Annotated in this window: 54 protein-coding genes and 1 riboswitch (2 of these 55 only partly in view); of the genes, 29 read left to right on the plus strand and 25 right to left on the minus strand. The window is 67.3% G+C overall.

Annotated features, from left to right (window positions below; translation table 11 throughout):
- The 4 genes from ihfB to rpsA all read right to left on the minus strand — a co-directional run.
- On the minus strand, window positions 1-18 hold the 5' portion of the coding sequence (gene ihfB, locus ACSQ3P_RS10705) for an integration host factor subunit beta (protein WP_092170498.1). The gene continues 267 nt to the left of window position 1, outside the view; only the first 18 of its 285 coding nucleotides appear in the window; it begins with the start codon at window positions 16-18; its stop codon lies beyond the left edge, outside the window.
- 28 nt (window positions 19-46) lie between these two features.
- Window positions 47-1,015 (minus strand): signal peptide peptidase SppA, encoded by a 969-nt coding sequence (gene sppA, locus ACSQ3P_RS10710; protein WP_436165562.1) that lies wholly within the window; start codon window positions 1,013-1,015, stop codon window positions 47-49.
- A 103-nt stretch (window positions 1,016-1,118) separates the two neighbouring features.
- Window positions 1,119-2,408, minus strand: a complete 1,290-nt coding sequence (locus ACSQ3P_RS10715) for an Hsp70 family protein (RefSeq protein WP_436165563.1) — start codon at window positions 2,406-2,408, stop codon at window positions 1,119-1,121.
- 197 nt (window positions 2,409-2,605) lie between these two features.
- Entirely contained in the window at window positions 2,606-4,309 is a 1,704-nt protein-coding gene (rpsA, locus tag ACSQ3P_RS10720) for a 30S ribosomal protein S1 (protein WP_092170505.1), read from the minus strand.
- 379 nt (window positions 4,310-4,688) lie between these two features.
- Here rpsA and ACSQ3P_RS10725 point away from each other — a divergent pair, with 379 nt between their 5' ends.
- Window positions 4,689-5,354 (plus strand): sulfite oxidase-like oxidoreductase, encoded by a 666-nt coding sequence (locus ACSQ3P_RS10725; protein ID WP_436165564.1) that lies wholly within the window; start codon window positions 4,689-4,691, stop codon window positions 5,352-5,354.
- A 17-nt stretch (window positions 5,355-5,371) separates the two neighbouring features.
- Window positions 5,372-6,112, plus strand: coding sequence for a haloacid dehalogenase type II (locus ACSQ3P_RS10730; RefSeq protein ID WP_436165565.1), 741 nt, complete (start codon window positions 5,372-5,374; stop codon window positions 6,110-6,112).
- A 67-nt stretch (window positions 6,113-6,179) separates the two neighbouring features.
- Here ACSQ3P_RS10730 and eutC read toward each other — a convergent pair whose 3' ends face one another.
- Window positions 6,180-6,974, minus strand: coding sequence for an ethanolamine ammonia-lyase subunit EutC (gene eutC, locus ACSQ3P_RS10735; RefSeq protein WP_436165566.1), 795 nt, complete (start codon window positions 6,972-6,974; stop codon window positions 6,180-6,182).
- A complete protein-coding gene (locus tag ACSQ3P_RS10740) occupies window positions 6,971-8,359 on the minus strand; it encodes an ethanolamine ammonia-lyase subunit EutB (RefSeq protein ID WP_436165567.1) in 1,389 nt (462 codons plus the stop codon). The genes eutC and ACSQ3P_RS10740 overlap by 4 nt, the downstream gene beginning before the upstream one ends.
- Window positions 8,360-8,751: 392 nt before the next feature.
- Between ACSQ3P_RS10740 and ACSQ3P_RS10745 the strand changes: the two genes are divergently transcribed.
- Together ACSQ3P_RS10745 and ACSQ3P_RS10750 are read left to right on the plus strand one after the other, a co-directional pair.
- A complete protein-coding gene (locus ACSQ3P_RS10745; protein ID WP_436165568.1) occupies window positions 8,752-10,383 on the plus strand; it encodes a GMC family oxidoreductase in 1,632 nt (543 codons plus the stop codon).
- A 41-nt stretch (window positions 10,384-10,424) separates the two neighbouring features.
- Entirely contained in the window at window positions 10,425-10,949 is a 525-nt protein-coding gene (locus ACSQ3P_RS10750; RefSeq protein WP_436165569.1) for a hypothetical protein, read from the plus strand.
- Window positions 10,950-10,966: 17 nt separating this feature from the next.
- Here ACSQ3P_RS10750 and ACSQ3P_RS10755 read toward each other — a convergent pair whose 3' ends face one another.
- From ACSQ3P_RS10755 to cobD, 3 genes are all read right to left on the minus strand, one after another.
- Window positions 10,967-14,959 (minus strand): autotransporter domain-containing protein, encoded by a 3,993-nt coding sequence (locus tag ACSQ3P_RS10755; RefSeq protein WP_436165570.1) that lies wholly within the window; start codon window positions 14,957-14,959, stop codon window positions 10,967-10,969.
- A 180-nt stretch (window positions 14,960-15,139) separates the two neighbouring features.
- A complete protein-coding gene (locus ACSQ3P_RS10760) occupies window positions 15,140-16,111 on the minus strand; it encodes a D-2-hydroxyacid dehydrogenase (RefSeq protein ID WP_436165571.1) in 972 nt (323 codons plus the stop codon).
- Between the two features lie 102 nt (window positions 16,112-16,213).
- A complete protein-coding gene (gene cobD / locus ACSQ3P_RS10765) occupies window positions 16,214-17,230 on the minus strand; it encodes a threonine-phosphate decarboxylase CobD (protein WP_436165572.1) in 1,017 nt (338 codons plus the stop codon).
- Window positions 17,231-17,247: 17 nt separating this feature from the next.
- Here cobD and cbiB point away from each other — a divergent pair, with 17 nt between their 5' ends.
- A complete protein-coding gene (gene cbiB, locus ACSQ3P_RS10770) occupies window positions 17,248-18,228 on the plus strand; it encodes an adenosylcobinamide-phosphate synthase CbiB (RefSeq protein ID WP_436165573.1) in 981 nt (326 codons plus the stop codon).
- 6 nt (window positions 18,229-18,234) lie between these two features.
- Here the strand turns inward: cbiB and cobO are convergent, their stop codons facing one another.
- Together cobO and cobU are read right to left on the minus strand one after the other, a co-directional pair.
- Window positions 18,235-18,846 (minus strand): cob(I)yrinic acid a,c-diamide adenosyltransferase, encoded by a 612-nt coding sequence (cobO, locus tag ACSQ3P_RS10775; protein WP_310158655.1) that lies wholly within the window; start codon window positions 18,844-18,846, stop codon window positions 18,235-18,237.
- Window position 18,847: 1 nt separating this feature from the next.
- Window positions 18,848-19,366, minus strand: a complete 519-nt coding sequence (cobU, locus tag ACSQ3P_RS10780; RefSeq protein ID WP_436165574.1) for a bifunctional adenosylcobinamide kinase/adenosylcobinamide-phosphate guanylyltransferase — start codon at window positions 19,364-19,366, stop codon at window positions 18,848-18,850.
- A gap of 134 nt (window positions 19,367-19,500) precedes the next feature.
- Window positions 19,501-19,686: riboswitch (cobalamin riboswitch) on the plus strand.
- A gap of 36 nt (window positions 19,687-19,722) precedes the next feature.
- Here cobU and ACSQ3P_RS10785 point away from each other — a divergent pair.
- The 9 genes from ACSQ3P_RS10785 to cobJ are packed head-to-tail and all read left to right on the plus strand — an operon-like array spanning window position 19,723 to window position 29,107.
- A complete protein-coding gene (locus tag ACSQ3P_RS10785) occupies window positions 19,723-19,899 on the plus strand; it encodes a CbtB domain-containing protein (RefSeq protein WP_069689852.1) in 177 nt (58 codons plus the stop codon).
- A gap of 11 nt (window positions 19,900-19,910) precedes the next feature.
- Window positions 19,911-20,651 (plus strand): CbtA family protein, encoded by a 741-nt coding sequence (locus ACSQ3P_RS10790; protein WP_436165575.1) that lies wholly within the window; start codon window positions 19,911-19,913, stop codon window positions 20,649-20,651.
- Window positions 20,652-20,705: 54 nt separating this feature from the next.
- Window positions 20,706-21,146 (plus strand): DUF1636 family protein, encoded by a 441-nt coding sequence (locus ACSQ3P_RS10795; RefSeq protein ID WP_436165576.1) that lies wholly within the window; start codon window positions 20,706-20,708, stop codon window positions 21,144-21,146.
- Window positions 21,143-22,180: a cobalamin biosynthesis protein CobW gene (cobW, locus tag ACSQ3P_RS10800; RefSeq protein WP_436165577.1), complete on the plus strand. Its 1,038-nt coding sequence runs from the start codon at window positions 21,143-21,145 to the stop codon at window positions 22,178-22,180. Before ACSQ3P_RS10795 ends, cobW begins: the two co-directional genes overlap by 4 nt.
- A gap of 7 nt (window positions 22,181-22,187) precedes the next feature.
- Window positions 22,188-25,631: a cobaltochelatase subunit CobN gene (gene cobN / locus ACSQ3P_RS10805; protein ID WP_436165578.1), complete on the plus strand. Its 3,444-nt coding sequence runs from the start codon at window positions 22,188-22,190 to the stop codon at window positions 25,629-25,631.
- Entirely contained in the window at window positions 25,628-26,917 is a 1,290-nt protein-coding gene (cobG, locus tag ACSQ3P_RS10810; RefSeq protein ID WP_436165579.1) for a precorrin-3B synthase, read from the plus strand. The genes cobN and cobG overlap by 4 nt, the downstream gene beginning before the upstream one ends.
- A gap of 3 nt (window positions 26,918-26,920) precedes the next feature.
- A complete protein-coding gene (locus tag ACSQ3P_RS10815; protein WP_436165580.1) occupies window positions 26,921-27,553 on the plus strand; it encodes a precorrin-8X methylmutase in 633 nt (210 codons plus the stop codon).
- 4 nt (window positions 27,554-27,557) lie between these two features.
- On the plus strand, window positions 27,558-28,301 hold the full coding sequence (locus ACSQ3P_RS10820) for a precorrin-2 C(20)-methyltransferase (protein WP_436165581.1): 744 nt from the start codon (window positions 27,558-27,560) through the stop codon (window positions 28,299-28,301).
- 14 nt (window positions 28,302-28,315) lie between these two features.
- The gene (gene cobJ / locus ACSQ3P_RS10825) at window positions 28,316-29,107 is read left to right on the plus strand and encodes a precorrin-3B C(17)-methyltransferase (RefSeq protein WP_436166234.1); all 792 of its coding nucleotides are present in this window, start codon (window positions 28,316-28,318) and stop codon (window positions 29,105-29,107) included.
- Here cobJ and ACSQ3P_RS10830 read toward each other — a convergent pair.
- Window positions 29,050-29,814 (minus strand): cobalt-precorrin-6A reductase, encoded by a 765-nt coding sequence (locus tag ACSQ3P_RS10830; protein WP_436165582.1) that lies wholly within the window; start codon window positions 29,812-29,814, stop codon window positions 29,050-29,052. The genes cobJ and ACSQ3P_RS10830 overlap by 58 nt on opposite strands.
- On the opposite strand from ACSQ3P_RS10830, the gene cbiE reads away from it, so the two are divergent.
- From cbiE to cobM, 3 genes are read left to right on the plus strand one after another with little or no spacing between them, the layout of a single operon-like run.
- Window positions 29,813-31,069 (plus strand): precorrin-6y C5,15-methyltransferase (decarboxylating) subunit CbiE, encoded by a 1,257-nt coding sequence (gene cbiE / locus ACSQ3P_RS10835; protein ID WP_436165583.1) that lies wholly within the window; start codon window positions 29,813-29,815, stop codon window positions 31,067-31,069. The two genes, ACSQ3P_RS10830 and cbiE, sit on opposite strands and share 2 nt — an antisense overlap.
- On the plus strand, window positions 31,066-31,455 hold the full coding sequence (locus tag ACSQ3P_RS10840) for a cobalamin biosynthesis protein (RefSeq protein WP_436165584.1): 390 nt from the start codon (window positions 31,066-31,068) through the stop codon (window positions 31,453-31,455). The genes cbiE and ACSQ3P_RS10840 overlap by 4 nt, the downstream gene beginning before the upstream one ends.
- Entirely contained in the window at window positions 31,452-32,216 is a 765-nt protein-coding gene (cobM, locus tag ACSQ3P_RS10845) for a precorrin-4 C(11)-methyltransferase (protein ID WP_436165585.1), read from the plus strand. The genes ACSQ3P_RS10840 and cobM overlap by 4 nt, the downstream gene beginning before the upstream one ends.
- A gap of 11 nt (window positions 32,217-32,227) precedes the next feature.
- On the opposite strand, the gene ACSQ3P_RS10850 is transcribed toward cobM, so the two are convergent.
- Window positions 32,228-33,328, minus strand: a complete 1,101-nt coding sequence (locus ACSQ3P_RS10850; RefSeq protein ID WP_436165586.1) for a cobalt-precorrin-5B (C(1))-methyltransferase — start codon at window positions 33,326-33,328, stop codon at window positions 32,228-32,230.
- Between the two features lie 68 nt (window positions 33,329-33,396).
- On the opposite strand from ACSQ3P_RS10850, the gene ACSQ3P_RS10855 reads away from it, so the two are divergent.
- Together ACSQ3P_RS10855 and bluB are read left to right on the plus strand one after the other, a co-directional pair.
- A complete protein-coding gene (locus ACSQ3P_RS10855) occupies window positions 33,397-34,716 on the plus strand; it encodes a cobyrinate a,c-diamide synthase (RefSeq protein WP_436165587.1) in 1,320 nt (439 codons plus the stop codon).
- Complete coding sequence (gene bluB, locus ACSQ3P_RS10860; RefSeq protein ID WP_436165588.1) at window positions 34,713-35,327, plus strand: 5,6-dimethylbenzimidazole synthase; 615 nt, start codon at window positions 34,713-34,715, stop codon at window positions 35,325-35,327. The genes ACSQ3P_RS10855 and bluB overlap by 4 nt, the downstream gene beginning before the upstream one ends.
- A gap of 149 nt (window positions 35,328-35,476) precedes the next feature.
- Here bluB and ACSQ3P_RS10865 read toward each other — a convergent pair whose 3' ends face one another.
- The 5 genes from ACSQ3P_RS10865 to ACSQ3P_RS10885 all read right to left on the minus strand — a co-directional run bounded on the left by ACSQ3P_RS10865 (window position 35,477) and on the right by ACSQ3P_RS10885 (window position 40,370).
- Window positions 35,477-36,130, minus strand: a complete 654-nt coding sequence (locus ACSQ3P_RS10865) for a 3-oxoacid CoA-transferase subunit B (RefSeq protein ID WP_436165589.1) — start codon at window positions 36,128-36,130, stop codon at window positions 35,477-35,479.
- 13 nt (window positions 36,131-36,143) lie between these two features.
- Complete coding sequence (locus tag ACSQ3P_RS10870) at window positions 36,144-36,851, minus strand: CoA transferase subunit A (protein WP_436165590.1); 708 nt, start codon at window positions 36,849-36,851, stop codon at window positions 36,144-36,146.
- Between the two features lie 269 nt (window positions 36,852-37,120).
- Window positions 37,121-37,741 carry an Isoquinoline 1-oxidoreductase subunit gene (locus ACSQ3P_RS10875; RefSeq protein WP_436165591.1) on the minus strand — a complete coding sequence of 207 codons (621 nt, stop codon included), beginning with the start codon at window positions 37,739-37,741 and terminating at the stop codon, window positions 37,121-37,123.
- Complete coding sequence (locus ACSQ3P_RS10880) at window positions 37,741-39,906, minus strand: molybdopterin cofactor-binding domain-containing protein (protein ID WP_436165592.1); 2,166 nt, start codon at window positions 39,904-39,906, stop codon at window positions 37,741-37,743. Before ACSQ3P_RS10880 ends, ACSQ3P_RS10875 begins: the two co-directional genes overlap by 1 nt.
- Window positions 39,907-39,908: 2 nt before the next feature.
- Window positions 39,909-40,370 (minus strand): (2Fe-2S)-binding protein, encoded by a 462-nt coding sequence (locus ACSQ3P_RS10885; RefSeq protein WP_436165593.1) that lies wholly within the window; start codon window positions 40,368-40,370, stop codon window positions 39,909-39,911.
- A gap of 191 nt (window positions 40,371-40,561) precedes the next feature.
- Between ACSQ3P_RS10885 and ACSQ3P_RS10890 the strand changes: the two genes are divergently transcribed.
- The 6 genes from ACSQ3P_RS10890 to ACSQ3P_RS10915 all read left to right on the plus strand — a co-directional run bounded on the left by ACSQ3P_RS10890 (window position 40,562) and on the right by ACSQ3P_RS10915 (window position 46,310).
- Complete coding sequence (locus tag ACSQ3P_RS10890; protein WP_436165594.1) at window positions 40,562-41,203, plus strand: TetR/AcrR family transcriptional regulator; 642 nt, start codon at window positions 40,562-40,564, stop codon at window positions 41,201-41,203.
- A 164-nt stretch (window positions 41,204-41,367) separates the two neighbouring features.
- Window positions 41,368-42,132, plus strand: coding sequence for an ABC transporter ATP-binding protein (locus ACSQ3P_RS10895; protein WP_436165595.1), 765 nt, complete (start codon window positions 41,368-41,370; stop codon window positions 42,130-42,132).
- Window positions 42,122-42,865 carry an ABC transporter ATP-binding protein gene (locus tag ACSQ3P_RS10900; RefSeq protein WP_436165596.1) on the plus strand — a complete coding sequence of 248 codons (744 nt, stop codon included), beginning with the start codon at window positions 42,122-42,124 and terminating at the stop codon, window positions 42,863-42,865. The genes ACSQ3P_RS10895 and ACSQ3P_RS10900 overlap by 11 nt, the downstream gene beginning before the upstream one ends.
- 108 nt (window positions 42,866-42,973) lie before the next feature.
- Window positions 42,974-44,179, plus strand: coding sequence for an ABC transporter substrate-binding protein (locus ACSQ3P_RS10905; protein ID WP_436166235.1), 1,206 nt, complete (start codon window positions 42,974-42,976; stop codon window positions 44,177-44,179).
- Window positions 44,180-44,363: 184 nt separating this feature from the next.
- On the plus strand, window positions 44,364-45,251 hold the full coding sequence (locus ACSQ3P_RS10910) for a branched-chain amino acid ABC transporter permease (RefSeq protein ID WP_069689832.1): 888 nt from the start codon (window positions 44,364-44,366) through the stop codon (window positions 45,249-45,251).
- Window positions 45,252-45,317: 66 nt separating this feature from the next.
- Entirely contained in the window at window positions 45,318-46,310 is a 993-nt protein-coding gene (locus ACSQ3P_RS10915; protein WP_436165597.1) for a branched-chain amino acid ABC transporter permease, read from the plus strand.
- Window positions 46,311-46,424: 114 nt separating this feature from the next.
- Here ACSQ3P_RS10915 and ACSQ3P_RS10920 read toward each other — a convergent pair whose 3' ends face one another.
- The 3 genes from ACSQ3P_RS10920 to ACSQ3P_RS10930 all read right to left on the minus strand — a co-directional run bounded on the left by ACSQ3P_RS10920 (window position 46,425) and on the right by ACSQ3P_RS10930 (window position 48,801).
- A complete protein-coding gene (locus tag ACSQ3P_RS10920; protein WP_436165598.1) occupies window positions 46,425-46,805 on the minus strand; it encodes a c-type cytochrome in 381 nt (126 codons plus the stop codon).
- A complete protein-coding gene (locus tag ACSQ3P_RS10925; protein ID WP_436165599.1) occupies window positions 46,802-47,806 on the minus strand; it encodes a Vgb family protein in 1,005 nt (334 codons plus the stop codon). The genes ACSQ3P_RS10920 and ACSQ3P_RS10925 overlap by 4 nt, the downstream gene beginning before the upstream one ends.
- A 464-nt stretch (window positions 47,807-48,270) precedes the next feature.
- Window positions 48,271-48,801 carry an isochorismatase family protein gene (locus ACSQ3P_RS10930; RefSeq protein WP_436165600.1) on the minus strand — a complete coding sequence of 177 codons (531 nt, stop codon included), beginning with the start codon at window positions 48,799-48,801 and terminating at the stop codon, window positions 48,271-48,273.
- A 109-nt stretch (window positions 48,802-48,910) separates the two neighbouring features.
- Between ACSQ3P_RS10930 and ACSQ3P_RS10935 the strand changes: the two genes are divergently transcribed.
- Window positions 48,911-49,315, plus strand: coding sequence for a VOC family protein (locus tag ACSQ3P_RS10935; RefSeq protein WP_436165601.1), 405 nt, complete (start codon window positions 48,911-48,913; stop codon window positions 49,313-49,315).
- A 241-nt stretch (window positions 49,316-49,556) separates the two neighbouring features.
- Here the strand turns inward: ACSQ3P_RS10935 and ACSQ3P_RS10940 are convergent, their stop codons facing one another.
- The 3 genes from ACSQ3P_RS10940 to ACSQ3P_RS10950 form a co-directional block, all read right to left on the minus strand.
- A complete protein-coding gene (locus tag ACSQ3P_RS10940) occupies window positions 49,557-50,639 on the minus strand; it encodes an alpha/beta fold hydrolase (RefSeq protein WP_436165602.1) in 1,083 nt (360 codons plus the stop codon).
- A 133-nt stretch (window positions 50,640-50,772) separates the two neighbouring features.
- Window positions 50,773-50,979: a hypothetical protein gene (locus ACSQ3P_RS10945; protein ID WP_436165603.1), complete on the minus strand. Its 207-nt coding sequence runs from the start codon at window positions 50,977-50,979 to the stop codon at window positions 50,773-50,775.
- Window positions 50,980-51,134: 155 nt separating this feature from the next.
- On the minus strand, window positions 51,135-51,398 hold the full coding sequence (locus ACSQ3P_RS10950; protein WP_436165604.1) for a DUF1488 family protein: 264 nt from the start codon (window positions 51,396-51,398) through the stop codon (window positions 51,135-51,137).
- A 645-nt stretch (window positions 51,399-52,043) separates the two neighbouring features.
- Here ACSQ3P_RS10950 and ACSQ3P_RS10955 point away from each other — a divergent pair.
- From ACSQ3P_RS10955 to ACSQ3P_RS10965, 3 genes are all read left to right on the plus strand, one after another.
- Complete coding sequence (locus ACSQ3P_RS10955; protein ID WP_436166236.1) at window positions 52,044-52,322, plus strand: Atu4866 domain-containing protein; 279 nt, start codon at window positions 52,044-52,046, stop codon at window positions 52,320-52,322.
- A 144-nt stretch (window positions 52,323-52,466) separates the two neighbouring features.
- Window positions 52,467-53,960, plus strand: a complete 1,494-nt coding sequence (locus tag ACSQ3P_RS10960) for an MDR family MFS transporter (RefSeq protein ID WP_436165605.1) — start codon at window positions 52,467-52,469, stop codon at window positions 53,958-53,960.
- Between the two features lie 89 nt (window positions 53,961-54,049).
- Complete coding sequence (locus ACSQ3P_RS10965) at window positions 54,050-54,601, plus strand: DUF1269 domain-containing protein (protein ID WP_436165606.1); 552 nt, start codon at window positions 54,050-54,052, stop codon at window positions 54,599-54,601.
- A gap of 66 nt (window positions 54,602-54,667) precedes the next feature.
- On the opposite strand, the gene dapD is transcribed toward ACSQ3P_RS10965, so the two are convergent.
- Window positions 54,668-54,890 carry the 3' portion of a 2,3,4,5-tetrahydropyridine-2,6-dicarboxylate N-succinyltransferase gene (gene dapD, locus ACSQ3P_RS10970; protein WP_436165607.1) on the minus strand. 620 nt of this gene lie beyond the right edge of the window, so 223 of the gene's 843 nt are visible here — the last part of the coding sequence; its start codon lies off the right edge, out of view; its stop codon occupies window positions 54,668-54,670.

The raw sequence follows: 54,890 nt of genomic DNA on the forward strand, positions 1-54,890 counted from the left end.
GAGTTCGGATTTAATCATGTGTCCAATATAACCGCTTGTATCAACATCATTTTTCGACTGCAGGCTGCCAGAGCGCCAAGGGCGCGTCAAGACGCAAACCGATCGGTTGTTCGGCCGCACGTGCGATAAGGCTCGCCACGGTTTCGAACCCGGCGGCACGCGCCAACGCCTCGCTGGCGCTCCATAGCCCATAGGCGGATGATTCGCTGCGGCGGCGCCAATCGCGAACCGCGAGATTCTTCGCCACACCCTTCTCGCGCTCGAGCCAGGCGATGGCTTCCGGCTCGCCGCCGATCTCGTCGATCAGTTTCAGAGCCGCGCCCTGCCGGCCGGAATGCACCCGGCCGTCGGACACGGCCGCGACCTCGGGATCGCTGAGATGACGGCGCTCGCGCACCAGGCGCTTGAACCAGTCGTAATTGTCGTCGACGACGCTCTGGAGCGCGGCGCGCGCCTCCGGCGAGGTCGGTTCGAAACCGTTGGGCGCGGCCTTCAGCGGGCTCGACTTGATCTCCTCGAGCTTGACGCCGACCGTATCGAGCAGGCGGCCAACATTGGGGAACTGGAAGAGTACGCCGATCGAGCCGACGAGCGAGGTCTGTCGCGCCACGATGCGATCGGAGCCGAGAGCGGCGATATAGCCGCCCGAAGCCGCCAAGCCATCGACCACCGAGACCATCGGCTTCTTCGCCGCCAGCCGGCGCAGCGCGTCGAACAAGGCCTCCGAGCCCGAGGTCGTTCCGCCCGGGCTGTCGATCTTGATCAGCACCGCCGAGGCCCTGCTGTTCTCCAGCGACTTGATCAGTTCGAGCGTGCGCCTGTCGCCCGAGATGAAGCCGGAGATGGTGACGCGCGCGATATGGGCCTGGCTGAGCGGGCCGGGCGTGCGTCCGGTCCAGGCGAGGCCTGCAACCACAGCGGCGGCAAGCACGCCGAGGACGGCGAACAGCCGCCAGAGCGTCAGCTTTCGCCTGAGGCTGCGGCGGTCGGCGAGCAGATCGGCATCGGACGACATGAGGTCAGCGCTCCGGGTTTGCGGCCCCGTGATGTAGCCTCGCCATGCCGGGCGGGCAAGACGAAGAGGTGGACTTAGAGGCTGTTAGGGACTCTGGGGCCGCTTAAGCCGCGACCGTGGCGCGCGCCCGGTCCAGCGCCAGCAAGGCGAGCCCGCTCGCCACCGAGCGGAACGCATCGCCGATATGGACGCGGCTCGCCCCGAAGCGGCGGTCGAACAGCGCCCGCACCGCCGGGACGTGAGAGGTGCCTCCGGTCATGAACACGGCCTCGATCGCCCCAGTGGAGACATTCGCCTCGCTCAAGGCCTTGTCGAGCGCCGTCTCGATCGCGCCGACATCGTCCGCGATCCAGCTGTCGAAATCGCTGCGGCGGATCGAGGTCTCGATCGTCACATCCATCTGGCGGAAGCTCAGCGTGGTCTGCTCAGCGCTCGAGAGCGCGATCTTGGCGGCCGAGACCGCGCGATAGAGCTCGTAGCCGAGATCATATTCGATCACGGTCAGCAGATCCTCGAGCTTGCCGGGTTCGACCGCGTCGCGGATCAAGGCCTTGAGCTCGGCCATGGTCTCGCGGCTTTTCATCAGCGAGAGCCGGTGCCATTGCGCGAAGGCGGCGTGGTAATGCGCCGGGATCGGCAGGAGCTTCTCGAAGGAGCGATATTGCGTGCCTTTGCCGAGACGCGGCGAGATCGCGTGCTCGATGATGCGGTAGTCGAAGGTGTCGCCGGCGACACCGACGCCGGCATGGGAGAGCGGGATCGCGTCGAGCCGGCCCGCTCCGCCGGGCTCGAAGCGCATCACCGAGAAGTCGCTGGTGCCGCCGCCGAAATCCGCGACCAGCATGGTCTGCGGTGTCTTCAGGTCGCGGGCATACCAATAGGCCGCGCCGAGCGGCTCATAGGCGAAATCGACGGCGGGCATCCCGGCCTTGCCGTAGGAGGCGCGCAGCCGCCCGAGCGCGAGCTCCTCATCGGGCCGCTCGCCGGCGAAGACGACGGGCCTGCCTGAGACCAGCGGCGTTTCCGCGACGTCGTCGAGGCCGGCCACGAGATCGGTCAGGAACACGCCGATCAGGTCTTCGAGCCTGAACAGCTTGCCGAACAGCCGCGTCTCCTGGAAGGCCCGGCTGGAGAGATGCGTCTTCAGCGATTGCAGGAAGCGGTGCTCCGTCGTCATGCCGAGCGCCATGTCGAGCGCATCGGGCCCGCTGACATGGGCGACATGGGTATTGGGCGGCCGGCCCTCGCGCCAGAACATCAGGGCCGAACGATAGGCGTCGACCGCGCCCTGCCTGGTCGCGAAGGACCGCGTCGTCACCGAGCCGTCGGCGCGCGCCAGGGCAACCACGCTGTTGGTGGTGCCGAAATCGATGCCGATCGCCGCGGTGGTCATGTCCCGGTTTCCTGATGTTGGTCGTCATGGTCGGGCTTGACCCGGCCATCTCGGAAACCAGGGCGTCCTGGCCAGAGAGATTCCCGGGTGTTCGCTGCGCTTCGCCCTGGAATGACGGGTCGAACCGAAACAAAAGCCCGCGCGGATTGCTCCGCGCGGGCTGGTCTGATGGGCCGGCCGCTTTCGCGGCCGAAACCTCACTTCTTCTCGGTCGTCGCCTTCTTCAAGGCGGCGCCCAGGATGTCGCCGAGCGAGGCGCCGGAGTCGGCGGAGCCGTACTGCGCCATCGCCTCCTTCTCCTCGGCCATTTCCAGGGCCTTGATCGAGACCTGGATCTTGCGGGCCTTCTTGTCGAACAGGATGACGCGAGCGTCGACCTTTTCGCCGGCCGCGAAGCGCTCGGGGCGCTGCTCGGCACGATCGCGCGCGATTTCGGCGCGCTTGATGAAGGTGGTCATGTCGGTGCCGACGATCTTGACGTCGAGACCGGCTTCCTTGACCTCGATCACCTCAGTGGTGACGACCTGGCCCTTCTTGAACTCGCCGGCATCCACGAAGGGATCGCCGCCGAGCTGCTTCAGGCCGAGCGAGATACGCTCCTTCTCGACGTCCACATCGAGAACGACAGCCTGCAGCATGTCGCCCTTCTTGTATTCCTCGATGACCTGCTCGCCCGGACGGTTCCAGTCGAGATCCGAGAGATGGATCATGCCGTCGATATCGCCTTCGAGACCCAGGAACAGGCCGAACTCGGTCTTGTTCTTGACCTCGCCCTCGACCACCGCACCGCTCGGATGGGTCTCCGCGAAGACCTCCCAGGGGTTGCGCAGGGTCTGCTTGAGACCCAGCGAGATGCGGCGCTTGACCTGATCGACCTCGAGGATCGCGACGTCGACTTCCTGCGAGGTCGAGACGATCTTGCCGGGGTGGACGTTCTTCTTGGTCCAGGACATTTCGGAGACGTGGATGAGGCCTTCGATGCCCGGCTCCACTTCGACGAACGCGCCGTAGTCCGTGATGTTGGTGACGCGACCCTTGAGGCGCGCACCGACGGGGTAACGAGCCGCAATGCCATCCCACGGATCAGCAAGCAGCTGCTTGATGCCGAGCGAGATGCGGTGCGTGTCCTGGTTGATCTTGATGATCTTGACCTTGACCGTCTGGCCGATGGTCACGACCTCGGACGGATGGTTGACGCGACGCCAGGCCATGTCGGTGACATGGAGCAGGCCGTCGATGCCGCCCAGGTCAACGAACGCACCGTATTCGGTGATGTTCTTGACGACGCCATCGATGACCTGGCCCTCTTCGAGCGAAGCCACGAGCTCGGAACGAGCCTCGGCGCGGGTCTCTTCGAGGACGGTGCGGCGCGACACGACGATGTTGCCGCGGCGGCGATCCATCTTGAGGATCTCGAAGGGCTGCGGCTGGCCCATCAGCGGGCCGACGTCGCGGATCGGACGGATGTCGACCTGCGAACGCGGCAGGAAGGCGACAGCGCCGTCGAGATCGACGGTGTAGCCGCCCTTGACGGTGTTGAAGATGACGCCCGAGACCTTCTCGCGAGCCTCGAAAGCCTTCTCAAGCTTGACCCAGCTCTCCTCGCGGCGAGCCTTGTCGCGCGAGATGACGGCTTCGCCGAGCGCGTTTTCGATCCGGTCCAGATAGACCTCGACCTCGTCGCCGACCTTGATGTCCTGGTCACGGCCGGGGCCGTTGAATTCCTTGAGCGCGACGCGCCCTTCCGTCTTCAGGCCGACATCGATGATCGCCATGTCTTTTTCGATGGCGACGACGATGCCCTTGATGACGGAACCTTCGAGGGCTTCGTTCTGACCGAAGGATTCCTCGAGCAGGGCGGCGAAATCCTCGCGGCCCGAATAGCTTTCTACGGCTGACATGTATTCTCCTGACGCCAGCTTGCGGTTTCCGCAAAGCCGGCAAGCGCCGATTGGGTTTGTGCCACAGGCCGGACCTGTCCGTCGGCGCCTCCTGAGAGGCCTGCCCGCTCTTCCCGCGCTCTGAGGCGCCGGGACGAGAACGGGCGGCGCTTGGCCGCCGGCATCGATCCGCATCCGAACGATCCGCCCCAAACACGAAACGGGAGCAGGCCTAAAAGGCCGCCCCCGGCTGTGATCGATCACGGCCCTTCGGACAGGCGCGATGTAGTGCAAAGCGGACGGCAGGGCAAGGGTCCTTGTCCGTTTCGCGCGGCGACGGCCAGGATGGAAAACCTTATAGTGAGGGCTGCGCCTGACAGGAGACCGCCAGGAAACTGCCATGACCAGCGATCCCGACACACCCGACGACAGCAAGCTGACGCGCACCAAGCAGGCCTGGGCGCGGGCCGGAAAATTCCTGACCGGACGCATCAGCCGGCCCGACAGCGAGCGGCTGCCGCCCGGCCAGCATCTGGTCAAGGATTGGCCGGTGCTCGATCTAGGCCTCCAGCCCGAGATTTCGACCGCGAACTGGACGCTCGACATCGACGGCGCGGTCGAGAACCGATTGCACTGGCGCTGGGCGGATTTCATGGCGCAGGAGCAGGCGAGCGAGACTTCCGACATCCACTGCGTCACGACCTGGTCGCGCTACGATAATCGCTGGCAGGGCGTGGCGACGCGGAGCTTGCTCGACCTCGCCCAACCGACATCCGAAGCCGGCTTCGTCGTGCTGCACTCCCATGACGGCTACACCACCAATCTGACGCTCGCGGATTTCGCCAGCGAGGATGCGCTGCTGGCCCATAGCTGGGAGGGCAAGCCCCTGACAGGCGAGCATGGCGGCCCGGTCAGGCTCGTGCTGCCGAAGCTCTATTTCTGGAAGAGCGCGAAATGGCTGAAGCGGGTCGAATTCGTCGATCGTAACCAGCCTGGTTTTTGGGAGGTGCGCGGCTATCACGATCGCGGCGATCCCTGGCTGGAGCAGCGCTACAGCGACGATTGAAAAGCGGAAACCGCCCGATGACCATCAAGGCCTTCGTCTTCGACGCCTATGGCACGCTCTACGACGTTCAGTCCGTCGCCGGCGCGACCGAGGCCGCCTTTCCCGGCCATGGCGAGACCATCACCCAGATCTGGCGGATGAAGCAGCTCGAATATACCTGGCTGCGCTCCGCCATGGGCGCCTATGCCGATTTCTGGACGGTGACGCGGGATTCGCTCGCTTACACGCTCGATGTCCTGGGCCTGAGCGCGAGCGAGGCGGCGATCACCGCCCTGGCCGAGGCCTACAACCATCTCGCGCCCTATCCCGACAGCCTCGCCGCGCTCGATGCGCTGGCGGGCAAGCGCCTCGCCATCCTCTCGAACGGCAGCCCGGCCATGCTGGAGGCGCTGGTTGCCAACAGCGGTCTGGCGAACCGTTTCGAGGCCGTGCTCAGCATCGACGCCGCGCAGGTCTACAAGCCCGATCCGCGCAGCTACCGGCTGGTCGAGGCGCGGATGGGCGTGAAGCCCGATGAGGTCGTCTTCGTCTCGTCGAACGGCTTTGACGTCGCCGGCGCGAAGCATTTCGGCTTCAAGGTCGCGCGGATCGCGCGGGTCTCGCCCGCGGCGCTGCATGCCGAGATCGCGAGCACCGCCCCGATCCCGCCGAAGACCTTGTTCAAGGCGCTGCGCATGCAGGAGGAGCACCTCGGCGAGAGGCCCGATTGGGTGATCGGGTCGCTGGGCGAGTTGCCGGCGCTGGTGGCCGGGCTTTGAAGGCCAAACAGCCCTGCGAATAAGGGCTTCGTCATCCCGGGCGACCGTGTGGTTGCGGCCCCCGAACTCAAGGCGCTGGAAGAATAGCGTCCTTCGTCCCGCCCTCCAGCGCGCTGCCGCTCTCGTCCTTGAGGTCGACGCCGGTCAGCGAGCGCTTGAAGGCCTGGTCGATCAGCCAGGCGAGCTTGAAGGCGGCGGCTTCGAAATCGAGCCCGCCGGGGCGGATGTTGGAGATGCAGTTGCGCGCGGCGTCGGTCAGGCCGGGCCTGGGCGCGAAGGTGAGATAGGCGCCCAGCGAATCCGGCGAGGACAGGCCCGGCCGCTCTCCGATCAGCACCAGCGCCATGCGCGCACCGAGCGCATGGGCCGCCTCGTCGCCAAGCGCGACACGGGCCTGCGAGGCGATGACGACCGGCGCGAGCGTCAATCCCTGCCGCTTCAGATGCGGCAGCAGCGCCGTGATGAAGGGGGCGGCGTTCTGGTGGATCGCGGTCGAGGACAGGCCATCGGCGACGATGATGGCGAGATCGCAGGCGCCGCGCCGCGCCGCCAGCACGCCCCGGCTCTCATCCGAGAGGCCACGACCGAGATCGGGCCGGCGCAGATAGTCGCCGCGCGAGCGGGCCGCGCTCTCGACCATCACCATATCCAACGACAAGGCCGCAAGGTCCGCGGCCAGGCCCTCCGGACGGAAAGGCTCGTGCACCGCGTCGCGCGCTTGCGCATGTGCGAGGCCGAAGCGCAGCACCTCGCGCGTCGGCAATGAGGCGCCCGAGCGGCCAAGCGCGATGCGCGCCGGCGTCAATTGCGCGAGTTCGGCCCAGCGCTGCGCCGTGGAGGCAGGCTTGTCCGGCGTTTTCATGCCGCACGGTCCTGCATGGCGGCGAGCAAGGCCTGCCCGCCCTGTCCCGCGCTCAGCTTTCCCGCGGGGTCGGTGATGTCCATCCGCCTGAGCCAGGCTTCGAATTCCGGCGCGCGCTTCAGGCCGAGCACCTCGCGGATATAGAGCTGGTCGTGGAAGGAGGTCGACTGGTAGTTCAGCATCACGTCGTCGGCGCCGGGGATGCCCATGATGAAATTGACGCCGGCCGCCCCGAGCAGCGTCAGCAGCGTATCCATGTCGTCCTGATCGGCCTCGGCGTGGTTGGTGTAGCAGATGTCGCAGCCCATCGGCACGCCCATCAGCTTGCCGCAGAAATGGTCCTCGAGGCCGGCCCGGATGATCTGCTTGCCGTCATAGAGATATTCCGGGCCGATGAAGCCGACGACCGTGTTGACCAGGAGCGGCTCATAGGCGCGGCAGACGGCATAGGCGCGGGCCTCGACCGTCTGCTGGTCGACGCCGTGATGGGCATTGGCCGAGAGCGCCGCGCCCTGGCCCGTCTCAAAATACATGACGTTGTCACCAACCGTGCCGCGCTTCAGCGAGCGGCCGGCCTCCAGCCCCTCCTGCAGCAAGGCCAGCGTCACGCCGAAGGAGGTGTTGGCTGCCTGCGTTCCAGCCACCGACTGGAAGACGAGATCGACCGGCACGCCCTGCTCGATCAGCGCCACCGAGCTCGTGACATGGGTCAGCACGCAGGCCTGCGTCGGAATCTCGAAACGGGCGATCAGCGCGTCGAGCAGGCGCAGCAGATCGCCGATCGCACTCATGCTGTCCGAGGCCGGGTTGATGCCGATGACGGCATCGCCGCAGCCATAGCTCAGCCCATCCATGGTCGAGGCGAGGATGCCGGCGACATCGTCGGTCGGGTGGTTGGGCTGGAGCCGGACCGCCATGGCGCCGGGCAGGCCCAGCGTGTTGCGGAAGCGGGTGACGACCCGGCACTTCCTGGCAACCAGGATCAAATCCTGATTGCGCATCAGCTTGGAAACGGCAGCCGCCATCTCCGGCGTGATGCCGGGCGCGAGCCGGGCCAGGACCTGCGTCGTGGCAGCGTCCGAGCAGAGCCAGTCGCGGAAGCCGCCGACCGTCAGCGAGGCGATCAGCTTGAACGCCACCGCATCATGGCTGTCGACGATCAAGCGCGTGACCTCGTCCTCCTCATAGGGAATCAGCGCCTCATCGAGGAAGGTTCGCAACGGCAGATCGGCCAGCGCCATGCGCGCCGCCATCATCTCTTCCATGCTGCCGGCGGCGAGGCCTGCGAGCTGGTCGCCCGAGCGCAGGGGCGTCGCCTTCGCCAGCAACGTCTTCAAATCGGCGAAAACGTAACTCTGCCGCCCGACCACCGCGCGATACGCCATGAAATCAATCCTCATCCCTTGCAACATGCTAGAGCCGGATGATTTCAGATGGAATCACAGAGTGATCCCATCTGAAATCTGAATCCGTCTCTCATCAAAAAGCGAGAGCAGGATCAATGCGAAAAACCGGTTCCCACTTTTTCGCATCCTGCAGGAGCCGGATGATTTCAGATGGAATCACAGAGTGATCCCATCTGAAATCTGAATCCGTCTCTCATCAAAAAGCGAGAGCAGGATCAATGCGAAAAACCGGTTCCCACTTTTTCGCATCCTGCTCTTGCGGATATTGGCATGAGCAAACGCAGATGCAGCATTGCTGCCACCCGCTGCCGCGATTAACGCTCCTTGTCCGGAGAGCGGGACGTTACCCGCCGCAGGATTTGGGAAACGTCATGTCGGCTCGCAGGACCATCGGCACCTTCGACTATGTCGTGATCGGCGCGGGCTCGGCCGGCTGCGTCGTCGCCAACCGGCTCTCAGCCGATCCGAGCAAGAAGGTCCTGGTGCTGGAGGCCGGCGGCAAGGACGACTGGATCTGGTTCCACATCCCGGTCGGCTATCTCTACGCCATCGGCAATCCGCGCGCCGACTGGCTGTTCAAGACCGAGCCTCAGGCGGGCTTGGGCGGGCGCGCCTTGCCCTTCCCGCGCGGCAAGGTCGTCGGCGGCTGCTCGGCGATCAATGCGATGATCTATATGCGCGGCCAGGCGGCCGACTACGATGGCTGGCGCCAGCGCGGGCTGACCGGCTGGGGCTGGGACGATGTCCTGCCCTATTTCCTCAGGCATGAAGACCATGTCGCGCCGGGGACGGGCGAGCACCACAAGGCCGGCGGAGAATGGCGGGTCGAGAATCCGCGCGTGCGCTGGGACATCCTCGACGCCGTGCGCGATGCGGCCGAGGCGGCGGGCATCGCCAAGATCGCCGACTTCAACACCGGCGACAATGAAGGCTCGGCCTATTTCCAGGTCAACCAGCGGCGCGGCCGGCGCTGGAGCGCCTTTACCGCCTTCCTCAAGCCGGTGCTCGATATCCGCGACAACCTCCGCATGGAGACGCGCGTCCTGGTCGAGCGCATCGTGATCGAGGATGGCCGGGCCAGCGCGATCGAGTTCACCCATGGCGAGGAGAAGCTCAGGGTCGAGGTCCGCGGCGAAGTCGTGCTCAGCGCCGGCTCCTTCGGCTCGCCGGCGCTGCTGGAGCGCTCCGGCATCGGCGACGGCGCGCGCCTGCAGGCACTGGGCATCGACACGGCCGCGAACCTGCCGGGCGTCGGCGAGAATCTGCAGGACCACCTCCAGATCCGCCCGGTCTACAAGGTCGACGGCGTGCGCACGCTCAACACCGACTATGCCAAGCTCTGGCGCCGGCCGCTGATGGCGCTGGAATACGCAGCCTTCCGCACCGGCCCGCTGACCATGGCGCCCTCGCAGGTCGGCGCCTTCGCGAAATCCTCGCCCGACTACGCCACCGCCAATCTCGAATTCCATTTCCAGCCGCTCTCGCTCGACAAATGGGGCGACGGCTTGCATCCGTTCGGCGCCTTCACCGCCAGCGTCTGCAACTTGCGCCCCTCGAGCCGAGGCAGCGTCCATCTCAAAAGCCCGACGCCGGAGGACGCCCCGGCGATCTCGCCCAATTATCTCGATACTGACGAGGACAAGCGCGTCGCCGTCGCTGCGCTGAAGCTCGCGCGCCGGATCGTGGCGCAAGCGCCGCTGGCGCGTTTCCAGCCGCAGGAGCACAGCCCAGGCACAGCGGCGACCTCGGACGAGGCCCTGCTGGAAGCGGCGAAAGAGCTCAGCACCACGATCTTCCACCCTGTCGGGACAGCGAAGATGGGCGTCGACGACGATCCGACGGCCGTGCTCGACGAGCGCCTGCGGGTGCGGGGCGTGCGTGGCCTGCGCGTGATCGACGCTTCGGCGATGCCGGCGATCACCTCGGGCAATACGGCGGCGCCGACGATGATGATCGCCGAGAAAGGCGCGCAGATGCTGCTGGAGGATGCGAAAGCGGCCTGACGTCATGATATGAACGTTCCAACCGGCACGCTGGAGCCATCATGTCATCGCCGCCCGAACGCAGCCCGCCCGCCAAGACCTTGCCCACCAAGATCCTCCTCGCCATCGCCAGGGGCGTGCTGACGGTCCTCGTGCTGCTCGACGAGATCGCGCGGCCGCTCTATCGGCCGCTGGCGGACTGGCTCGCCTCGCTGGGTATCGTCGCGCGGGCGGAAGCCGCGATCGCCCGATTACCACGATTGGCCATCCTCGCCTTGCTCGCGATCCCCTTCGCGGTCGCCGAGCCCTTGAAGATCGTCGGCCTGATCATGATCGGGCGCGGGCAGGTCGTGGCGGGCATCGTGATCCTCGCCGTGGCCTATCTCGCCAGCTTCCTGATCGTCGAGCGCATCTACCAGGCCGGGCGGGACAAGCTTCTGAGCTATCGCTGGCTCGCCTGGCTGATGGCGGCGATCGAGACCGTCCGCGTCAAGGCGCTCACCTGGGTCAAGGCGAGCGCGGCCTATCAATCCGCCATCCGGATCCGCGACGAGGCCAGGCGCTGGTTGCGGGGCTTGCGCGCCTGAGCGCGGCCGCGCCCGGCTCAGAACGTCACGTCGATCCGGCCTCGCAGCGCCTGGTCGCGCGCGCCATTGCCCAAGGCGGCATTGTAGCCGAGACCCAGCGCGACATTGCCGGCGACACGCCAGGACAGCCCGACCTCCGCAACCATCGCGTCACGTGCCACCGGTGCGGCGTAGACCCGGAAAGGGCTCGCGGCTCCAGCGAAGGCCAGCACGGCGGTGGGCGTCGTCTCCCCGAAGGCGTGACGCCAGCCCAGCATGGCGCGGGCGAAGAGCGGCGTCGCGCCAAGCTGCGTTTCCGCGCGCAAGCCCACTATGGAGAAGCCGAGGTTCTGGTCGCGGCCATTCAAGCGCAATGCGGCTGCCCCGCCCTGCTCCACGCCCGAATCCGAATGCACGCTCACGGCGGCGAGCTGAACGAAGGGCTCGAAGGCGACGGAGCCGAGCGGCATGGCATAGCCGACCTCGGCGAAAGCCTGCGCCGTCGCCCCCTGGCCGTCGAAACGCAGCACATCGGAGAAGCCGTTCAGCCCGACGAGGCGCGTCAGGTTGGTCTGGTTCCAGGCATAGGCAGCGCCCGCGCGAAGATTGACCGCGCCGAAACGCGCTCCGCCATAGAGCGCGGCATGGACGGCGTCCTGCGTGCCGTCCGAGCGGCGCTGGTCGATGTCGAAACGGGTGCGGGTGAAGCCGCCGGCGACGCCGACGCGCCAGGGCGTCTCGCCACCGCCGGAATCGAGCTCCGCGCCGAACAGCATGCCGCCGCCGCGCCGGTCGAGCGAGGCCGCATTGCCGTCACCATCGCTGCGCCCCTGCGCGCCGATCGCCTCGCCCCAGAGCTGGAAGCGTCGCGTCTCGAAGCTGGGCGCGGGCAGTGCCGCCATGCGCGGCCGGCCCGGCGCATCGGCTGAGAAGGCGCCAGTCACCGTGCCGGACGAAGACGACAGGAACGGCGCGCGCAGGCGGTTCATGATGGTGTCGCGCACGAGATGGCTGGTCTCGATCGCGACCGAGACGGCCTGCGCATGCGCCTCGCCCGAAAGCGCGTCGAAACCGGCGCGGGCCTCCGTCAGCGTCGAGGACAGCAGCGCGTCATAGACGCGATTGCCCGTCCCCAGCCCCTCGGCGGCGCGACCGGCGCTCGCCTGGTTGCGTGTGGCTGCCGCATCGGCGAAGGCGACGGTATTGCGCGCCAACGTCAGCGCCACCGCCGTTGCCTCGTAACTCAGCGTCGGCGTCAGGAAGGCAAAATTCGAGGTCACGCCGGAAAACTGCCCGCTGACGCCGCCCTGTGCGGTCAGGATGACATAGCGGGTCGAGAGACCGTAACTGCCCTGCGCTGCCAGAAGCTGGACCTGGCCACCCGACAAGGTCGCGGTTCCCGTCGCCGCGATCAGGTCGGACGCGCCGGCCGCATTGAGCTCGACCTGATAGGTCGAGCCGGCCGCAAAGGCGACATTCCCGGCAATCTTGAGCGTGCCGATGGAGTTGCCCGGCGCGACCATGCCGCCGGCGGCGATGACGATGCTGCCGACCGTGCCCGAGCCGCCGAGCGCGCCGCCCGCCACGGTGATGGTGGAGCCGGTCAGAGAACCATTGACGACAAGAAGTCCGGCGAGCACCGAGGTCGGGCCGGTATAGCTGTTGGTCCCGGTCAGGATCAACTTGCCGGAGCCCTGCTTGGTCAGCGTCCCCACCCCGGAGATGTTGGCGGCAAGGGTCGCGCTATCGGTGAAATTCGCGACGATGGCGCCGTCATTCCTGATGAAGGGCGTGTCGATGGCGCCCGCCAGGCCACCATTGCCGAGATTGAGCACACCCAAGGCGCCGATCTGCATGCCGGCCCCGGCCTTGACGAGCCCGCCATCGGCAACCGTAAGCACGCCGGCATAGTCACCACCGCAGCCGCAACCGGAATAGCCGATGAGCAGGCCGTTGGTCGCGTTCAAGACCGAGCCCGCCCCTGTCACCAGGACGCTTGCGGTGGGAATGCCCAGAGCGGGATCGGGATCGGAACCGATTTGGACAAAGCCGGTCGCGTTCACGACACCGCCCGCGGCAATGACGAGATCGCCGGAGCCGCCGATAACGCCGCCGACGGCCAAGCCGTTATCGACGTTCCAAGTCGATCCAGGGCCCGTCACCGTCACCACCGGCGCGATAATGTCTCCTTCGATGTCCGCGCCGCCCTTGCTGTTCATCACCGCGCCGCCGCTGATTGTCAGCGTTGCGGGCGTGAGGCTGGCGACGACCGTGAGACCTTCGACAGTCACGGTCGAGCCCGCGCCCGAGACCTCCATCGCCGATTGGACGACCAGGTAACCGGTCGGATCCACCATATTCAAGGTGCCGCCATTGCTGACGCGCAGCCTCCCGCCCACCACCCCGATGCCGCCACCTCCGCCGGCCGGATTACCGACGCTGAGCGAGCCGCCGCTGATATCGAGCGTCGGATTCGAGCAACCGCACAGAAAGCTTAGAAAGAGAACCCCTTCGATGCTGCTCGTCCCAGTCAGGGTGAGCGCCCCCGACCCTTCCATGAAGAGCGAGCCCTTGCCGGTGATATTGCCGGAGAAGACGGTGGCGACGTTATTGTAGCCGATCGACAAGGTGGCGCCATCGCCGATGACGACCTTGCCCGCGCCCGACAGCGAGCCGATCGTGGTCATGAGCGTGTCCGCGACCTGGATCGTCGCGCCGGTGGCGACACTGTAATCGGAGCTCGCCGAGAACGCCGTGCCGGAATTGGCGATGAGCCGGCCCTGCGTGACGCTGGTCGCACCGGAATAGTTGTTGTTGCCGGAGAGGATGAGATCGCCGGGACCGGTCTTGGTCAACCCGCCTATGCCCGAGATGGTACTGAGGCTGTCTAGCTCCAGCACAAAACCGTTGGTATCGATCGTACCGCCGCCGGCATTGAATGTGACGGTGCGCGCCGAGCTCACATCGGCGGTGATGACGAGGCCGCCGCCATCGAAGGTCAACCCGCCGGCGACATCGCCAAGCTGGGCATTGTGGCTGATCGAGATCCGGCCCTGATTGATCGTCGTGCCGCCATCATAGGAATTGTCGAGATTGGTCAGCGTCAGCGTGCCCGCCCCGGTCTTGACCAGCGAGCCGCCGACGCCGCTGATGATGCCGTCGACCGTCGTGGACGTGCCGTCGCCGCCGACCGTGAGTTCGTTGGCGCCGAGAACATAGAACCCCGCTCCGGCAATCGAGCCGGCGCTCAGGCGATTATCGCCAAGCAGCCCGGCGCTGGTCGAGAAATTGGTCACTGCGCCGCTATTCGTCACGATCGTCGCATTTCCGGCCGTGCTGCTGTCGAAGAACTGAAGGCCGTAATTGTTGGTGATCGTGGCGTTGCCGGCCGTGCTCGTGCCGGTGAACCAAAGGGTGTTGTTGTTGGTGATCGTGGCGCTGCCGGCCGTGCTGCTGTCGAAGAACTGAAGGCTGCTGTTGTTGGTGATCGCGGCGCTGCCGGCCGTGCTGGTGCCGACGAACTGAAGGCCGACGTTGTTGGTGATCGTGGCGTTGCCGGCCGTGCTGCTGTCGTAGAACTGAAGGAAGCTGGTGTTGGTGATCGCGGCGCTGCCGGCCGTGCTGCTATTGACGAAAGCCAGGATACTCTGATTGACCAGGGTCTGCGCTTGGCCAGAATTGTTGACGATGCCCGCTCCACCGACGACGAGGGTGCCGGCAGGGTCGATCGTGATCGTGTAGGCCGGCGCGCTTGCGTTGAAGGTAAAGCCCCCGAGTATCGTGGTTGCGCCGACCGTGATCGCGGATTGGCTCGTGGCATCGAAGAACGCCGTGCCGGTCGGAACCGTCGCCGGCGTCCAGTTCGCGCCGGCGTTGAAATTGCCCGAGCCGGGATTGAGCTGCCAGGTCGCGTCCTGCGCGTGGGCCGAGCCCGGACAGAACAGCGCCGAACCCAGCGACGTGCCCGCCAGCAAAGCCAGCATGACGAAGCGGCGGCGATACGCGCCGCGCCCTTGGCCTATCGAATCCACGAAAGCGTCGCCCCCAAACCCCAGGGCGGCAACTTAAGGCAATCTTACTCTACGGCAATAGATAGCCATTCACAGGCTGGGGATCGACATTCGTCGCCGTGCCGCGCGACAGCCCGCGTGTCGAACGCCCGGCATGCCGTCGCTTCGACATGCCGGAGCGGGCCCGCCGGGGCGGCGCGTTCAGACGATCTGGTTGCGCAGCGCGGTTTCGCCCCGTGCCAGGCGGCTGAGATTGTCGAGCAGGGTGTCGACGACATTGCCCTCATAGGCCCGCGTCTCGCCGGCGCTATGGGGCGTGATGACGACCTGCGGCAGGCCCCAGAAAGGCGAAGATGGCGGCAGCGGCTCGTCATGGAAGCAGTCGAGACCGGCGCCGGCCAGGCGGCCCTCAGTCATGGCGGCCAGCAGCGCAGCCTCATCCACCACCTTGCCGCGTGCGACATTGATGAGGACGGCCGTGGGCTTCATCACAGCCAGCGCCTGAACGCCGATCAGGCCTTCGGTCTCCGCCGTCAGCGGGCAGGTCAGCGCGACGATGTCGGCCTGCGCCATGACCTCGTGCAATTGATCGGGCCGGACGATCGCCTCGATATGTGGTTGCGGCTCCGGCTGGCGGCGCACGCCGATGACGCGGATGCCGAAAGCCGAGGCGAGCGCGGCCAGGCGCAGGCCGATGCGGCCGAGCCCGACGATGACCATGGTCTTGCCGCCGAGCTCGTCCTCGCGCCTGGCGCGATCGCCGATCATCGGGCGCCAATGCTTGGCCGTCTGGTTGTCGCGGGCGAGATGGATCTGGCGGGTCAAGGCCAGGACCAGCGCCATGGCGTGCTCGGCGACGGCGCGCTCATTCACGCCTTGCGCGCTGGCGAGGCGGATGCCGGCGGCGGCCAGGGCCGGCTTGTCGAACTGGTCGGTGCCGGCGCTGACCGACTGGATGAAGCGCAGCTTCGGCGACGCGGCGATCAATTCGTTGCGCCAGAGGCCGGAGACGACGAGGACATCGGCCTCGGCCGAGCGCACCTTGAGCTCGTCGAGCGAGTTCGCCGAAAAACTCCGGGCGGCGTGGCCGCGCGTCGCGAACTCGGCCTGCAGTTGATAGGCGGCATGGGAAAAGCCGATCGTCAGCTCGTTGTCAGGCGGCAGCAGGGGCATTCGTCTCGTTCCTCGACAGTCATAAGGCGTGGTCAGGTTATTGGGCGCGATCAGGTTATCGGGAGAGCGGCGCGCTGTCCCGGCGGTCAACGCATGCAAGCTTCACGCTGGACCGGGGCCGGGAGGCGCAAAGCCCACCAGCGCCGCCTCGAGCCGGGTCCATTCCGAAGCCTGCCCCGGCAGGCCGAAGCGCAGCCGGCGCGCATCGTTCTGGAAACGGCGCACATACAGGCCATGGCGGCCGAGATGAGCGAAGAGCGCCGGCGCGTTGCCGGTTTCGAGCAGCCTGAACAGCGCGGTGCCGCCGACGATCCTGCCATGCGGCGCGAGCAGCGCATCGAGCCGGGCGGCATCGGCCGCGCGAGCAGCTCCCGCTTGCGCGAGCCAGGAGGAAGCGGCCAGGGCCCTTGCCCCGACATGCAGCGCCGGCCCGGCCACAGCCCAGGGCCCCATCGCCGCGCGCAGGGCCTCGGTCAGCACTGGATCGCCGATGGCGAAGCCCAGGCGCAGGCCCGCCAGCCCATATGTCTTGCCGAAGGAGCGCAGCACCAATGTCGCCGGCGGCAATTCGGGCAGGATGCTGACCTCCCGCGTGAAATCGGCGAAGGCCTCGTCGACGACGAGCAGGCCGCCGCGCGCGGCGCATTGCGCCGCGACAGTCATGAGCCGTTGCCTCGACACAACCCGGCCGTCGGGATTATTCGGATTGACCAGAACGACCGTGCGCGCCTCGCTCGCCCCACCCAGATCTGCGACGGGGCGCACATCCGCTCCGGCCTTGGCCCAGGCCTGGGCATGCTCGGCATAGGTCGGGCCCAGCACCGCAACCGGACCGGCCGCCACGAGACGCGGCAGCAGATCGATCAGGATCTGCGTGCCGGGCGCCGCGACGATGCCGGCGCTTTCGGGCACGCGATAGGCCGCGCGCGCCGCAGCCAGCAGCGCCGCCTCCTCAGTCGTACCCGGCAGGCGCTGCCAGAGCGCGGCCGGCAGCAACGGAAGCGGATAGGGGATGGGATTGATCCCGGTCGAGAGATCGACCCAAGGAGCCGGGGCATCGGGAAACAGCGCTTGCGCCATCGCCAGATCGCCGCCATGCCAGATTTCGCCCTCAACCACGATCGTTCCCGCCTCGCATGAGCCCGCCCGACACCTTGCTTCTGCTGCTCGCCGCACTCGTGATCGAGGCCGCGCTCGGCTATCCCAAGGGCTTGTATGCGCGGATCGGCCATCCCGTCACCTGGCTTGGCGCATTGATCGCGGCGCTCGACGACAGCCTGAACCGCGAGACCGCCTCTTATGCCGCGCGGAAGGCGGCCGGGCTCGCCGCGCTCGTCATCCTGCTCTGCGCGACCATCGCCTTCGCTTCGACCGCGACCCGGCTTTGCCTCGCGCTCGGGCCGCTCGGCCTGCTGCCCCTGGCGCTTCTGGCCTCGACCCTGCTGGCGCAGCGCAGCCTCTACGAACATGTCGCTGATGTCGCCGAGGGACTGGAGCAAGGCGGGCTCTGCGAGGGACGAAAGGCGGTTGCGGTGATCGTCGGGCGCAACCCTGAAAGCCTCGATGAGGCCGGCGTCTCGCGCGCCGCGATCGAGAGCCTCGCCGAGAATTTCTCCGACGGCGTCGTCGCCCCGGCCTTCTGGCTCGGCCTCGCCGGCCTGCCGGGCTGTGCACTCTACAAGGCCATCAACACCGCCGATTCGATGATCGGCCATAAGACGCCGCGCCATCTCGCTTTCGGCTGGGCGGCGGCCAGGCTCGACGACCTCGTCAACCTCCCGGCCTCGCGGCTCACCGCGCTGCTGCTGGTCGCAGCCGCAGCCCTCGACCGAGAGGCCAATGCGGCCGGAGCCTGGAAGGCCGTGCGGCGCGACGCCCATCGCCACCGCTCGCCCAATGCCGGCTGGCCGGAAGCGGCGATGGCCGGGGCGCTCGGCCTGCGCCTCGCCGGACCACGCATCTATGGCGAGACACGCGTCGAGGATGGCTGGATGGGGGATGGCCGTGCGGAGGCGACGGCCGCCGATATCAGGCGGGCGCTCAGGCTCTATCGCGGGGCCTGCCTGATGCTGTGGGCGCTGGCGGCAGCGGGCGTGGTGATCACGATAGCCGCCTGAAAGCTCTCAGAACTCGATTCCCGCCTGCGCCTTCACGCCGGCCGCGAAATGGTGCTTCACCAGCGTCATTTCCGTCACCAGATCGGCAGCCGCGATCAGCTCGGGCTTGGCGTTGCGGCCGGTGACGACGATGTGGAGGTCGTCCCGGCGCGCAGCAAGCGTCGCGACCACCTCGTCCAATGGCAGATAATCATAGCGCAGCGCGATGTTGAGCTCGTCCAGCACGATCAGGCGGATCGTCTCGTCGGCCATTAATTCCTTCGCCTTCTCGAAGGCGCGCCCGGCGGCGGCGATGTCGCGGGCCTTGTCCTGCGTCTCCCAGGTGAAGCCTTCGCCCATGCTGTGCCAGGCGATCTGATCGCCGAAGGCATCGAGCGCCTTGCGCTCGCCCGTCGCCCAGGCGCCCTTGATGAATTGGACCACGCCGACGCGCCAGCCATGGCCGAGCGCGCGCAGCATCAGCCCGAAAGCGGCCGTCGATTTGCCCTTGCCCGGCCCGGTGTTGACGATCAGCAGGCCCTTCTCGATCGTCTTGCCCGCGACCTCGGCGTCCTGCACCGCCTTGCGCTTCTCCATCTTGGCCTTGTGGCGGGCGGCCTCTTCAGCGTCGATCGTCATGTCACTTCACCTGCATCGCCAGTCCAGCGACCATGAAGACCACGTGCCGGGCCCGCGCCGCAAGGCTCTGGTGCAGGCGGCCGGCCTCGTCGCGGAAGCGCCGCGCCAGGGCATTGTCGGGCACGATGCCGAGCCCGACCTCGTTCGAGACGAGCACGACACGGCCGGAGGCTTCAGCACAGGCGGCGATGAGCTCGGCGCCCGCGGACGCCGTATCCCGCTCCGCCAGGATCAGATTGGTCAGCCACAATGTCAGACAATCGACCAGGATCGGTCGCCCCGCCGGTACGGCGCGGATCGCCTCGGGCAAGGCGAGCGGCGCATCGACCGTGAGCCAGTTGCCGGAGCGTCGCGCCCGATGCTCGGCGATGCGCGCGCGCATCTCGTCGTCATAGGCCTGGGCGGTCGCGATATAGGTCCAGGGCGCCGGCAGCGCCTCGATCAGCGCCTCGGCATGGCGGCTCTTGCCCGAGCGCGCGCCGCCGAGAACCAGGGTGAGATGGGGAAGGATCGTCGCCACAGCCGAAACCTCTACCGACAGAACCGTCATTGCGAGCGCAGCGAAGCAATCCAGCGTCCCACTCTACTGCTTCCCGGATTGCTTCGCTGCGCTCGGAATGACGATCGGTGCATTGCACAGCACCGCCCACATGGCTAATGATCATCCCCGACGGTGCCCCGGCAACGGGGTGAAAAGGGAACGCGGTGCGATACCGCGGCTGCCCCCGCAACTGTAAGCGGTGAGTTCTGCGCCATCGGCCACTGGGAGCAATCCCGGGAAGGCGGCTCAGGACGTCGAGATCCGTGAGCCAGGAGACCTGCCGTCGTCGTTCCGCAATCCAACAGGCCGCCGGCGGGGCGGCCAGGAGAATCACGATGAACACCTCCGCTTCGCTTTCGACCTCGGCCGGCGTTTCCGAACGCGCCAAGGCTGCACTGGCCGCCCTGCTGCTCGGCAGCGTGCTGATCTTCACGGTCGGCTTCGCGCATTCGAGCAGCGTCCATAATGCCGCCCACGACACGCGCCACACGCTCGCCTTCCCCTGCCACTGAGGGGATCGAACATGGTCAATCGCGTTCTCACGGTCAGTCTCCTGGCCGGGCTTCTGGCTGGGCTCGTCATCGCCGCGCTCCAGCACGTCACCACCACGCCGCTGATCCTCAAGGCGGAAACCTATGAAGCGGCGATGCGCGCCGCCGCCCCGTCTTTCGCATCCTTTGACGGCGAGGCCCACATCATCCTCGCCCATGGTCCCGCCGGCGACGCCGCCGGCCATGAGCATGCCGAATGGAAGCCGCAGGACGGCTTGCAGCGTACAGCCTTCACCACGCTGGTCACGGTCGCGACCGCGATCGGCTTCGCGGCGCTGCTGCTCGGCGGCATGATCGCGGCGAATGAGACGATCAACGACAGGCGCGCGCTCGCCTGGGCGGTCTGCGGTTTCCTCGCTTTCGGCCTCGTCCCGGCGGCGGGTCTCGCGCCAGAATTGCCAGGCAGCGCGGCGGCCGAACTCTTGCATCGTCAGATCTGGTGGGTCGCGACGGCGCTGGTCACGGCTGGCGGGCTCTTCGTCTTCCTGCGCATGGAAGCCGGCTGGCTCAGGGCTCTGGCCGTACTTGCCATGCTCGTGCCGCATCTGATCGGCGCGCCACATCCGGCCGCGCCGGAGAGCAAGGTCCCAGCCGAGATCGCAGCGCATTTCACCGCGCTGTCGCTCTCGGTCCAGGCCGCGCTCTGGCTCGCCACCGGCCTGGCCGTTGGCGTGATCTGGCCCTGGGCGACGCGACGCGCGGCCAAGGCCTGACGCCTCGCGCGCTCCTCCCCAGGGAGCGCGCATCTCGAACACGGAGGCGTTTGCATGCCCGAGGGTGACCTCACCATCCAAGTCTGCACCATACATGTCTGCACCGTCTGCCGGCGCGTGCGCGAGGACCTCGCCGAAGGCTACGACCAGCCGGGCCTCGGCCTTGCCACCGCGCTCGGCGAGCGGCTTGCCGGCAAGGCCGGGATCAGCGTCGAGGCGGTCGAATGCCTCGCCGTCTGCAAGCGCCCTTGCACGGTCGCCTTCGCGGCGAACGGCAAATGGACCTATCTCGTCGGCGATCTCGACGCCGAGACCCATCTCGACGATATCGTCGGCGCGGCGGAGAGCTATGCCGCCAGCGCCAACGGCATCATTCCCTGGAAAGAGCGACCCATCCCCTTTCGCAAGGGCGTGGTCGCGCGCGTGCCGCCGCTGAGCTTGCGCGAACAAGGCCTGCGCGAACCAGATCTGCGCGAACAAGGATCGACATCATGAATGCCTCCCTGGCCAAAGTGCCTTGCACCATCATCACCGGCTTCCTGGGCGCCGGAAAAACCACGCTGGTGCGCCATCTGCTCGAGAACGCCGGGGGCAAGCGCCTCGCCGTGCTCGTCAACGAATTCGGCGATCTCGGCTTCGACGGCTCCTTCCTCGCCGGCTGCGGCATCGAAGGCTGCACGGAAGAGGATGTGGTGGAGCTGCCCAATGGCTGCATCTGCTGCACGGTCGCCGACGATTTCGTGCCGGCGCTGGAAAAGCTGCTGAACCGCCCGAACCCGCCCGAGCACATCCTGATCGAAACCTCGGGCCTGGCCCTGCCGAAGCCGCTGGTGACGGCCTTCAACTGGCCGGCGATCCGCTCGCGCGTCACGGTCGATGGCGTCATCGCGGTGGTCGACGGCCCCGCTGTGGCCGAGGGCCAGTTCGCCGACGATCCCGAGGCGATGGCCGCTCAAGCGGCGCAGGATTCATCGGTCGAGCACGACAACCCGCTGGAGGAGGTCTTCGACGACCAGATCCTTTGCGCCGACCTGATCCTGCTCAACAAGAGCGACCTCGTCGACGCAGAGGCCAGAGCCCGCGTCATCGCCGAAATCAGGGAGCATCTGCCAAAGGCGATCAAGATCGTCGAGACCTCGCATGGCAAGGTCGAGCCGGCCTTGATCGTGGGGCTGAACGCCGCCGCCGAGAGCGATCTCGCGGCGCGCCCCTCGCATCACGGCGAGGGCGAGGACCATGATCATGACGATTTCGACTCGGTCTCACTGCCGCTGCCGGCCGGCCTCTCGCCCGAGACACTCTCAATCCGCATGACCAAGGCCGCCGAGGCCGAGGGCGTGCTGCGGCTGAAGGGCTTCACCGCCGTGCCGGGCAAGCCGATGCGCCTCGTCGTGCAGGGTGTCGGCCGCCGCGTCAGCCATCATTTCGACCGGGCCTGGGGCGCCGACGAGGCGCGCGACGGCCGGCTCGTCGTGATCGGCCTCAAGGGCTTCGACCGCACCGCCGTGGAGGCCGCGCTCGCGGGCTGAACGCGCCATGCACCTCCTCCCGACCAGCGAGATCAGACTCGACGACGGCGAAGACGCCGTCGACCTCGCCTTGCCGCCGGGGGACGTGCTGGTTCTGTCCTATGCCGACAGCGATCTCTCGGCGATTGCCGTGACTGCCGGCATGGCTGCCGGAGTGAGCAGGTTCGATGTCCGGCTCGCCTCGCTCAGGCAGCTCAAGCACCCGCTTTCAGTCGACCTGCTGGTCGAGAAGACAGCGGCAAAAAGCCGTTTCGTGCTGGTGCGCTGCCTCGGCGGACTGGACTATTGGCGCTACGGCGTCGAGCAGCTGACCGAGATCTGCCGGCGCGAAGGCATCGCGCTTGCCGTGCTGCCGGGTGACGACCGGCCGGATGCGCGCCTGGCGGAACACGGCACCGTGCCGGCGGACTTCGCGGCCGAATTGCTGGGCTATTTCCATGCCGGCGGCGGCGCTGAGAACATGCGGCGGTTGCTCGCGCGGATTGGGGATTATCTCGGCGCCTCCCTTCCCTCATCCGACCCGGCTGCGCCGGGCCACCTTCTCCCCCGAGGGGAGAAGGATGAGGCGGCGGCAGCTTCGCCCTTCTCCCCTCGGGGGAGAAGGTGCCGGCAGGCGGATGAGGGAAGGCGAGAGGCTTCCGAGCTCGCACCTCTTCCGCTCCCCTCGCTCTTCGCGCTCGGCGCGGGCGCAACTCCCGTCCCCTGGCGCGAGGCGCTCGCCACCCTCCCCACTGAGGCTCCGCTCGTCCCCATCCTGGTCTATCGCTCGGGCGTCAGCGCCGGCGACACCGCCATGGCCGAGGCGATCTCCGCTGCTCTCGCCGCCCGCGGCCACGCCCCGCTGATCCTGGCGCTCACCAGCCTGAAGGACCCCGCCGTCACGGCGGAACTCGCGGCGCTGATCGCCTTGCGCAAGCCCGCGCTGATCGTCACCACCACCGCCTTCTCGGCTCGCGAGGGTGGCGCTTTCGTGCTCGACGCCGCCGATTGCCCGGTGCTGCAGGCCGTACCCGTCGGCAGCGCGCGCGAGGCCTGGAATGCCTCCCCGCGTGGTTTGTCGGCCGTCGATCTCGCCATGCAGGTGGCGCTGCCCGAATTCGACGGCAGGCTCGGAACCATTCCCGTCGCGTTCAAGGCGGATGTGACGGATGCCGCAACCGGCCTCGTCATCCGCCGCCTCCTGCCCGATCCAGAAGGCATCGCGGCGCTGGCCGATCTCGCCGCCGGCTGGATCGCGCTCGCCGCCAGACCGGCGGCCGAGCGCAAGCTCGCGCTGGTGATGTCGGACTATCCCGCACGTGGCGGCCGGGCCGGCTTCGCGGTCGGGCTGGATACGCCGGCGAGCGTAGCTGCGATCTCGGAGCTGCTGGCGGGGGCGGGGTACGATGTTGCCTCCCGTCATTGCGAGCGCAATGACGGCGAGGATGGGTCTGCGCTCATGGCAGCCCTCACCACCGGCCCCGCCGGTTTCACCGTCCCGCTCCCGGCCTATCGCGCCTGGCTCGACGGCATTCCCGCAGCCGCCCGCGACGCGCTTCTCGCCGCTCATGGCGAGCCAGAGCCCGACGGCGACGCCTTCCGCTTCCGCACCGTCCAGGTCGGTCATCTCACCATCGCATTGCAGCCGCCGCGCGATGCCACGCCCGACCGCAAGGCACGCTATCACGATCCGGACGCCCCGCCGGGCCATGCCTATCTCGCCTTCTATCTCGGCTTGCGCGAGACGCTGCGCATCGACGCGCTGATCCATCTCGGCACGCATGGCACCATGGAATGGCTGCCAGGCAAGGCGGTCGCGCTCTCGCCCTCCTGCTGGCCGCGCCTGATCACCCAGGGCCTGCCGGTGATCTACCCCTATGTGGTCGATGATCCCGGTGAAGCCGCGCCCGCCAAGCGCCGGCTGTCGGCGATCACGCTGGGCCATCTGCCGCCGGAATTGGCCGAGACCGGGGCCGGCGGCGAGGTGGCGCTGCTGCGCGATCTCGTCGAGGAGTTCTCGCAGGCGCAGGTGATGGATCCGCGCCGGGCCGAGATCGTCGCCCGCGAGATCCGCGAGCGAGCTGAAGCCAGCGGGCTCAGCCAGGCCTGCGGCGTCACACCCGATCTCGATATGAGCGAAGCGTTGACCCGGCTCGACGCACAGCTCTGCGATATCGCCGAATTGCCGTTCCGCGACGGCCTGCACATCTTCGGGCAAGCGGCGCACGACCCCGCCTCCTCCGAGGCCGAGGGGACAAACCTGCTGCGTGCGCTCGATGGCCGCTTCGTGCCGCCCGGTCCCGCCGGCTCGCCGCATCGCGGCCGGCCCGATGTGCTGCCGACCGGGCGCAACCTCTCGACGCTGGACCCGCGCGCGATCCCGACACGCGCTGCAGCGAGGCTCGGCGGTCTCGCCGCGCAGGCCGTGATCGCGCGCCATCTGCAGGAGCATGGCGACCATCCGCGCCGGATCGTGATGGATCTCTGGGCCTCGCCGACCCTGCGCTCGGGCGGCGAGGATATCGCCCATGCGCTCGCCCTGATGGGCGTCGAGCCGCTCTGGGACCACGCCTCGACGCGGGTGACGGGCTTCTCGATCATCCCGCAACCGAAGCTGACGCATCCGCGCCTCGACGTGACGATCCGCATCTCCGGCGCCTTCCGCGACACATTTCCGGGCCAGATCGCCCTCCTCGACGCGGCCGCCCGCGCGGTCGCGGCCCTCGACGAGCCCGATGAGTGGAACGAGCCAGCCGCCGCGCAGCGCCGCGGCGAGGCAGGCGCGCGCATTTTCGGAGCGGCGCCCGGCCGCTATGGCGCGGCGATGGCCGATCGCGCCCTCGATGGCGACTGGACGACGCGCGGCGAACTGGCCGAGGCCTATCTCGCCGCCTCCAGCCATGCCTATGGCGGGGCCGAGGGCGCGGCGACGGCCGATGCGGGTTTTGCGGAACGCATCAGGGAGGCGCAGGCCTTCATCCATGTCAGCGACACCGCCGGGCGCGACATCCTGGAAGCCTCGAGCGCGGCCGATGTTATCGGCGGGCTTGCGGCGGCGGCCAAAACACTCGGCGCCAATCCCGCGCTCTACAGCCTCGACTCCTCAAACCCCGAGGCACCGAAGGCGCGCACGCTGGCTGAGGACATCGCCCGCATCGTCCATGGCCGCTTGACGCATCCGCGCTGGATCGCGGCGCAGCTCGCCCATGGCTGGCGCGGCGCGGCGGAACTGGCCGAGGCCGTCGACACGCTTTTCGTTTTCGCGGCGAGCACGGATGCCGTCGCGGATGGGCTGTTCGACGCCGTCTTCCAGGCCTATTGCGCCGATCCGGCGATCTGGAGCGCGCTGGAGGCGGCGAATGCTCCCGCCGCCAACGCCATCCGCGCCCGGCTGAGCGATGCCGAGCGGCGCGGTCTGTGGACCAGCCGGCGCAATTCGGTCGCAGCCTTTCTCGCACGGGCCGCGGAATGAGCGCGCTCCCGCACGAATGCGTGCCCCCGGCGACGCTGCGGCGCGGCTGGTGCCCGAGCACGCTGAAGCCGATGGAGACCGGTGATGGCTGGCTGGTGCGGCTGCATCCACCCGGAGCCGTGCTGACGCCCGCGCAGCTCATTCGCATCGCCGCCCTGGCGCGCGAACACGGCAACGGGCTGATCGAGATTTCCGCGCGCGGCAACATGCAACTGCGCGGGGTGACGGCCCAGAGCCATCCGGCGCTGGTCGCAGTGCTGCTGGGCGAACGCCTCGTCGACGAGCATGACGGCGACGGTCCGCAGCGCCTGACGCTGGTCTCGCCGCTGGCGGGAGACGGCGAACTGATCAATGCGCCTGCACTAGCCGAGGCGATCGAAGCGCGCGGACGACTCGTTTCCGGCTTGCCGGCGAAATTCCTGATCATCGTCGATGACGGCGGGGCGCTCTCGCTCGACGCGTTCGCCTGCGATCTGCGCCTCCTAGCGATCGCAGGCGAACGCGTCATGATCGGCCTGCCGGACGGTTCAAGGCGCGGGCCGATCGCCGTTGCGGATACGGTCGAGGCCGTCGAGACGATCCTGCATCGCTTCGCCGGGCATCATGCCCGGGCGCCGGAGGCGATCCGCCGCCTGCGCGATCTGTCGCCCGAGGCGCTCGCTGCTCTCTGCAACCTGCCCGAAACCGATGCGCCACCACCTCGCTTTGCCCCCCGCCGTGCCGGCCTGTTCGCGCTCGGCACCGGCCGCTTCGCCGCTATCGCCGCCCTGCCTTTCGGCCGCTGCAACGCCGCCACGCTGGCAGCCCTCGGCCACGCCGCCGAGACGCAAGGCGCGCCCAAACTGCGCCTCTCACCCTGGCGCGGACTCGCCTGCCTCGGCCTGAGCGAAGCCTCAGCGCAGGCCTGGCTCGGCGAGGCCGGCGGCTTGGGCCTGATCACGCAAGACGAGGATCCGCGCCTCGCGGTCCAGGCCTGCGCCGGCAAACCGGCCTGCTTGCGGGCCGAAACCGATGCGATGGGCGACGCCGCGCGGCTCGCCGAGGCGGCCGCACCACTCTTGGCCCGGGGCCTGAGCCTGCATGTCTCGGGCTGCGCCAAATCCTGCGCCCATCCGGGTGCCTCCGACCTCACTTTGGTCGGCCGGGAGGGGCATTACGACGTAGTTCTCCACGGCGCGACGCGCGATCAGCCCGTCGCGACGCTTGACCTTTGCGACATCCTGCGGCGTCTGCAGCCGGGACAGGATCTTTTCGCCCGCCTGAGTGCGGCGGCTTCAGGACATTAGAGTTTGAGCACGCGTTACGACTATATCCAGGACGGAGCCGCTATCTATGAGCGCTCCTTCGCGATCATCCGGGCCGAGGCCGATCTCTCGCGCTTTTCCGGCTCCGCCGCGCGCGTCGTGGTGCGGATGATCCATGCCTGCGGCATGACCGACCTGCCTGATGACGTCGAGATGTCCGAGGGTTTCACGAGCGCAGCCGAGGCTGCCCTGCGGGCCGGCGCGCCGATTCTCTGCGACGCCAAAATGGTCGCCAATGGCGTGACGCGGGCTCGCCTGCCGGCGCGCAACGAGGTGGTCTGCACGCTCGACGATCCCAGCACGCCCGGCCTCGCCGCGGAACTTGGCACGACGCGCTCGGCCGCTGCCATGGAGCTGTGGCGGCCACAACTTGCCGGGGCGCTGGTAGTGATCGGCAATGCGCCGACCTCGCTGTTCCGGCTGCTGGAGATGCTTGATGCCGGTGCGCCCCAGCCTGCCGCCGTGATCGGCATTCCGGTCGGCTTCGTCGGCGCGGCGGAATCGAAGCAGGCCTTGGCCGGGGATGGCCGCGTGCCCTTCCTCGTCGTGCATGGACGGCGCGGCGGCTCGGCGATGGCGGCAGCCGCCGTGAACGCGCTGGCGCAAGAAAAGGAATGAGCCGGTGACCTCAGAACCGGCCAAAACTCTGCTGTTCGGCGTCGGCCTCGGCCCCGGCGACCCGGACTATATGACCCTGCGCGCCCGCGACATCATTCTCAGTGCGGACCGGCTGGTGCATTTTTGCAAGCGCGGCCGGCGCGGCAATGCCCGCGTCACGGCCGACGCCATCGTCCCGCCCGATGCGGCGCGCGAGATCGAGCTCGCCTTCCCTGTGACGATCGAAGCCCATGTCGGCGAGGCCGGCTATGATGAGCCGATCGCGACTTTCTACGAGGAAGCGGCCGCCCAGCTCGCGGCGGAGATGGAAGCGGGGCGGAGCGTCGCCGTGCTGTGCGACGGCGACCCGTTCTTCTACGGCTCCTTCATGCATCTGTGGCGGCGCCTCGCCCATCGCTTCCCGACCGAGGTGGTGCCGGGCGTCACCGGCATGGCCGGAGCCTGGACCCGGGCCGGAGCGCCGATCACCTGGGGCGACGACATCATGACCGTGCTGCCGGGCACGCTCCCGGAAGCGGAACTGACGCGCCGGCTGGTCGACACCGACGCCGCCGTGATCATGAAGCTCGGCCGCAACCTGCCGAAGGTGCGCCGCGCGCTGAGGACGGCAGGACTGATCCACCGCGCGATCTATGTCGAGCGCGCCACCATGGCCGAACAGGTCGTGCTGAAGCTCGGCGACAAGCCCGATGACGAGGCGCCCTATTTTTCGATGGTGCTGGTGCCTGGCGAAGGGCGGCGGCTGTGAGCGGCTCGCTCACCATCGTAGGCTCGCTCACCATCGTGGGCTTGGGCCCCGGTGAGGCGCATTGGCTGACGCCGGCGGCACAGGCCGCGCTCGATGCGGCCAGCGACCTCGTCGGCTACGAGCCCTATCTCGACCGGATTCCGGCGCGCGCCGGCCGGACCAAGCACGGCTCCGACAACCGCGTCGAGATCGCGCGGGCCGAGCATGCGTTGCGGCTGGCGGCTGAAGGACGGACCGTCGCGGTTGTCTCGGGCGGCGATCCCGGCGTCTTTGCGATGGCGGCGGCCGTGTTCGAGGCTCTGGAGGCGGGCGACCCCGCCTGGCGGGCGCTGACGATCACGGTCGAACCTGGCATCACGGCGATGCTGGCCGCTGCAGCCAAGGTCGGTGCGCCGCTCGGCGGCGATTTCTGCGCGATCTCGCTCTCGGACAATCTCAAACCCTGGGAGGTCGTCACGATGCGGCTCGAAGCCGTGCTGGCGGCCGATTTCGTGATCGCGCTCTACAACCCGATCTCGAAGGCGCGGCCCTGGCAGCTCGGCGCCGCGCTCGAACTGGCGGTGCGGCACCGCCCAGCGGAGACGCCGGTGATCTTCGCCCGCGCCGTCGGACGTCCGGACGAGAATCTGCGCGTGCTGCCGCTATCGCAGGCTGTCGCAGCTGCGGCTTCGGCCGACATGGCCACCCTGGTGATGATCGGCGCGTCCTCGACGCGGTTGATCGAGCGGCCGGGCCAGGCCGCGATCGTCTATACGCCGCGTTCGGTGACGAAGAGCCCCTGCGCCACCAGCCAGGGCAGGACCTGATCGATATGCTCGACAGCCTCGACATCAGGCTTCGGCGGCCGCTCGACCATGATCACCGGCAAGCCGAGCTGGCGCGCGGCGATGAGCTTACCGGCCGTGGCGTCACCGCCGGAATTCTTGGTGACGAGGATCTCGACGCCCTCGCGGCGCATCAGATCCTCTTCGTCATCGGCATGGAAGGGTCCGCGCTGCTGGATCACGGTGACGTCGTGCAGCGGCAGGCGGTCACCGATCGGCTCGATGACCCGGACCAGATAGCGATGGCGCGGCGCGTCGGCGAAAACCGGGAGTTCGAGGCGGCCGACGGTCAGGAAGACGCGCTTCGGCTCGTCCCCCAAGGCCTCGACCGCGGCCTGCATATCGAGCACGGAGCGCCAGCGATCACCGGGGCGCCGTATCCAGGGCTTGCGGCGGATGGCGAGCAGAGGCACGCCCTCGGCCTTGCAGGCGTGCTCGGCGTTGAAGGGCATGATCGCAGCAAAGGGATGTGTCGCATCGATGACGGCGATGATGCCCTCCTCGCGCAGATAGTCCCGCAGGCCCTCGATGCCGCCGAAGCCTCCGACCCGAACCGGCAGATTCGACGGGCGGGGGTCGACTGTATGGCCGGCCAAGGAGATGATGGCGCGAATATCGGGGGCCTGTTCAGCCAGATGCTGATCAAGCGCCGCCGCTTCACTGGTTCCACCAAGAATGAGCACGGTCATGGCACTAGTTACGCTTGAAAACGATGTGCTGTCGAGCGGCAGCGAGGTTGCGCCCTCCCCTTGGCTGGCGCTGATCGGGCTTGGCGAGGACGGCACGGCCGGTCTCGGCCCGGAGGCGAAGTCCGCTCTCGACGAGGCCGAGATCGTCTTCGGCGGCGAGCGCCATATCGCGCTGGTCGGGTCGGTGCCGGGCGAGCTGCGTCCCTGGCCACAGCCCTTCCGCAACGCTCTGCCGCAGATCCTGGCCGAGCGCGGCCGCAAGGTCTGCGTTCTCGCGACCAGCGACCCGTTCCATTACGGCATCGGCAATAGCTTGAGCCGTGCGATTCCCGCGCAGGAAATGCGGATCATCCCGCAGATCTCCTCCTTCGCGATGGCCTGCACCCGGATGCGCTGGCCGCAGGAGGAATGCGCGCTGGTCTCGCTGCATGGCCGCACGCTCTACCGCATCGTGCCGCATCTCCAGCCGGGCGCGCGTATCCTAGCCCTGTCCTGGGACGAGACCACCCCGCGCGCCGTCGCCGAACTGATGACGGCGCGCGGCCTTGGCGGCAGTCGCATTGTCGTGATGGAATCGCTCGGAGGGCCGCAGGAGCGCATGCGCGAGACGCGCGCCGATAGCTTCGCCTTCGACGATATCGTGCCGCTGAACATCATCGCGGTCGATGTCGCGGCCGGCCGCGACTCGCGCATCCTGCCGCTCGCACCGGGGTTGGACGAGGACTGGTTCGCCCATGACGGGCAGATCACCAAATCGGAGATCCGCGCGATCACCCTGTCGGCACTCGCCCCCCGCGGCGGCGAGCTGCTCTGGGATGTCGGCGCGGGCTCGGGCTCCATCGCGGTCGAATGGTGCCAGCGCCATCTCCGCAACCAGGCCGTCGCCTTCGAGGCCAGGCCCGAGCGCGCGCACCGGATCGCACGAAACAAGGTCGAACTCGGCGGCCTCTCGGTCGAGGTCGTCGGCGAGGCGCCCGCGGGCTTCGCCGGGCTCGAAGCGCCCGATGCCGTGTTCATCGGCGGCGGCCTGACGGTCGATGGCCTGTTCGAGGCCGCCTGGGCCGCGCTGAAACCGGGTGGGCGCCTCGTCGCCAATGTCGTGACGATCGAGGGCGAGGCGAAACTCGCTGCGCTGCACGCGCAACATGGCGGCTCGCTGCGGCGCATTTCGATCGACCGGCTGGCGCCCGTTGGCAGCAAGCATGGCTGGCGCCCGGCCATGCCGGTGACGCAATGGCGGGTCGAAAAGCCTTGAGCGGCCGTCTCGTCGCAGGGTTGGGCCTGCGTGCCGGCACGAGCGAGGGCGATATCCGCACCTGTCTCGACCAGACGCTGGCGACTGCAGGCCTCGCCGGAGAGCTTGTCCCACGTTTCGCGACGCTCGCGGCGCGCAGCGCCGAGCCGGGGCTGCTGGCACTGGCGAAGGAACGCAACGCCGAGCTCGTCGCCATTCCCGACGAGGCGCTAAAGGGTTTCGAGGCGGCCTGTGCGACGCGCTCCACGCGGATCGCCTCGCTCTACGGCGTCGGCTCGGTGGCGGAGGCCGCGGCGCTTGCCGCCGCAGGTCCCGGCAGCGTTCTCGTGCAATCGCGCATCACGACCGCCCGCGTCACCTGCGCCCTGGCGAGGAGCGCCACATGAGCGTGCATTTCATCGGCGCCGGCCCCGGCGCGCCCGATCTCATCACATTGCGCGGACGCGACCTGATCGCGGCCTGCCCGGTCTGCCTCTATGCCGGCTCATTGATCCCAAAGGCGATGCTCGACTGGTGTCCAAAGGGTGCCCGCATCATCGACACCGCCCCGCTCGACCTCGACGCCATCATCGCGGAGATGCAGGCGGCACACATAGCCGGGCAGGATGTGGCCCGGCTGCATTCGGGCGACCTCTCGATCTGGAGCGCCTGCGGAGAGCAGATGCGGCGGCTCGATGCGCTCGCCATCCCCTATAGCGTGACGCCAGGCGTGCCGGCTTTCGCGGCTGCCGCCGCGAGCCTGAAGCGCGAACTGACACTGCCGGGCATCGCGCAATCGCTGGTTCTCACCCGCACGTCGGGCCGCGCCTCGGCGATGCCCGAGCGGGAAAAACTCGCGACGTTCGCGGCATCAGGCGCGACGCTGGCGATCCATCTTTCGATCCATGTCATCGATCAGGTGGTAGCGGAGCTCACGCCCTTCTACGGCGCGGCGTGTCCTGTCGCGATCGTGTTCCGGGCGTCCTGGCCCGATGAACGCGTGCTGCGCGGGACGCTGGCTGCGATTGCCGAGCAGGTCCGATCCTCGGGACTGGAGCGCACCGCGCTGATCCTGGTCGGACCGGCTTTGGGCGCGGAGGATTTCGGCGAGAGCGCGCTTTACTCGACGGGTTACGACCGGCGGTTTCGGCCCGGCGGCGGCCTATGAAGGCCGCGCTCTCACCCCAGCTTGCGGAACGGCGTGCGGGCCACCAGCCCGCCCTCGCGATCGAACACCGCGATCTCCAGCTCGGCGTCGGCCACGCCGAGCGAATGGGCCGCGTTCGTCCAGGCATGGGCCGCGACGACATCGGCGAGCTTCAGGCCCACGCCTTGCGCCCGTTGCAGCACCTCCAGCGCCGTATTGGCCTGCGGCACCCAGGCGGCCAGGGCCTCCTCGCCGCCAGCCTCCCGCACCCGCTCGGAGAGCCAGGCGAAATCGACCGGACCAGCGCGCGAATGCAGATCGAGCATGCCTTGCCCGAGCTTGACCATCTTGGCAAAACCGCCCGCCACCGTGACGCGCTGGACGGGATGTTTGCGCAAATATTTCAGCATGCCCCCGGCGAAATCGCCCATGTCGATCAGGGCCTGCTCGCCCAGCCCATGCAGGCGCTGGATCGCGGCCTCGGAGGTCGCGCCAGTCGCGCCCGCAACATGGGTCAGCCCTGCCGCGCGGGCGACATCGATGCCGCGATGGATCGAATGAATCCAGGCGGCGCAGGAAAACGGGATCACGATGCCGGTCGTGCCCAGGATCGAGAGCCCGCCGACGATGCCCAGGCGCGGGTTCATGGTTTTCCGCGCGATCGCCTCGCCGCCGGGGATAGAGAGCGTGACCGTGACGTCGCGCGGGCCGCCGGTCGAGGCCTGGACCTCGGCCAGCGCCTGCCGGATCATCTCGCGCGGCATCGGGTTGATCGCGGGCTCCCCCACGGCCAGGGGCAGGCCGGGCAAGGTGACGGTGCCGACGCCTTCGCCGGCATGGAAGACGATACCGGCGCCGGCGGTGGCTGGACCGACCTGCGCGATCACGGTCGCACCATGGGTCACGTCGGGGTCGTCGCCCGCATCCTTGACGATGCCGGCCTCGGCACCCTCAGTGAGCAACCCATGCCGCGCCAAAGCGAAGGCCGGGCGCTGGCCGCCAGGCAAAGTGATCTCGACGGGATCGAGGAAATCATGCGTGACCCAGCCGAGATAGGCGGATTTGGCGGCCGCAGCAGCGCAGGCTCCCGTCGTCCAGCCGCGCCGCAAAGGGCCTTTTGGCATCTCGTCCATGACCGCCTGCATAGCGCAGGCATGGGCGCGCGTCAGCGGCGGGAGACATCTTTGCAAGGAGCCTGCCCATGACCGCGCGTGGCCTGATCATCGCCGCACCGCGCTCCGGCTCGGGCAAGACCACGATCACGCTCGGCTTGCAGCGCGCGCTGGTGCGGCGCGGGCTGATCGTACGCGGGCTGAAATGCGGGCCGGACTATATCGATCCGGCCTTCCATGCCGCCGCTACCGGAGCGCCCAGCGCCAATCTCGATTCCTACGCCATGCCCGACGCATTGCTGCGCCAGATCGCGCAGGATGCGGCAGGCCACGCCGACATCGTCATCGCGGAAGGCTCGATGGGCCTGTTCGACGGTGTGCCGGGCGAAGCGGGACACACTGGCGCCAGCGCCGACATCGCAGCATCGATGGGCTGGCCGGTCGTGCTCGTCATCGACGTCTCCGGCCAGGCGCAATCGGCCGCCGCGATCGCGCTCGGCTGCATGCATTACGATCCGCGCATCACCATTGCCGGCGTCATCCTCAACAAGGTCGCGAGCGAGCGCCATCAACGGCTCGTTGGCCAGGGCATGGCGCGCATCGGCCTGCCCGTGCTCGGTGCCTTGCCGCGCGAGGCCAGCCTGATCCTGCCCGAACGCCATCTCGGACTGGTGCAGGCCGGCGAGACAGAAGACCTGTTCGCCCGGCTCGATGCGCTGGCGGACGCTATCGCAGCTGCAGTCGATCTCGATGCTGTGCTCGCAGCCGCAGGGACGACGACGATCGCCGCGCCGCTCGCGCCCGCCCCTGCCCTGCCCGCGCCGGGCCGGCGTATCGCCCTTGCTCGCGACGCCGCCTTCAGCTTCGTCTACCCGCATGTCGAAGCCGGCTGGCGCGCGGCTGGGGCCGAACTCGTGCCGTTCTCACCACTCGCCAATGAATCGCCGCCCGAGGATTGCGACTCTTGCTGGCTGCCGGGCGGCTATCCTGAATTGCATGCGGAGCGAATCGCGGGCGCATCGCGCTTCCTCGACGGCCTGCGCAGCTTCGCGCGGACGCGACCGGTCCATGGCGAATGCGGTGGCTATATGGTTCTGGGGCGCTCATTGATCGATGCCGAGGGCGTCACTCACGCCATGGCCGGACTGCTCGGCGTCGAGACCAGCTTCGCCAAGCGCAAGATGAATCTGGGCTACCGCCGCGCCGTCCTGCAGGCCGACGGCCCTCTGGGGCAAGCCGGCCAGGCGCTCACGGGCCACGAATTCCACTACGCCACGATCGTCGCCGCCGGTGACGATGCGCCCTTCGCTGTGGTCACCGACCCGCATGGCTCAGCGCCCGCCCCCGCCGGCAGCCGGCGCGGCCATGTCACCGGCTCGTTCTTCCACGCGATCGCGTTGGCGCCATGAGCGCGCCACCGGTCTTCGACGCAGCCTTCGCGCAGCAATTCGCCGCACTCCTGGCATGGCGACGCGATGTCCGGCGCTTCCGGCGCGAGCCGCTGCCCAAGGGGCTGGTCGACAGGCTCCTGGCGCAGGCCGAGCTTTCGCCGTCGGTCGGCCATTCCCAGCCCTGGCGCTGGGTCCGGGTGCGCGAGGAGGCGCAGCGCGAGACGGCGCGGAACAGTTTCCAGCGCTGCAATGCCGATGCGCTCAGTGACTATGAGGGCGAGCGGGCGCGGCTCTATGCCAGCCTCAAGCTCGAAGGCATGCGCGAGGCGCCCGAGCAGATCGCGGTGTTCTGCGACCATGGCACCCAGCAGGGCCACGGGCTTGGGCGACGGACCATGCCCGAGATGCTGGATTATTCCGTCGTCGCCGCGATCACGCAGTTCTGGCTCGCCGCACGGGTCGCGGGCGTGGGCGTCGGCTGGGTCTCGATCCTGGAGCCCGACGCCGTGCGAGAGGCGCTCAGTGCGCCGCCGGAGTGGAAGCTGATCGCCTGGCTCTGCATCGGTTGGCCGGAGGAGGAGAGCGACGTGCCCGAGCTCGTGCGCGCGGGCTGGGAGAAAGGGCGGTAGAGCGCGCTGTCATCCCGCACGCGCTGCGGCACGAAGTGCTGCTGCGCAGATGCGGGACCGCGAGACGAGAAGGAGCCTCTTTTTGAGAGCGATCCCGTGTCTGCGCCGCAGCACTTCGTGCCGCAGCGCGCACGGGATGACACCCACCCTTAAAGCGCGACCTTGAACGCCGCTTCGGTCTTGCTGGTGATCTCCTCCAGCGTGACGCCCTCGGCCAGTTCGATCAGGCTCATGCCGCCGCCGTTCTCGTCGATCGAGAAGACGCCGAGATCGGTGATCACCATGTCGACCACACCAGCCCCGGTCAGCGGCAGGTCGCAGGCCTTGAGCAGCTTGGCCGATTCCGAGCCGTCCTTGTTCTTGGCGACATGCTCCATCACCACGACGACCTTCTTGACGCCGGCGACGAGGTCCATGGCGCCGCCCATGCCCTTCACCACCTTGCCGGGAATCATCCAGTTGGCGAGGTCGCCATTCTGGGCGACCTGCATGGCCCCCAGGATCGAGAGGTCGATATGGCCGCCGCGGATCATGCCGAAGGAGTCGGCGGATGAGAAATAGCTCGTCGTCGGGAGTTCGGTGATGGTCTGCTTGCCGGCGTTGATCAGGTCGGGATCCTCGTCGCCCTCATAGGGGAAGGGGCCCATGCCGAGCATGCCGTTCTCGGACTGGAGCTGAACCGAAACCCCCTCGGGGATGTAGTTCGAGACCAGCGTCGGAATGCCGATGCCGAGATTGACGTAATAGCCGTCCTTGAGTTCCTTCGCGGCGCGAGCGGCGATCTGTTCACGGGTCCATGCCATTGATCTGAACTCCTCAGGCCGCGCGCGGGCGGGTGGTGCGCTGCTCGATGCGCTTGGCCGCGTTGGTGACGTGGACGATCCGCTTCACGAAGATGCCCGGCGTATGCATGTGGTCGGGGTCGATCTCGCCGGCCGGCACGAGGTGCTCGACCTGCGCAATGGTCAGCCGCGAGGCCGAGGCCATCATCGGATTGAAATTGCGCGCCGTCTTCCGATAGACGAGGTTGCCTTCGGTATCGCCCTTCCAGGCATGGACCAGCGAGACATCGGCGAAGAGGCCGCGCTCCATGATGTAGCGCTCGCCGTCGAAAACCCGCTCCTCCTTGCCTTCCGCGACCAGCGTGCCGACGCCGGTCTTGGTGAAGAAAGCCGGGATGCCCGCCCCACCGGCGCGGATGCGCTCGGCCAGCGTGCCCTGCGGGGTGAATTCGAGCTCGAGTTCACCGGCGAGGAATTGCTGGGCGAAGAGCTTGTTCTCGCCGACGTAGGACGAGATCATCTTCTTGATCTGCCGGGTTTCCAGCAGAATGCCGAGGCCCGCGCCGTCGATGCCGGCATTGTTGGAAACGAAGGTCAGGTTCTTCGCGCCGCTCTCGCGCACCGCCTCGATCAGGAGATCGGGAATGCCGCAAAGGCCGAAGCCGCCGGCCATGATGGTCATGCCGTCCTTGATGGCGCCGGCCAGAGCGGCCTTGGCGTCAGGAAAAACCTTCTTCGACATCGCGTTGCCTTTGCCGCTGGAATGACTGGCCGGAGAGCTTGCTAAAGCACTAGAGCCGGATGATTTCAGATGGGATCACAAAATGATCCCATCTGAAATCTGAATCCGTCTCTCACCAAAGAGTTAGAGCAGGATCAATGCGAAAAACCGGTTCCCACTTTTTCGCATCCTGCTCTAGCCGAGCGCGAGGGGCGGTTGCAACATGAGGTAGACTAAATGCGCGCAGACCCCCTCCCGAAAGGAAGGGGGTCTGCGTCGCGTTGCCAGCCTCACGACGCCGGGCAGGCCGCGCCGCTATCCGCCCAGGCCTGCATCAGCGCGCCGAACTGGGCGTTGCTGCCTGGCGCCGACTCGCGGCCGGGGCCTGGATTCCAGCCCCAGAGCACCAGCGTGTCAGTGGTGACGTGCTTGACGATCGCCGCGAGGTCGCGACCGCCATTGCGGCTCTGGTCCTTGAGCTGCAGGCAGATCTGCCCCAGCGTCTTGCCCTCCCAGGCCATCGAGGCCGGGGCGAGCGCCCAATGCCCGTCGCCAGGCATGCGGGCGGGATCGTAGTTCTGCTTGCCGTGGCAGGTGGCGCATTCCAGGCCCGGCGCGCCATGGCCGTCCTTGCCGCGCACCACCACGGGCTGGTGCAGGCGGCGCGCATCGGTCTGGCGCGGGCGCTCGGTCGCCGGATGGCAGTTCATGCAGCGCGGATGCATCAGCACCTTGCCGATCTCGCCAAACAGCGCCGCCGAGCGCGCCTGCTGGTTGGGGATGCTCGAGAAGCTCGCGGCATCCCGCAGCGGCGGGCCGCCGCGCTGCGGCGCGGATTGGGCGAAAGTCAGCGCCGTGCCGCCGAGGCCGAGCGCCAGCGCCGCGGCACTCGCTAGGAGAAGAGGCCGCATCAGACCGTTCCTCCAACCATCGGCAATTGCCGGGGCCGGACCTGCCCCAGCCGCGCCAAGGCATTGGCCACCGCCGGCCCGATCGGCGGTACGCTGGGCTCGCCGACGCCGGTCGGCTTCTCCGTCGAGGCGATGATCATGACCTCGACCGCCGGCATCTCGTGGATGCGCAGCGAGCGGTAGCTGTCGAAATTCGTCTGCACCGGCTTGCCGGCATCGAGCGTGATCTCGCCATAGAGCGCATGGCCGATGCCGAAGCCGATGCCGCCCTCCATCTGGGCGCGGATGACGTCGGGATTGACCGCAACGCCGCAATCGACCGCGCACCAGACCTTGTGAACCTTGGGCTCGCCATCGCTGCCGAGCGAGACCTCGGCGATCTGGGCGACGAAGGAGCCGAAGCTCTCGACCACCGCGACGCCGCGCGCCCTGCCCTCGACAGAGTTGGGCCCGTTCCATTTGGCGAGCTCGGCCACGGCCTTGAGCACGCCCATCGCGCGCGGCTCCTTGCCCATCATGGCAAGCCGGCCCGCGACCGGGTCCAGCCCCGCCGCCTGCAGCAATTCGTCGACGAAGCATTCGACCGCATAGGCAGTGTGGGTGTGGCCGACCGAGCGCCACCACAAGGTCGGCACGCCGACCTTGGCGGTGTGAACCTCGCAAGCGAAATCGGCGACCTCGTAAGGCAGCTCGTTGGCGCCCTCGATCATGGTCGAATCGATGCCGTTCTTCACCACCATCGCCTCGAAGGGCGTGCCGAGGAAGAAGGACTGGCCGACGATGCTGTCGGTCCAGGCCGTGATCTTGCCGTCCTTCACCGCGCCGCGCAGCTTGTGCACGAAGAGCGGGCGGTAATAGCCGCCGGTGAGATCGTCCTCGCGCGTCCAGACCAGCTTGACCGGGCGGTTGGGGCCGATCGCCTTGGCGACCATGGCGAGCTCAGCCGCCAGATGCTGGCTGACCTGGGCGCGGCGGCCGAAGGAGCCGCCCGCCAGCATGGTCTCGAGCCTGACCTTGTCCTGGGGCAAGCCCAGCACGGCCGCGATAGTGGCGTGCTCGGTCGTCTGGAACTGGCTGCCGAAGCGGGCGAGCGCCTGGCTTCCGTCCCATTCGAGATAGCCGTCGAGCGGCTCCATCGGCGCATGCGCCAGATAGGGGAAGACGAACTCGGCCTCGATGACCTTGTCCGCCTTGGCGAGCACGGCCTCGGCATCGCCATGCTTGCCGACGACGGTGCCCGGCGTGCGCGCGAGCGCCCGGTATTCGGCGATGAGCTCGCGGCTGCCGCGCTTTTCGGCGGCGCTCTCGTCCCAGGTGACCTTCAGCGCCTCGCGCCCCTTGATCGCGGGCCACATGCCTGTGGCATAGACCGCGACGCCGGAGCCGATCGGCTTGACGTCGACCACGCCTTTGACTTTCAGCGTCTCGGCGGCGTCGAAGCTCGCCATCTTGCCGCCGAAGCGCGGCGGGCGGGCGACGACGACCGTCAGCATGCCCGGCGTATGGATGTCGATGGTGAACTGGGCCTTGCCGCGCGCCTTGTCGGCGCTGTCGAGGCGCTTGACCGCGCCTTCCCTGCCGATCAGGCGGAAATTTGCCGGCTGCTTCAGCGGCACGGTCTCGGGCACGGGCAGCTTGGAAGCGGCGCCGGCGAATTCACCGAAGCGGCCCTGCTTGCCGGTGGGATGCTTGAGCACGCCCGCCTCGACCGTGATCTCACCAGCCGGGACCTTCCAGGCCTCGGCCGCCGCCTGCACCAGCATGGCGCGCGCCGTCGCGCCGGCCTTGCGCATCTGCTCGAAGGAATTGGCGATGGCCGAGGAGCCGCCGGTGCCCTGCACGCCGAAGAGGAGGTTGGCGTAGAGCTTGACGTCGGCCGGCGCATGCTCGGCACGCATCTGGCCCCAATCGGCGTCCATCTCCTCGGCGACGAGCGTGGTGAGGCCGGTGAACGGCCCCTGGCCAAACTCGATATGCTTGATCAGGACGGTGACCGTGTCGTCGGCGGCGACGCGGACAAAAGCGTTGGGCGCGAAGACGGCTGCGCCGCCCGCGGGGCGAGCGGACTGCGCCCTGGCGACCTCAGGCAGATGCAGCCCGATGACGAGAGCGCCGGCCCCGGCCAGGAGCGCGCGGCGCGAGAGATTGATGTCGTGAGCGGTCATGATCAGGCCTCCAGCGAGCGGGCGGCGCTATGGATCGCGGCGCGGATGCGGGCATAAGTCGCGCAGCGGCAGATGTTGCCGTTCATGGCGAGATCGATGTCCTGGTCGGTCGGCTTCTTGTTTTCCTTGAGCAGGGCGACCGCGCTCATCACCTGGCCCGACTGGCAATAGCCGCATTGCGGCACGTCGCCGGCGGTCCAGGCCGCCTGGACGGCCTCGGCCTCGCGGCCGGAGATCGCCTCGATCGTGGTGATTTCGGCGCCGACCACGGCGGAGACCGGCGTCACGCAGGAACGCAGTGGCTTGCCGTCGAGATAAACGGTGCAGGCGCCGCATTGCGCGACGCCGCAGCCGAATTTGGTGCCGGTGAGGCCGAGATTGTCGCGCAGCGCCCAGAGCAGGGGCGTGTCGTCGTCGATATCGACGCTATGCGTCGTTCCGTTGACCTTGAAGGTATGGGCCATGGCTGCCTCCGATGCTGATATGACGCAGCGCGGCACCATGGTGCGGATCGAGGCTCGCCCTCGCCGGCCCGATCTGACATATCAGAAGCGGGCTATCAATCCGTAGTCCTGGGTCGCGCGACTGGACTAATTAGACGTTTTCAGTCTAGTTAGGATAGTCGCGCTCAGTTTGGATCTTGTCAAGACTGCAAATGGCCGACAGCAGCGAAAGTTCCGGCACCGGAGCAAATTCATGTGCCGAGGATGCGACCACCCGCATCGAACAGATCGCGGATGCGGCCCTGCGCCGTTTCGCGCGCTACGGTTTCAAGCGCACCTCAATGGACGACATCGCCAAGGAGGCCGGCCTCGCCAAGGCGACGCTCTACCTGCATTTCAAGGGCAAGGACGACGTCTTCCGCGCGATGATGCTGCGGACCGGCCAGCGGGTCGACGCCCGCTGCCAGCGCGTGATGGCCATGGCGGCTCCGTTCCCGGAGCGGCTCGCGGCGCTGCTCGACGCGCATTTCGGCACCGGCTACGCCTGTTTCGGCGCGGGCGAGCATCTCCTCGAGCTCAAGGCCGTGATGACGAGCGTCGCTAGCGCCGAGGTCCAGGTTTTCGAGAACATCTTCACGCGCCACGCCACCGAGCTCCTCGAAAAGGCGGAAGCGGCGGGCGAGATCAGCCTGTCGCGCAGCGGGCTCTCGACGGCCACCTTCGTGGCGACATTGATGCAGGCCGCGGCCGGCGCGAAGGCCGGCGCCAGACTCTCGTGCGAAACTTACGGGGCCCGCCTGCGCGATCTCGCATCGGTCTTCGGCGCGGCCCTGGCGCCAACGGGCCGGGATTGAGGGTTTTCATCTCCCGCCTTAGCCAAACGTCGTAATTCCTGCCGAAACAGCCGCAATTACGGGCAGAAGCCGCCGTTGACACTCGCTCGCGGCGCAGTGCAGCATGACTGCAAGGGGAAACGTATCAATAAGAAAGAACACGATGCTACGCTCTGGCTATAGCCATGGCTGACGACATCATTCTGTCGACGGCGGGACTGACCAAGGACTTCGGCGGCTTCAAGGCCGTCAGCGGCGTCGACCTCAAGGTCCGGCGCGGACACATCCATGCGCTGATCGGCCCCAACGGCGCCGGCAAGACGACATGCTTCAATCTGCTGACCAAATTCCTCAGCCCGACCAAGGGTGCGATCGTCTATAACGGCCGCGACATCACGCGCGAAAAGCCGGCCGAGATCGCCCGGCTTGGTCTGGTGCGCTCGTTCCAGATCTCGGCGGTGTTCCCGCAGCTCAGTGTGCTGACCAATGTGCGCATCGCGCTGCAGCGCAAGCGCGGCGACTCGTTCGATTTCTGGCGCTCGGAGAAGGTGCTGGCGGGACTCGACGAGGAGGCGATGCGCCTCGTCGAAGCAGTTGGGCTCGGCTCCTTCGCCAGCCTGACCGCGGCCGAGCTCAGCTACGGCCGCAAGCGCGCGCTCGAGATCGCCACGACGCTGGCGCTCGATCCCGAGATGATGCTGCTCGACGAGCCGATGGCCGGCATGGGTCGCGAGGATGTCGAGCGCATCGAGGCCCTGATCCGCAAGGTCTCGGTCAACCGCACCATCCTGATGGTCGAGCACAATCTCTCGGTCGTCGCCTCGCTCTCGGACCGCATCACGGTGCTGGCGCGCGGGCAGGTGCTGGCCGAAGGCGACTATGCCGCGGTCTCGAAGGATCCGCGCGTGATCGAGGCCTATATCGGCTCGGGGGGCGACCATGCTCACTGAGACGAGGGCGGCAGGCCAGCCCGCGACCGAGACCGCGCCGCTGCTGAAGGTGCGCGGGCTCGAAGCCTGGTATGGCGAGAGCCATGTGCTGCACGGCATCGATTTCGACGTCGCCCCCGGCGAGGTGGTGACGCTGCTCGGCCGCAACGGCGCCGGCAAGACGACGACGCTGAAGTCGATCATGGGCGTGATGGGCAAGCGCCGCGGCTCGGTCGTGCTGGAGGGCACGGAGACGATCGCCCTGCCCTCGCGCGCCATCGCCAGGCTCGGCATCGGCTACGTTCCGGAGGAGCGCGGCATCTATGCCAGCCTCTCGGTCGAGGAGAACCTGCTGCTGCCGCCGCAGGTCAGGCCGGGCGGGCTCTCGCTCGACCAAATCTTCACGCTCTTCCCCAACATCAAGGAACGCTTGAAGAGCCAGGGCACGAAGCTCTCGGGCGGCGAGCAGCAGATGCTGGCGATCGGCCGCATCCTGCGCACCGGCGCCCATCTCCTCCTGCTCGACGAGCCGACCGAGGGACTTGCGCCGGTCATCATCGAGCAGATCGGGCGCACCATCGCAAAACTGAAGCAGGACGGGTTCACCATCATCCTGGTCGAGCAGAACTTCCGCTTCGCCGCCACCGTCGCCGACCGGCACTATGTCGTCGAGCAGGGCAAGGTCATCGACATGATCCCCAATGACGAGCTCGATGCCAATATCGACAAGCTCCACGGCTATCTCGGAGTCTGAAGCCGCATTCCAGGACCAAAGAACGCCAGGACCCAGAACGCCTAGACCAAGCACTTCAACAACAAAAACAACGTCGAAAACGACATTCATTCCAGGGAGAGAGACATGATGAAACTCAAAACCATTCTGGCAACGACGGCTCTGGCCGCGCTGATGGCGAGCCCGGCCTTCGCGCAGCAGATCGCGGTCAAGCTCGGCGTGCTGAACGACCGCTCCGGCCTCTATGCCGACCTGACCGGCGAAGGCTCCGTCGTCGCCGCCAAGCTCGCGGTCGAGGACTTCAAGGCGGCCGAGAAGGGCATCAAGGTCGAGATCGTCTCGGCCGACCACCAGAACAAGCCCGATGTCGGCTCCAACATCGCCCGGCAATGGTACGATCAGGACGGCGTCGATGTGATCCTCGACGTGCCGACCTCCTCGGTCGCGCTCGCGATCAACCAGATCACCAAGGACAAGAACAAGATCATGCTGAATTCGGGCGCGGCGGCGTCCGACCTCACCGGCAAGGCCTGCACGCCCAACACGATCCACTGGACCTATGATACCTATGCCCTGGCCCAGGGCACGGGCGGCGCCATGGTGAAGGCCGGCGGCGACAGCTGGTTCTTCCTCACCGCCGACTATGCCTTCGGCCATGCGCTGGAGCGCGACACGGCGGCGATCGTCACCAAGAACGGCGGCAAGGTGCTGGGCGCGGTGCGCACGCCGTTCCCGGGCACGGATTTCTCCTCCTTCCTGCTGCAGGCACAGGCCTCGAAGGCCAAGGTCATCGGGCTGGCGAATGCCGGCGGCGACACCATCAACTCGATCAAGCAAGCCGGCGAATTCGGCATCGTCGCGGGCGGGCAGAAGCTCGCCGGGCTGCTCGTCTTCGTCACCGACGTGAACGCGCTCGGCCTGCAGACGGCGCAGGGGCTGGTGCTGACCGAATCCTTCTACTGGGACCGGGACGAGGGCACGCGCGCCTGGTCCCAGCGTTTCGCCAAGGCGCATAACGGCAACATGCCGTCGATGGTCCAGGCCGGCGTCTACAGCTCGGTGCTGCATTACCTCAAGGCGGTGGAGGCGACGAAGTCGAAGGATACGGCGACGGTGCTGGCCAAGATGAAGGAGCTGCCGACCGACGACCCGCTCTTCGGCAAGGGCACGGTGCGCGCCGACGGCCGCAAGATGCACGACATGTATCTCTACGAGGTCAAGAAGCCCTCGGAGTCGAAGGGCAAGTGGGACTACTACAAGCAGATCGCCGTACTGCCGGCCGAGCAGGCCTTCCGCCCGCTCTCCGAAAGCGAGTGCCCGCTCGTCAAGAAGTGAGGGCGGCTTAGCCGCAGCGTTGCGACAACCTCAACGTCATCCCGGACAAGTCGCGTAAGCGACGCAGATCCGGGATCCATCGAAGGGCCCCACGGCTGCATGGATCCCGGGTCTGCGCTTCGCTCCGCCCGGGATGACGGAGAGGTTCCAGTGCCCCTACATACCGCAATGATCTGAGCCCCGCATGTTCGAGCTTCTCGGAATCCCGCCACAAGCGCTGTTCGGCCAGGTCCTGCTCGGCCTGATCAACGGCTCGTTCTACGCCATCCTCAGCCTCGGGCTGGCGGTGATCTTCGGGCTCCTCAACATCATCAACTTCGCCCATGGCGCGCAGTACATGATGGGCGCCTTCGTCGCCTGGATGTGCCTGAACTATCTCGGCATCAACTACTGGGCGGCGCTCCTGCTGGCGCCCTTGATCGTGGGCGTCTTCGGCGTGCTGATCGAGCGCTTCCTGATCGCAAGGCTCGCCAATCTCGACCATCTCTACGGCCTGCTGCTGACCTTCGGGCTGGCGCTGATCATCCAGGGTCTGTTCCGCAATTCCTACGGCTCGTCGGGCCTGCCCTACCAGATCCCCGACGCACTCAGGGGCGGGCAGAATCTCGGCTTCATGTTCCTGCCGAATTATCGCGGCTGGGTCGTCGGCGCCTCGCTCGTGGTCTGCCTCGTGACCTGGTTCATGATCGAGAAGACCAGGCTCGGCGCCTATCTGCGCGCCGCCACCGAGAACCCGACGCTGACCCAGGCCTTCGGCATCAACGTGCCGCTGCTGGTCACCCTGACCTATGGCTTCGGCGTGGCGCTGGCGGCCTTCGCCGGCGTGCTCGCCGCGCCGATCTATTCGGTCAATCCGAATATGGGCGCCGATTTGATCATCGTCGTCTTCGCCGTGGTCGTGATCGGCGGCATGGGTTCGATCCTGGGCTCGATCGTGACCGGCTTCGGGCTCGGGCTGATCGAGGGTCTGACCAAGGTGTTCTACCCGGAGGCCTCGGCCACGGTGATCTTCATCATCATGGTCCTGGTGCTGCTGGTGAAGCCCGCCGGGCTGTTCGGGCGGGCCGCGTGATGGCGCTCCCGATCTTTGCGAGAAATGACATGGCGCAAGGAATTGATATGGCGCGAGGAAACTGACATGGCGCATGTGGCAATCGACACCGTTTCCGCCGGCTCCATCGCGCTCTCCGAGACGAGCCAGGGCACCGAGCGGCTGCACAGGGCGATCCTTATCGGGCTTGCCGTCCTGCTCGCGGCCGCGCCCTTCCTCCTCTACCCGGTCTTCGTCATGAAGGTGTTGTGCTTCGCGCTGTTCGCGCTCGCCTTCAATCTACTGCTTGGCTATGGCGGGCTTTTGTCCTTCGGCCATGCCGCCTATTTCGGCATGTCGAGCTATGTCTGTGCCTATGCCGCCAAGAATTGGGGCCTGACGCCGGAACTCGCCATCCTCTCGGGCGTGCTGGTCGCGGCCGTGCTGGGCCTGGCCTTCGGGGCGCTCGCGATCCGGCGACAAGGCATCTATTTCGCCATGATCACGCTGGCGCTTGCCCAGATGACGTTCTTCTTCTCGCTGCAGACGCCGAAATTCACCGGCGGCGAGGACGGCATCCAGGCCGTGCCGCGCGGCAAGCTCTTCGGGCTGGTCGACCTCTCCAACGACCTGACGCTGTATTACCTCGTCGCGATCATCTTCATGGCCGGGCTTTTGCTGATCTACCGCATCATCCACTCGCCCTTCGGCCAGGTCTGCAAGGCGATCAGGGACAATGAGCCGCGCGCGATCTCGCTCGGCTACCGCGCCAACCAGTACAAGCTCGCCGTCTTCGTGCTCTCGGCGACGCTGGCGGGGCTCGCCGGCGCGACCAAGGCGATCGTCTTCCAGCTCGCTTCGCTCACCGACGTGCACTGGTCGATGTCGGGCGAGGTCGTGCTGATGACGCTGGTCGGCGGGCTTGGCACCGTCTTCGGGCCGATCGTCGGGGCGCTCGTCATCGTCTCCATGCAGAACTATCTCGCGAGCCTGGGCGCCTGGGTCACGGTGGTGCAGGGCGTGATCTTCGTGGTCTGCGTGCTGCTCTTCCGCGAGGGCATTGTTGGCGTGATCGCGAAGAAGATCGGGCGGCCGCTGTAGAGCATTGCGCGAAAAAGCGGGTACCGGTTTTTCGCAAGAGCAATGCTCTAAACTTTTAGAATCGATCACGTCGCATTCGGACGGAACCGTCCGAATGCGACGTGATCGAGAGCGTCACCGCCCGCGCATCAGGAAGGCGGTGACGGCCGCCCGGTCGGCCTCGTCGTCGAGGCCCTGCGGGCTCATCCAGCCGCCTTTGAACATCGCGTCAGGGTCGGCGAGATAGGCGTTCAGGCGAGCTTCGTCCCAGATGACGCGCTTGGCGCGCGCTGCCTTGAAGGCGGGCGAATAGTCGAAGCCCTCAGCCGCGCCGACGACGCGCCCTTTCAGCCCGGCCAGATGCGGGCCGGCCTTGCCCTGCTTGCCGGGATCGAGGCTGTGGCAGGATTTGCAGGCCTCGAACAGAGCCTCGCCGCGCCCCAGATCCTGCGCCATGGCGAGCCCGCCCGGCAGCGCCAGCGCCGCGACCGCCACGATGGCAGGAGCGTATCTCACGCCTGCTTCACCGTCTGGATGCGAACGAGGCGGTCATTGCCGCTCTCGCCGCCCCAGGCCTCGCCGGAGCGGCCGTCCATCTGGCGGACATTGGCGCCGGCCTTGTCGCTCGGGAAGCTGTTGAAGGCCTCGGTGACCGGATCGAAATGCACGATGGCGTTGGCGCTGAAATCGGTCAGCCAGACCTTGTCGGCGTCGTCGACATAGACCGAATAGGCACGCGGCTTGTCGCCCGGCAGTTTCCAGGTCTTCCAGCTCTTGCTCAGCGTGTCATAGGCCGAGACATTGCCGGAGTTCCATTCGCTGACCCAGACCCGATTCTTCGAATCCGACCAGACGCGGCGCGCGCCCTGATCCGGCGTCGGCGGTTCGACCACCGTGACCTGGGCCGTGCCGGTGTCGATCCTGGCGATGTGGTTGCCGGCGAGCGAGGCGTACCAGACCTCGCCCGAGGGCGTCAGGGTGATGCCGTAGGCGCCGGGCCCGCGCGGCGCATCCCAGACATCCATCTTGCGCGTCTTCGGATCGAAGCGGCCGATGACGCCGTTCTGGCCGGTGAACCAGAGGATGCCGCTCTTGTCGAAGACGCCGGTGTTGAGGTTGGCCCGCGCCCTGCCCTCGGGCAGCTTGAATAATTCGACCTTGTGGGTCTTGTCGTCGACACGGGCGATGGCGTTCTGGCCGCCCTCCGTCACCCAGGCCGCGTCGTCGGGGCCGCGGATGACGCCATGGGGCGCGGCGCCCCGGCCAAGCTCGACCACCTTGAGCTGGCCGGAACGCGGATCGAAACGCCCGAGCGTGCCGTTGCGCTGGCCGCAGACCCAGAGCGTGCCGTCGCCGGCATCGGTGACGTCGCGGGAGCCCTTGATCGCGGGAATGTCGAAATAGGTGACGGTGAATTTCGTCTCGGTCGTCTCGGCTGCGATCGCGGCGGTCCGGCCGATCAAGGCGGGGGCTGCAAGCCCGGCGAGGCCGAGCTGGAGAAAGGAACGGCGCAGCATGGAGCGTCTCCTTCGTCAGGCAGAGGTTAGAGGCTGTTATGAACCATGGGGTCGATTTGACGCTGGCGATTTTGCGCGAATGCCAGGAGTTCGAGGACGCAAACCTTCCGGTTTGCTACGAAGAACGACACCGCAGTCGCACAAAAGCGCCGCGCGCTGCGGGTGAGGTCAAAACGACGGAGCAGCAGCGTCGCATCGCTTGCCGATACGGACGTATCGCCTGCGCAATGCTCCTCCCATCTCCATCGTTTTGACCTCATCACATCGGCCCCATGGTTCAGAACAGCCTCTGGAACAACGTCCGACCCCATTGGATCGTTCAATTGCTCCAATCTATTATTTTAGCGCGTTTTCTTCACACGAACCGTATCCACTTCGCTCGAAAACGCTCTGGGATCGCGCTTGGCTTCTTGAGTAAACCGACAAGATGGTGAAACCGGGACAGTGCCCAGAGCGTCGCCGCTTCAGCGGATCAGTTTCGCCGCCGCGCGGAACTGCGGATGGGCCGCGGTCCGGAGCCATTCGAACACCACCATCTCGGTCGTGACGATCTCGGCGCCATGGCGCGCCATGCGCGCGACCGCGACCTCTTTTGATTCAGGCGCGCGCGAACCGATAGCGTCCTGCACAACGGCGACGCGGCGGCGGTGCTCGAGCAGGCTCAGCACGGTCTGGCCGACGCAGACATGAGCCTCGCAGCCGCAGATGACGAGCTGCATATCGCCGGCAAGCGCCTCGAGAAAAGCGGGCTCCGCGCAGGAATCGAAGCTCATCTTGGCGATCACGGGACCGGCGCCCGCCAGCTCCGGTACCGTGCCGCCGAGCCCGGCCGGGTTCTGCTCGGTCATCAGTACCGGCACCGCAAGGAGCCCGGCAGCATCGACCAGGCGCCTGGCGTTCGCGACCAGGCGCGCGCCGTCATGGATCGCCGGCATCAGGCGCGCCTGGAAATCGATGATGACGAGGATGGCGTCGGTGGCGGAAAGCAGGGTCATGACTGCGTCTTTCTACTGCGGTTTCCTATTAAGAGCGCACCGAAGACCCGCCCAGCGCCGCCATGCTAACCTTACGCCCGCCTGGAAACCAGAAAGGGAAGGAAACGCCATGCCCCAGATGATCTTCGTCAACCTGCCCGTGAAGGATCTCGATGCCTCGGTCGCCTTCTTCACGGCGCTCGGTTTCTCGTTCAATCCGCAATTCACCGACGAGACCGCGACCTGCATGGTGATCAGCGACACCATCTTCGCGATGCTGCTGACCCATGAGAAATTCCTCAGCTTCTCGCCCAGGCCAATCGCCGATACGAGCCAGGCGATCGAGGTGCTGACCTGCCTCTCCCGCGACAGCCAGGCCGATGTCGATGCCATGGTCAAGGCAGCCCTGGCGGCCGGCGGCAGGACCTATAAGGAGCCGCAGGATTACGGCTTCATGTATGGCCACGGCTTCCAGGACCTCGACGGCCATGTCTGGGAGCTGATGTGGATGGACCCCGCCGCCGTGCAGGGGTGAGCTCTCCCTTCTCCCACCCATCTCGGGCTTGCCCGAGATGGGCAATCCTAAGTGTCAAAGTCGGCAACAGCCGACTTTGATGCGGGAGAAGGTGGCCCGAAGGGTCGGATGAGGGGGACCGTGAGCTTTCCGCTCCTACCCCGTTATGCGCCTATACGCCACTCGGAGAGGGCACGGCGCCCCCCTCATCCGTCAGCGCTACGCGCTGCCACCTTCCCCCACGAGGGGGAAGGACAGTGCATCAGTTCCCGCCCGCCGCGCGCTTCGGCACGCCGGCTAGCCAGACGCCCATCTCCTTGGCCCAGAACTTCGCGAGCCCCGTCGTGCCGTGGCCGCGGCTGTCCTCGCTGGCCGGGATCAGCAGCAACTTGCCATTGGCGAGGCGCTTCAACTCGCGCTCCATGATGCCGGTCTCGGGCGGGTTGCGCTCGTCATCAGCGGAGTTGATCGCCAGCAGCGGCGCCTTGATCGCGCCCAGGCCCTGGGAGGCGTCGTAGTCGCGCGAGGAATCCCACTGGTAGAGGAAATCGTTGGCATCGGCACTGAAGGCGGCCTTCAGGCGCTCATCAAGCAGCGCGTCGGCGGCCTCGCGCGTCGGCGCCAGCTTCTGATAGGCGAGCGTGCCGCCGCTGGTGGCGATACCGAAGAAGACATTGGCCGTGCGGAACGCCGGCGGCTGCGTCGTGTAGTCACCGCCCTTCCACTCCGGATCGTTGCGGACGGCGTCGATGATCATGCGCCGCATCATCCAGTTGCGGCTCGACATCGGCGTCGGCTGCGAGGCCATCGGCACCAGCGCGTCCATGAAATCGGGATGCCTGACGCCCCAGAGCCAGACATGCATGCCGCCCATCGAATTGCCGAGCACGAGCCGGACATGGCGCAGCCCCAGCCCCTCGCTGACCAGCTTGTGCTGGGCTGCGACCATATCCTCGTAATTATAGCGGGGGAACTTCGCCTTCAGCCCGTCGGAGGGCTTGGAGGAGGTACCGGCACCGACCGCATCCGGCAGAATGATGAAGTATTTTGCCGCATCGAGCGGCTGACCCGGGCCGAACAATTCGCCCGCAAAGGCCGGCGTCAGCAGGCTCGCTGCCGAGCCAGCCGTGCCGTGCAGGATCACCACCGGCTCGCCCGCGGGATCGCCGATGGTGGCGTAGCCGAGCTTCAATTCCGCCAATGTCTCGCCGCTCTGGAAGCGGAAATCCTTGGCCACCCAGACGCCGCGCTTGGCCGCGGGATAGTCGGCCGCCCCGGCCGCCACCGCGACGATGGACAGGATGAAGGCCACGGCCGTGCGGCGCGGCCAGCTTGCGATGGTCATGATGGTGGCACCTTCGTTGTCGCCGCCACGACTTGCAATCACGACTTGCCGCCGGGCGATCCTCCCTTGATCGAAGGATCGCGCCGAACAGGGGACGAGGCAAGGGAGGTGGCGCAGAGGGGTTGAGCCGCCCTCAGCCGCGCTTGACAGATGTCTCGGCGATCTCGTGGTGACCGATGGCGCGTTCGAGGCCGTCGGGCCCGCGCACGCGATACTGCTCTTCCTTGTTGTCGCGCGGCGGCATCACCCGCAGGATCTCGTAGAGGCCTAGCCTGGCCTGATTGGCGAAACCCGGTTCGAGATTGACCAGATCACCCGGCTTGTATGGCTGACTGGCCATGTCATCATCCCCCGTGAGACGGATTGAGGCGTTGGAACAGATTGCGCGGCGGCTAGAGCATTTTCGAGCGAAGTGGACGCCGGTTCGCGTGAAGAAAATGCGTTAAAACAAGGAGGTAGAGCATTTCCGCGACTCGGAGAAAACGCGGAAATGCTCTAGAAATCGGCAGGCGTCAGGCGGTGATAGCTGGCCCGGTGCCGCGCATAGGCGTTCGCGGCCGCTTTCAGGATCGTGTCCCGGTTCCGATCGAAGACATCGAGCACCTGCGCCTGACTGTCATCGATGCCGGAACCCAGCTTGCGCAGGGCGTCCATCTCGATCTGGAAGGTGATCTCCAGCGAAGCATCCGAGCCCCAGAAGCTGACACAGGAACGCCCTGCGTCGAAACTACGGACCGGGTTGGGGAAATTCAGCGCCATGGTCGGCCTGCTTTCTTGCGGTTGCCTGTCACGACCAGCTTCGGCATGCCAACGCCGCAGCCTGCTGGTCCACGGCCCGGAAGCGCGGCCGAGCCAGAGCGCGCGGGCTGCCAATGACCGGCGCAAGCGCGCGCCGAACGCAGCGAGCGCCCGCTCCACTGAGTATGTGCACCGTCGGCTCCCGAGGGGCTCAAGCAAGCTGATCGTTTTCTCAAGGGCGGCCAGGCCAAAACAGATCAACCGCAAGGCGGCTTGTTCTCGACGACCGTTCCTCGGACATGGGGAAGGCAGCCGCGCATTGTAAGGGCCGCGCAATAATAAGGCTTGGGCCTCGCAACAAGACTTGGACCTCGCAAACAAGAGACCTCGCAAACAAGATTTGGACCTCGCGGGGCATGCCGAGCGAGATGCAACAGGTCTTCGGTGTCGTGCCCGGCCTGCCGAAGGATCCGGCAATCATCGGCAAGGATCGGTCTACCGACTCGAGCCCGCCCGGCCGCAGGGTCGTCTTCGCCCGAGACCGAACCAAGCGAGGCTGCGATGGGCCATCACCGAAGCCATCCCGCGACGTCGCTGCTCGCCGCCACCCTGCTCGCATTGGCGACGCAGGCCTCGGCGACCCAGACCCTTCTTCAGGAGCGAGAGATGACCACCACTGTGCAAGCCAACGCCGCGGCGCGCGAGACGGCGCCGCATCCTTATGTCGGGATGTGGGTGACGGCCGACGGCCATATCCGGCACGAATTGCTGCCGAACGGCCGCTATGACGAGGCCAGGGGCAATCGCAAGAGCGCCTATCGCGGGCGCTACCGCATCACCGGCGACCATATCGACTATGTCGACGACACCGGCTTCACCGCCGACGGCGATTTCGTCGACGGCGTGCTGTATCATGCGGGGATGGTGCTGCGGCGGGAACGCTGAGGCCAAAGCCTCAACGCTGAGATCAAGACCTCGCGGGACTGGCCGGGCCGCTATGCAGCAGCGGCACGTCCTGCCTCTGGTGCATGGCATGCCCCGGCCTTACAAGTCTGCCATTCTCCCAACGCACGGGCAGGCCGAGTGACCATGGATAAACGGGTCGAGACGGCGGCGCATCCAGCGCCCCTTACCCATGAGGATATTCGCAGCATTCTGTTCGGCATCATGCTCGCCATGTTGCTGGCGGCGCTGGACCAGACCATCGTCGCCACCGCGATGCCGACGATCGGGCGGGAGCTCAACGACGTCACGCATCTGCCCTGGGTGGTGACGGCCTATCTGCTCGCCTCGACCGCGGTGACGCCGCTCTACGGCAAGCTCGCCGATATCCATGGCCGGCGGGTGACGCTGCTCTCGGGCATCGTCGTCTTCGTCGTCGGCTCCGTCGCCTGCGCGCTCGCGCCCAATCTCTGGCTCCTGGTGATCGCGCGCTTCGTCCAGGGTCTGGGCGGCGGCGGGCTGATCGCGCTGGCGCAGACCATCATCGCCGACATGGTCTCGCCCAAGGAGCGCGGCAAATATCAGGTCTATTTCGCCGCCGTCTTCATGGTCTCCTCCGTGCTTGGACCGGTTCTCGGCGGGGTCATCGCCGAGGCGCTGCACTGGTCTGTGATCTTCTGGATCAACCTGCCATTGGGGCTTGCCGCCTATTGGATGACGAGCTCGGCATTGAAGCGGCTGCCGCGCCATGAGCGACCGCACAAGCTCGACGTCGCCGGCGCTCTGCTGATGACCAGCGCGACGATGACGCTGCTGCTCGCGCTCTCCTGGGGTGGCACCTATTACCCGTGGGCCTCGGCCCGGATCATCGGACTCGTGGCCTTCTCCATCGTGTTGTGGGCCGTCTTCGCCTGGCGGCTGCGGACAGCGGCCGAGCCGCTGATCCCGCTCGACCTCCTCGCCAATCCGGTGGTGCGGATGGGCACGATGGCGGCGGGCTTCGGCATGGGCACTTTCATCGGCCTGACGATCTATCTGCCGCTCTATTTCGAAACAGTGGTCGGGATGAGCGCCTCGGCCTCGGGCCTCGGCCTCTTGCCGCTGACCTGCGGCACCGTGATGGGCGCGACCTTGTCGGGCCGCTCGCTGACGCGACTGACGCATTACAAGCGCGTGCCGGTGGCGGGGCTGTGCGTCGCGACATTGGGGGCGGCGCTGCTGACGATCTATGCCGGGCAGATGCCGCTCCTGCCCTTCTCGCTGACGCTTGCGGTGATCAGCCTAGGGCTCGGCACCATGCTGCCCGTGGCGACGGTCTCGATCCAGAACGCGGTGCTGCCGCATCAGCTCGGCACGGCTACCGCGATCGCGAATTTCTTCCGCCAGATCGGCGGGGCGCTGATCGTGGCGGTGTTCGGCGCGATCGTGCTCGGCGGCGTCGGTGGGGCCGGCGTCGGGCTCTCGCCCGAGGCGCTGAAACTGGGAACGGTCGATCGCGCAGCGATGATCGAGCTGTTCCGCTATGTCTTCGCGGCGACCTGCTTCGGCTTCGCGATGGCGCTGCTGCTGATGGTGCGGATGAAGGAACTGCCCCTGCGCGGCAGCGCGGTGGAAGCGGCAAAGGCGGCCGGCGGCGAATAGCCGGAACAGTCGCCGCCCCCGCGCGTTCGCCACGAGCCTGCCGCATCGCCGCGGCGGGGTTTCGTCACGCCTTCACGCAGGAGCATCCCATGTCCGATCTCGTCGTCATCGTCTATCCGACCGAGGCCCGCGCCGAGGAAATGCGCCAGAAGGTCGTCTCGCTGCAGAAGGAATACCTGATCGAGCTCGGCGACGCCGCCATCGCGGTGATGCATGAGGGCGGCAAGATCAAGTTGAACCAGCTGCTCAACACCACCGCGCTCGGCGCCGTCTCCGGCTCGTTCTGGGGTCTGCTGATCGGCGCGATCTTCCTGATGCCGGTGTTCGGCGCGGCGCTGGGCGCAGCGTCAGGCGCGCTCGGCGGGGCGCTGACCGATTACGGCGTCAATGACGGCTTCATGAAGGAACTCGCCGCCAACCTCCAGCCGGGCAATGCCGCGCTCTTCCTGCTGATCAACAAGATGACCGCCGACAAGGTGCTCGACGCCGTCAAGGGCACGGGCGGCGTGGTGCTGAAGACCTCGCTCGACCACAGCCGCGAGCAGCAATTGCGCGACGCGCTGGCGGGAGCGCCGAGGACGCCGGCGGTCGCTCCAGCCCCGGCTCCGGAAGGCGCGGGCGCGCCTTCGCCGGTGGGATGAGGCACCAGCCTGTCGCGTCATTCTCGGGCGACCCGAGGTCACCTGGGAATGACGCGGAGCTTGAGTTCAGTCGCGCAGCAATTCGTTGATGCCGGTCTTCGAGCGCGTCTGGGCGTCGACCGTCTTGACGATGACGGCGCAGGAGAGCGAGGGGCCGGGCGTGCCGTCCGGGAAGGGCTTGCCGGGCAGCGAGCCCGGGACCACGACCGAATAGGGCGGCACCTTGCCGATATGGATCTGGCCGGTGGCGCGGTCAACGATCTTGGTCGAGGCCGAGATGAACACGCCC

This window comes from Allobosea sp. LjRoot9 (assembly GCF_964252745.1).
Classification (GTDB): Bacteria; Pseudomonadota; Alphaproteobacteria; order Rhizobiales; family Beijerinckiaceae; genus Allobosea.

Excerpts from the sequence above, each read along its gene's own strand:
- ACSQ3P_RS10740 (WP_436165567.1), bottom strand. The coding sequence starts at position 8,359 with ATGGCGTATCGCGCGGTGGTCGGGCGGCAGAGTTACGTTTTCGCCGAT.
- ACSQ3P_RS10895 (WP_436165595.1), top strand. The coding sequence starts at position 41,368 with ATGGCTGACGACATCATTCTGTCGACGGCGGGACTGACCAAGGACTTC.
- ACSQ3P_RS10760 (WP_436165571.1), bottom strand. The coding sequence starts at position 16,111 with ATGCCCCTGCTGCCGCCTGACAACGAGCTGACGATCGGCTTTTCCCAT.
- ACSQ3P_RS10915 (WP_436165597.1), top strand. The coding sequence starts at position 45,318 with ATGGCGCATGTGGCAATCGACACCGTTTCCGCCGGCTCCATCGCGCTC.
- ACSQ3P_RS10950 (WP_436165604.1), bottom strand. The coding sequence starts at position 51,398 with ATGGCGCTGAATTTCCCCAACCCGGTCCGTAGTTTCGACGCAGGGCGT.
- rpsA (WP_092170505.1), bottom strand. The coding sequence starts at position 4,309 with ATGTCAGCCGTAGAAAGCTATTCGGGCCGCGAGGATTTCGCCGCCCTG.
- ACSQ3P_RS10910 (WP_069689832.1), top strand. The coding sequence starts at position 44,364 with ATGTTCGAGCTTCTCGGAATCCCGCCACAAGCGCTGTTCGGCCAGGTC.
- ACSQ3P_RS10960 (WP_436165605.1), top strand. The coding sequence starts at position 52,467 with ATGGATAAACGGGTCGAGACGGCGGCGCATCCAGCGCCCCTTACCCAT.
- ACSQ3P_RS10870 (WP_436165590.1), bottom strand. The coding sequence starts at position 36,851 with ATGTCGAAGAAGGTTTTTCCTGACGCCAAGGCCGCTCTGGCCGGCGCC.
- ACSQ3P_RS10885 (WP_436165593.1), bottom strand. The coding sequence starts at position 40,370 with ATGGCCCATACCTTCAAGGTCAACGGAACGACGCATAGCGTCGATATC.
- ACSQ3P_RS10875 (WP_436165591.1), bottom strand. The coding sequence starts at position 37,741 with ATGCGGCCTCTTCTCCTAGCGAGTGCCGCGGCGCTGGCGCTCGGCCTC.
- ACSQ3P_RS10730 (WP_436165565.1), top strand. The coding sequence starts at position 5,372 with ATGACCATCAAGGCCTTCGTCTTCGACGCCTATGGCACGCTCTACGAC.
- cobW (WP_436165577.1), top strand. The coding sequence starts at position 21,143 with ATGAATGCCTCCCTGGCCAAAGTGCCTTGCACCATCATCACCGGCTTC.
- ACSQ3P_RS10935 (WP_436165601.1), top strand. The coding sequence starts at position 48,911 with ATGCCCCAGATGATCTTCGTCAACCTGCCCGTGAAGGATCTCGATGCC.
- ACSQ3P_RS10850 (WP_436165586.1), bottom strand. The coding sequence starts at position 33,328 with ATGGACGAGATGCCAAAAGGCCCTTTGCGGCGCGGCTGGACGACGGGA.
- ACSQ3P_RS10855 (WP_436165587.1), top strand. The coding sequence starts at position 33,397 with ATGACCGCGCGTGGCCTGATCATCGCCGCACCGCGCTCCGGCTCGGGC.
- ACSQ3P_RS10750 (WP_436165569.1), top strand. The coding sequence starts at position 10,425 with ATGTCATCGCCGCCCGAACGCAGCCCGCCCGCCAAGACCTTGCCCACC.
- ACSQ3P_RS10905 (WP_436166235.1), top strand. The coding sequence starts at position 42,974 with ATGAAACTCAAAACCATTCTGGCAACGACGGCTCTGGCCGCGCTGATG.
- cbiE (WP_436165583.1), top strand. The coding sequence starts at position 29,813 with ATGGCACTAGTTACGCTTGAAAACGATGTGCTGTCGAGCGGCAGCGAG.
- ACSQ3P_RS10930 (WP_436165600.1), bottom strand. The coding sequence starts at position 48,801 with ATGACCCTGCTTTCCGCCACCGACGCCATCCTCGTCATCATCGATTTC.
- sppA (WP_436165562.1), bottom strand. The coding sequence starts at position 1,015 with ATGTCGTCCGATGCCGATCTGCTCGCCGACCGCCGCAGCCTCAGGCGA.
- cobO (WP_310158655.1), bottom strand. The coding sequence starts at position 18,846 with ATGACGATCGACGCTGAAGAGGCCGCCCGCCACAAGGCCAAGATGGAG.
- ACSQ3P_RS10940 (WP_436165602.1), bottom strand. The coding sequence starts at position 50,639 with ATGACCATCGCAAGCTGGCCGCGCCGCACGGCCGTGGCCTTCATCCTG.
- cbiB (WP_436165573.1), top strand. The coding sequence starts at position 17,248 with ATGAGCCCGCCCGACACCTTGCTTCTGCTGCTCGCCGCACTCGTGATC.
- eutC (WP_436165566.1), bottom strand. The coding sequence starts at position 6,974 with ATGAAAACGCCGGACAAGCCTGCCTCCACGGCGCAGCGCTGGGCCGAA.
- ACSQ3P_RS10795 (WP_436165576.1), top strand. The coding sequence starts at position 20,706 with ATGCCCGAGGGTGACCTCACCATCCAAGTCTGCACCATACATGTCTGC.
- cobG (WP_436165579.1), top strand. The coding sequence starts at position 25,628 with ATGAGCGCGCTCCCGCACGAATGCGTGCCCCCGGCGACGCTGCGGCGC.
- ACSQ3P_RS10745 (WP_436165568.1), top strand. The coding sequence starts at position 8,752 with ATGTCGGCTCGCAGGACCATCGGCACCTTCGACTATGTCGTGATCGGC.
- ACSQ3P_RS10880 (WP_436165592.1), bottom strand. The coding sequence starts at position 39,906 with ATGACCGCTCACGACATCAATCTCTCGCGCCGCGCGCTCCTGGCCGGG.
- ACSQ3P_RS10725 (WP_436165564.1), top strand. The coding sequence starts at position 4,689 with ATGACCAGCGATCCCGACACACCCGACGACAGCAAGCTGACGCGCACC.
- cobN (WP_436165578.1), top strand. The coding sequence starts at position 22,188 with ATGCACCTCCTCCCGACCAGCGAGATCAGACTCGACGACGGCGAAGAC.
- ACSQ3P_RS10715 (WP_436165563.1), bottom strand. The coding sequence starts at position 2,408 with ATGACCACCGCGGCGATCGGCATCGATTTCGGCACCACCAACAGCGTG.
- bluB (WP_436165588.1), top strand. The coding sequence starts at position 34,713 with ATGAGCGCGCCACCGGTCTTCGACGCAGCCTTCGCGCAGCAATTCGCC.
- ACSQ3P_RS10900 (WP_436165596.1), top strand. The coding sequence starts at position 42,122 with ATGCTCACTGAGACGAGGGCGGCAGGCCAGCCCGCGACCGAGACCGCG.
- ACSQ3P_RS10890 (WP_436165594.1), top strand. The coding sequence starts at position 40,562 with ATGGCCGACAGCAGCGAAAGTTCCGGCACCGGAGCAAATTCATGTGCC.
- ACSQ3P_RS10955 (WP_436166236.1), top strand. The coding sequence starts at position 52,044 with ATGACCACCACTGTGCAAGCCAACGCCGCGGCGCGCGAGACGGCGCCG.
- ACSQ3P_RS10790 (WP_436165575.1), top strand. The coding sequence starts at position 19,911 with ATGGTCAATCGCGTTCTCACGGTCAGTCTCCTGGCCGGGCTTCTGGCT.
- ACSQ3P_RS10965 (WP_436165606.1), top strand. The coding sequence starts at position 54,050 with ATGTCCGATCTCGTCGTCATCGTCTATCCGACCGAGGCCCGCGCCGAG.
- ACSQ3P_RS10830 (WP_436165582.1), bottom strand. The coding sequence starts at position 29,814 with ATGACCGTGCTCATTCTTGGTGGAACCAGTGAAGCGGCGGCGCTTGAT.
- ACSQ3P_RS10865 (WP_436165589.1), bottom strand. The coding sequence starts at position 36,130 with ATGGCATGGACCCGTGAACAGATCGCCGCTCGCGCCGCGAAGGAACTC.
- ACSQ3P_RS10785 (WP_069689852.1), top strand. The coding sequence starts at position 19,723 with ATGAACACCTCCGCTTCGCTTTCGACCTCGGCCGGCGTTTCCGAACGC.
- ACSQ3P_RS10925 (WP_436165599.1), bottom strand. The coding sequence starts at position 47,806 with ATGCTGCGCCGTTCCTTTCTCCAGCTCGGCCTCGCCGGGCTTGCAGCC.
- ACSQ3P_RS10945 (WP_436165603.1), bottom strand. The coding sequence starts at position 50,979 with ATGGCCAGTCAGCCATACAAGCCGGGTGATCTGGTCAATCTCGAACCG.
- cobM (WP_436165585.1), top strand. The coding sequence starts at position 31,452 with ATGAGCGTGCATTTCATCGGCGCCGGCCCCGGCGCGCCCGATCTCATC.